Below are 56204 nucleotides of genomic sequence, written 5' to 3'. Positions count from 1 at the left end.
AGGCCGCGGATTTTATAACCTTCCGCCGTGAACTGATCCGGCTGGGGACGACGGTATCGCCCGCCGAAGCGGACAAACTGGGCAATAATGAGCGCGCCCGCGCTCGCCGCATCGCCTTTCAGGCCGATGTCGAAAAGGCAGTTCTAGCCTCACGTAAAGATCTGGCCAACCATCAGGCCATCGCACGCGAATATAACGCCAAACGCGCCATTCATTTCATGACGGTCGCCATTATGGGGATCGTGCTCATGGTCGCCATATCGGTGTGGATCGTCGTGGAGTTCATCTCAAAGCCGCTAAAGACCATCGCCAACGCTATCATCAGCGTATCCGAGGGCAAATACGACACGCCCATTCCTGACGCCCATCCGCACCACGACCCGGCCCATGTACATCATTCGCACGACGAAATCGCGTCGGTCTGGCGGGCTATTGAACACCTGCGTGACCGGGCCATCGAGGCGGATCGGCTGGCACGGGAGCAGCGCGAAATCGAGCGCCTGAAGCAGATGGAACTGCGCCAAATTATACTGGACTGATTATCCAGATTTGCAGCTAACAAGATTTTGACCTTTTACGCGTAGTGTCCGGGCCATGACCGCCGCCTTTTACCGGACCGAGAATGTCGCCGCCACCGAACCGGCGGATCGCTGGGCTGCGTTGATCCGCAGCGCCGAAGTCGCCCTGACCATTTTCTGCGTGTTCATGTTCACCGAAGCCCTGTGGGCGCCGCTATTTGCTCCCAATCAGGAAAACGGCGGCGAAACCGCGTGGATGCGCCTGCTATGGCTGCCGGTTTACGGGGCCACAGCGCTACTGTGCGCCTTACGAATTCCAAGTTTTTTGCGCGTAATCCCTGCCTTGTTTGCCACCGGCATATTTGTAGGGCTGGCTTATCTGTCATCCGTATGGTCGATCGCGCCTGATGTTTCCAGCCGGCGGGCCATTGCGCTGGCCTTTACCAGCCTGTTCGGGCTTTATCTGGGGGCACGCTATAAGGGCTCAGACCTGACTCAGATTGTGGGCATCACCTTTGTAGGTCTGGCGATCGGTTCCTATCTGGCAGCAGTTTTGTACCCAAAGATGGGTATCGCTCACGACATCAATGCCGGCGCCTGGCGCGGGCTATGGCACGAAAAGAACCAGATGGCCGCCATGATGGTGCTGGGGTTTATCGCCGCGTGTGCCTCCGCCTTTCAGGTGCCGGAGCGGCGCAAGGCATGGATCGCAGCCGCCGTAATGATATTCGTATTGGTCGTGCTGTCGCGCTCTAAGACCTCTCTACTGGCCTGTCTATTAAGTTTAGGGGCGATGCCGGTGCTGGTAGCCATTCAACGCGGCGGGTTGATCAGCGTCGTCATCGTCTGGTGCGCCACGACGGCGGCAACGCTTGGCACAGTGCTGTTTATGGCCATGCCCGATGTGATTCTGAAAGCTTTAGGCAAAGACCCGACCCTGACCGGCCGCACCCAGATCTGGGAAGCGCTGGGGCGGCTGTCCGAAGAACGCCCCTGGCTCGGCTATGGCTACAAAGCCTTCTGGGCCGAAGGGTCCGTGCCCGCCCTGATCGTGCGGCGCGAAACCCACTGGCCGGTGCCGTCGGCGCACAATGGCTGGCTGGATTTGCTGGTGCAGTTGGGCTGGGTCGGGGTGATTACCTTTGCGGTATTTTTGGCTATCTGTTTCCTGTGCGCCTTGTTTCGGTTCTCGCGCGTTAATGACGGCTTTTTCTCGGTGCTGATCCTGTGTCTATTCAGCTTTTTGATCCTGTCGGAAAGCTTTATTCTGGGGCAAAACAGCCTGATCTGGGTGCTGTTTGTGGCGGCAGCGGCCCGTCTGACCGCCAACCGTTTGCAGGAAAATTAGCGGGTATAGTGAACCTGCGAGTGGGGCCCCAGCGGCAGGTCAAAATGCACCCACCCGGCGGTCATCGCGATCCCCGCCACCATGAAACACAGGGCATATGGCAGCATCAGGGCCAGCAATGATCCCACGCCATAAGTCGAGTCCCACCGCCGGCAAAAGGCCAGAATGAGCGGAAAGTACGACATCAGCGGCGTCATGATATTGGTGTAGCTGTCGCCCATCCGGTAAGCCGCCGTCGTCATTTCGGGCGAAATACCAACCAGCATAAACATCGGCACGACGACGGGGGCCAGCGCCGACCACTTGGCCGAGGCCGAGCCGATAAACAGATCGAGCACCGATGAGAACAGCAGCACACTGACCAGCAGCAGCGGCGCGGGCAGGTTCCAGCCTTTGAGCACTTCGGCCCCGTTGATGGCGGCAATCGGCCCCAGCCCTGACCAGTTGAACATGGCGACAAAATGGGCGGCAAAGAAGGCAAACACGATGTAGGGCGCCATGGAGCGGATGCCCTCCCCCATCATGCGCACCACGTCATTGTCGGATTTGACCGTGCCCGCCTTGACGCCAAACGATATGCCGGTCGCCAGAAACAGCAGGAAGAAGCCGGGGATCAGGGCTGAATAGAAGGGCTGAAGCTGCGCCGGGCCGGTCTTTGTTTCATCAATCAGCGGCGTATAGCCCGGCCACAGCGCCAGCGCCGCAAACAGGGCGATGATGACCAGCGCGGCGATGCCTGCGGCCTTAAGGCCCTTCTTTTCGGCCTCAGTCACTTCGGACTTGGCCAGTTCGGCTTCGATTTCGGTGTCCTTAGTGCCGCCCCATTTGCCGAGGCGCGGCTCGGCGATTTTGTCGGTAATGAACCAAACGATGGGGGTGAACAGAAACACAATCGCCACAATGAACCACCAATTGCCGATCGGGTTCATGGTCCATTCGGGATCGATGATGCGGGCCGCTTCCTGCGTGAACCCAAACAGCAGCACATCAATCTGACCCGGCGTGATATTACCGGCATAACCGCCCGAAACCGCCGCAAAAGCGGCCGCCACACCCACCAGCGGATGCCGCCCGACCGAGGCATAGATCAGCGCTGCCAAAGGAATAAAGACCACATAACCGGTATCAGAGGCATGGTGCGACAACATGCCAATCACCGCCACGCACGGCGTCAATATGGCCTTGGGGGCATTGCGCAGACTTGAGCGGATCAGGGCGCTGAACATGCCGGTGCGTTCCGCCACCGCCGCGCCATACATGACGACCAACACGACGCCCAGCGGTGCAAATCCGGTCAGGGTCTTTGGCATATCGACCAGCAGGCGGGTGATGTTTTCCTGGGTGAACAAGCTGTCGGCGGTATAGGTGACGACCCCGTTTTCAAGCGTCGAGAACGGCGGCGCCTTATCGCCGGAAAAGGGGATCGAGGCCGACCAGCCAAGTTGCGCGCCGATGGTCGACAGCACCATCAGAACCAGGATCAGCCACACAAAGATCATGACCGGATCGGGCAGTTTATTCCCCAACCGCTCGATCAGACCCAGAAAGCCCTTCTGGCGTTGCATCGCATCGCTATTCGTCATGATCGATCCCCATACCACAGCAAAACCCTGAGCTTAGCGTTAAGCGCTTCGCTGTCAAACGCAGATAGTATCGAAAAGAACGATTTGCGGATTGTGGGCCTGACCACATTACCGGCAAATATTTCAAATCATAAATAAAACCAACACACTAAGACCTTGGAACATTCAGATAGGGTTCATAGGGCAAGGATCATTGTAAGGGCATCGGAACACAGTATTGAAAAGGAGAGACCCTATGAAACAGATATTCGCCGCATCGATGATGGCCATCATGATGGCATCCGCAGGCCTCAGCGGCACCGCTATGGCGCAACCGCGTCCTGATGACCGTCATGAGCAGGTTAAGGGCAAGACTGAAGCCCGCCATGATGACAGACGCGGGCCGCCCAAGGGCTGGCACAAGCACGATAAGTCGAGCTACAAAAAAGGCGGCTATGTTGCCTACAATGACTGGCAGCGCGGCAAGCCGGTCGATTACCGTAAGCATAAAAAGCTGAAAGCCCCGCCCCGTGGCTATGAATGGCGTCAGATTGATAACCGCTACGTCTTAGCTGCCGTTGCCACCGGCGTCATTGCCACCATTATTATAACGAGATAACTTAAAGAGCGGCACCCTAACCGGTGCCGTTTTTATGCCTTGGCCAGCTTAACAATTTCGGACTCGCTGAAACCCAGCGCCTGCAAGGCCGCAATGGCAATCCCTTCCGCATCAAGGCCCGCATCTGCGTACATAGCGTCGGGCTTATCGTGATCCTGGAACCGATCCGGCAGGGTCAGGGTACGGATCTTAAGGCCCGCATCCAGCGCGCCCTCTTCGGCCAGAAAATGCAGAACAAACGCCCCGAAACCGCCAACAGCGCCTTCTTCGACGGTGATCAGGCATTCATGGTGTTTAGCCAGTTGGCGGATCAGGTCTTTGTCGAGCGGCTTAGCAAAGCGGGCATCGGCCACCGTGGTGGATAGTCCCTTGGCGGCCAGAATGTCAGCGGCTTTGAGCGCTTCACTCAAGCGCGCGCCCAGCGACAGGATGGCGACTTTTGAGCCTTCGCGCACAATCCGGCCTTTGCCGATCGGCAGAGCTTCGGCCAGTTCGGGGATCACCGCCCCTGTGCCTTCGCCGCGCGGATATCTGAAGGCCGAGGGGCCGTCATCATAGGCGGTGGCGGTGGCAATCATGGCGGCTAGTTCGGCTTCATCGGACGCGGCCATCAAGACCATGCCCGGCAAGGCCCCTAGGTATCCGACATCGAACGTGCCCGCGTGGGTGGCGCCATCGGCCCCGACCAGTCCAGCCCGATCAATAGCAAAGCGCACCGGCAGATCCTGCAAGGCGACATCGTGCGCCACCTGATCATAGCCACGCTGCAAAAAGGTCGAATAGATGGCGCAGAACGGTTTCATGCCATCGGCCGCCAGACCGGCCGCAAAGGTGACCGCGTGCTGTTCGGCAATGCCGACATCAAAGGTGCGATCCGGGAAAATCTCGGCAAAACGATCAAGGCCGGTGCCCGATGGCATGGCCGCCGTGATGCCAACGATTTTCGGGTCTATGCGGGCGCGTTTGATCAGTTCCGAGGCAAACACATCGGTGTAGCTGGGGGCATTGGCCTTGGGCTTTGACTGCTCACCGGTGACCACATCGAACTTGGCGACACCGTGATATTTGTCGGCCGCACTTTCGGCGTGGACATAGCCCTTACCCTTTTGCGTCACCACATGGACCAGCACCGGGCGGTCCGTGATCGAATGAGCTTTTTTGAGCACAGCCAGCAGGTGTTCCATATTGTGGCCGTCGATCGGGCCAACGTAATAGAAACCCAGTTCCTCGAAAAACGTACCCCCGGTGACCATGCCGCGGGTAAATTCTTCTGCCTTGCGCGCGGCCTCGAACAATGGGCGCGGCAGGCGCTCAGCGACCGATTTTCCGAACTTGCGGAACGATTGATAGGCCCCGCCGGAAACGAGATTGGCCAGGTACGCACTCATGCCGCCGACCGGCGGGGCAATCGACATATCGTTGTCATTGAGGATGACGGTCAGGCTCTTGGTCGTCTCGCAGGCATTGTTCATCGCCTCATAGGCCATGCCTGCCGACATCGAGCCGTCGCCAATCACCGCTACGACGCGGTTGTCCTTACCCTGCAGGTCGCGGGCGGCGCAAAACCCCAGCGCTGCCGAAATGGACGTGGCCGCATGGGCTGCGCCGAACGGGTCATATTCGCTCTCAGACCGCTTGGTGAAACCCGACAGCCCACCGCCCTGACGCAGGGTGCGGATACGATCACGCCGTCCGGTCAGCAGCTTATGGGGATAGGTCTGATGGCCCACGTCCCAGATCAGAATATCTTTAGGGGTTTCAAAGACATGGTGCAGAGCCACCGTCAATTCGACCACGCCGAGCGCCGAGCCCAGATGGCCGCCGGTTTTTGAGACCACCTCGATGGTTTCCAGACGCACCTCATCGGCCAGCGCTTTCAGATCATGAAAGCTCAAAGACCTAATGCGCTCAGGCGGGGACAGGGTGTCGAGGACGGGCGTTACTGACGACATATTCATTACGCTTAAGAATATAGATTTTTGAATCGCTTTGAAATAACTAAATTATCGCCTCATTTGCGGCGATACGCGCTGGCTTCAGCTATCAACTCTGGCGATTAAGCACAAAATCAACACTTTCGCGCAAAAACCTCGCATCCGATCCAAACATATCGAGCCGCGACTTGGCCTGATCGGCCAGAATTTTGACCCGCGCCTTGGCCTCTTCGACGCCGAGCAGGGTCACAAAATTGGTCTTGCCCTTGGCGGCATCCTTACCGCCGGTGGCCTTGCCCAGCAGATCAGGGTCGCCTTCGACATCAAGCAAATCATCGGCAATCTGATAGGCCAACCCCAGATCCTGCGCAAAGTGCGTCAGGGCGTGGGATTCGCGATCACCGGCATCGGCAATGATCAGCGGAATTTCAAAGGCAAACACGATCAAAGCGCCGGTTTTCAGGCGCTGCATCCGCGCCACGCCCCCCATGTCATCCGACACACCGATCAGGTCGATCATCTGACCGCCCGCCATGCCGTGCGCCCCCGACGCCTGCGCCAGACGTGTCACCAGGTCGCAGCGCACCAGCGGGTCTTCGTGGGTGTCTTCCGACGCCATGATCTCAAACGCCACGCTTTGCAGGGCATCACCCGCCAGCACGGCGGTCGCTTCGTCATAGGCGCGGTGGACGGTCAACTGCCCACGGCGGATATCGTCATCGTCCATGCACGGCAGGTCATCGTGAATGAGGCTATAGGCATGGATGCACTCAAGGGCACAGGCGGCCCGCAGCACGGCCCGCTCATCGACATCGAACAAACGCCCGGTTTCCAGCGCAAAGAACGGCCGCAAGCGCTTACCCGGCCCCAGAGCCGCATAGCGCATGGCCTCGGTCAAACGCTGCTCCGGCCCGTCGGCGCGCGGCAAAAGCTCATCCAGCGCCATGGTCACCAAATCCGCCGTTTCCTGCATACGCTGGCGCAAGGGAGGAAGGTCGGAATTGGCGGCCATCAGGGTCAAGGCTTAGATCTTTCTCATTTAAGGCGTCACATGAGCGCGCGACAAAGCGCTGTATTAATTGAACTCTGCGGGGGCAACCCCTTCGACCTGCCCGGTTTTGGACAGGGATATTTTTTCGACCTGAATACGGGCGTCCTCAAGGCGCTTTTCGCAGTGCTTTTTCAGCTCTGCCCCGTAGGTGTAGAGCTTTAGCGATTCTTCCAGTGGCGCCGCACCCGACTCAAGCTTTTGCACGACCTTTTCAAGCTGGCTTAAAGCGTCCTCAAAAGACAAGGCGGAAATATCGTTTACAGCTTCGGTCATGGCGCGGATAAATTCTCTTGCGGCGATATATTCGTAACAGGCTTTAAGCCCTAAATTTCACCATATCAACCCTGTTTAGGGTCTAACAGACCGCTGATCAGCGCGCTTCGTACCGGCGGCAGCCCCAATATTTAAAGCCCTGCTCATGGGTTTTGGCGTAGCCGGAGCGCTTAAGCTCGCGCGAAATCATGTAGTTGAAATAGCCGTGGGCCAAGAGCACGACTTCATCGCCGCCGCTCGCCCGCTCCAGCAGGAAATCGGCGGCTTTGCGGGCGCGTACCTCAGCCTGACGGCGGGTTTCCTGCCCTTTGTGGTTGTTGAACGCCCACCACCAGAAGCGCGAAATCGCCCCCCAGTGCTTGGGGCTGAAGGTTAGGCTGTCGGGAAAATTCGGCGGCGGCAAGGGGGCTTCGATAAACAGATCCAGCGACTCAAACTCACGCTCACCACAGGCCATGCGCGCGGTTTCAAGTGCTCTCTGACGGGTCGATGACAGCAAATAGCGGGCGCGAGCAATATAGTCTTTGAGCACCTGCGGTGGTTGCTGGCCTTCGAGCAGCCCCCCTACCTCATAGCGTGCCCACCATTCGCCATAGCCTTTGGCGGTCAGTTTGACCCGCCGTGACAATGCTGGCTCGCCATGACGGACCAGCGTAATGGCTCCGCCCTTATGACGCGATGTGCTGCCCTTATCCGTCACCTTGCCCCCGGCCGGGGTATCAAGAGACTGCGGACTGAACGCCGACACCCCCATTTAAGGCCCCGATGGTTATTGACTACGATCTAAGCTCGTAGCCTGACAGGTGAGTCAAAACAAGGCTCTTTTCGCCTTTAGACTCTGGGGCGTTGCAGTCCGAAGTGGATGACATCGGTGCGGCCGGTGCGGAAACCGGCTTCGCAATAGGCCAGATAAAACAGCCACTGCTTACGGAAAGGCCCGTCAAAACCGCTGATGCGGCCCGCCTTCCACGCCGCCTCAAACCGCTGCGCCCACAGTTTTAGTGTGTGGGCGTAATCGAGCGCAAACCCATAGGTTTTAAGCGGTGACAGACCCACGCGCGCCGCCTGGTCTTTAAGCTTTGCAAGGCTTGGCAACATGCCGCCGGGGAAGATATATTTTTGAATAAAATCCGAACGCTGACGGTATTCATCAAACAGGTCATCGCGGATGGTGATGATCTGAAGGCCCGCCTTACCGCCGGGTTTAAGCCGCGCTTTGACCTGATCGAAATAGGCATCCCAATAGGCTTCGCCGACCGCCTCGAACATCTCAATGGAGACAATGGCGTCAAATTCGCCCTCGACATCGCGGTAATCCATCAGACGGATATCCACAAGATTATCGAGCCCGTGCCGTTTCATGCGCGCGATGGCATAATCGGCCTGCGCGGGTGATATGGTCAGGCAGGTGACCTTGGCCCCGACGGTTTGCGCGGCGTACTGGGCGAATCCCCCCCACCCGCAGCCGATTTCGAGCACGTGCTGGCCGGGTTTGAGATCAACCAGTTTGGCAAGGGCTGCATATTTGGCCGTCTGCGCGCTTTCCAGATCGGTTTCGGTACCAAACAGGGCCGACGAATAGGTCATGCTGGGGTCAAGCCACTGACCATAAAAATCATTGCCGAGATCATAGTGGGCGAAAATATTGCGTTTGGAACCCTCTTTGGTGTTTTTATTGAAGGCGTGGACGATATTGTTGAACGCCCGCACCAGCGGATTGCCGACCAGCAGTATCTTAAGCTTATCAAGGTTGTGGCTCAGCACGGTCAACAGAGCCGCCAGATCAGGTGTATCCCATTCGCCTTCGCGGTATCCGTCGCAAAAGCCGATATCGCCCGACGCCATCACCCGGCGGATAAAGCGGGTATTCTTTACCTGCAACTGTGCCGAAGGCCCCTCTTCTACCCCCGTAAGCGACCAGACGCCACCATTCGGAAAGATAATATCCAGCCGGCCTTTGCGCCAGTTTTTATTGAGAATTTTCAGACTTTTGCGAAACGCCGCCGGTAAGATCGACATATCTGCAGGCTTAAGCGCAGGTGATGTGCGCGCGGATGTATCTGACGCAGAGTGGTTTACTGGTGACGTGAGCATACGCAGGCACCCTTCCTCTATGTATGAGGCAAATATAACTTATTTAATGAGACGAAGACACAAAAAAGCGATACCGGATGCTACCGCACTGGCCACAGCGCCCCAGCCGATGTCTATGTATGATAATGGCGCTGACCAGTTTTTTACCACGGCTAACGCGGTAAGATTATAGGTGCCATAACCGATAAGCCCGACCATAAAACCATTAGTCACGGCTGACATGAGCGGCGATAAACCATAGGGGCTGACCTGACCGCTGGCCGCCGGATAGACCGCAAACCAGGTCAGGCCAAAGACATACAGAATGTAAAACAGGATCGCGGGCGGGACATTAAATTTTTCCAGCAACAAATCGCCCATCATAGGCCGGTAAATCCGCCCGGCCATATTTGACAGCCACAGAAAATCAAGTATCGCAAAAACGATGAATACCGCGCTGTAGCTGAGGGCAAATCTGGTCATCTCTAAATCCGCGCAAACGGTTTAAGCAGCTTACCCAGCAAGGTCTTGGGCGCAATCGGCGCCAAGGCCGAAATCAGGCAGATGCACTCCTGCCCGCCCGCAATCGCCGGAGCGTGAATATCGCCCGGTGCCTGCGCCACCAGATCGCCGGGCAGATAATCCCCGCCAACATCAGAAAAACGCCCGGTCAGCACTAGGGTTAGTTCAAGGCCCTTATGGTCATGGTCGGGCATGTTCATGCCGCCCTTAACACCCATCAGATAGGTATGCGCGCCGTCGGTTTCATTATCCAGCGAGGCAATCCACACACCTGGCGCCGCCCAATAACGCGGCTTGAAATCCTGCGGTTTAAGGCCCGCCGGAAGGGCGATCCCTTCGAGATAGGGCTTAGGCTTGGCAGGTTTGGCAGTGGGCTGAGACACGGTCTCTTCCGGCCGTTCAATGCGCGCCAGCGCCAGATCGAGTGCATCGGCTGACATCTCAACGCCGTCCGTGTCCTCAAGCAAGGCCGCGCCGATCACGTCAAACAGCCTCAGTTGGGCACGACATTCGGCGCAGGCCTCAACATGGGCGCGCACGGTCAGGCCCTGCCCGCGCGGCATCCGGCCGTTATGATAGTCCAGCAAAAGTTCAGTGGCGGGGTGGTGCATAACGCTACTCATGATCTTAACACAGGGTCTTTGGCGAGCGAGGCCTCATACGCGCTTTTGAGGCGCATCATGGCCAGACGCAGTCTCGATTTCACGGTGCCCAGCGGTATCGACAGGGCGGCGGCAATTTCACCATGGGACAGGTCTTCAAAAAACGACAGCCGGATGACTTCCATCTGCTCCGGCGGCAGGTTCTGCATCAGGGCGGCCATGGACTTTACCGACTGAGCGGTAATCACTGCGTCATCGGCGGCGCGGTCGGGTTCCGGCGCCCACAGGTCTTCTGGCAGTTCCTTGACGCGCTGTAGCTTACGCAGATTATCAATGCGCAGATTGCGGGCGATGGCGTAAATCCAGGTCGAGCCCTGCGCCTTGTGCGGGTCGAAATAATGGGCTTTACGCCAGACATTCAACAGCGTGTCCTGCGCCAGATCTTCGGCCTCAGACGCGTTCATGCCCCGCCCCATCATGAAGGCCTTGAGCTTTGGGGCAAACTGCGAGAACAACCTCGCATAGGCCGCTCGGTCGCGGTCAACGGCGATTTTCAGGATCAGGGCCTCTACCGTGGCGGCACGCAGGTCGTCATGAGACATAATGTATGATGCGCCAATCTGAGGGCGCACGTCAAACCCTTCCGCGGTGAAGGCGTCGGGGTCCAGGGTCAGGGTCGACATGCGCTGTTTCATGACGGTTAGTACGGCACGCGATTTCAGACAGATCACGCAAGCGTAAAAAAATATGCCGCTTGATCCATGCGCGAGAGGGCGGCGTATAGGTTGAGTAAGTCTAACCGTGAGGCCCGTGCATGTCCGACAGCCATATCTATGATCCTATCAAGCCGTTTGACCAGCATGGCCCTCACGCTGATTTCAGCTTCAGCCGCATGCCGCTGGGTGAGGATCGCCAAAGGGTCGCCATCATCGGTACCGGCATTGCCGGTCTGTCGGCAGCGTGGATGCTGAAAGATAGTTACGACCTGACTGTGTTTGAAAAAGCCGCTAAACCCGGCGGCCATTCCCACAGCTTTAATGCCGGCACCACCGAAGATCCGCTGTGGATCGATATGGGTTTTATTGTCTTTAACAACCCTTGTTACCCCAACCTTTTGAATTTGTTTGATCATTTGGGCGTGGCCCATGAGCCGTCTGACATGTCGTTCGGTGTCAGTGTCGATCAGGATGGACCGGGGCACCTGGAGTATGCCTCAACCAGTTTGAATGGCCTGTTTGCTCAGCGCCGCAACCTGATCCGTCCGCGGTTTTTGAGCCTGCTGTCGGACATCATGCGCTTTTACAAACATGCGCCGATTGATACCAAGGCCCTGACCTCCGACAGCTATACATTGGGCGAGTACCTGACCGATAAGCGTTATGGCCGGGCGTTTATCGATGATCACCTGCTGCCACAAGCGGCGGCGATCTGGTCGACCTCGGCGCGCGAGATCATGGACTATCCGCTCAAGGCCTTCATTGCGTTCTTTGAAAATCACGGCCTGCTGCGCCTGAAAGACCGCGTGCCGTGGCGGACGGTGACGAACGGCTCTCAGGCCTATGTCGAAAAATTGACGGCGACATTCACAGACCGCATCGTCACCAACACCGCCATCCGAACCGTGATCCGCCATGAGCGCGAAGTGATCGTGATCGATGAGCAAGACCGCGCTCACCGCTTTGATCATGTGATTTTCGCCACTCATACGCCTGATACGCTGGCCATGCTCGGTGACCCGGATGATATGGAAACCGATATCTTAGGCGGCATCAGCTATACGCCCAACACGGTGGTCCTGCATACCGACGCGAACCTGATGCCCAAGCGCCGCCATGCATGGTCAAGCTGGAACTATATTGGTAAGGGCGCGGACCATGACCGTCAGCTCTGCGTCAGCTACTGGATGAACCGGCTTCAGAACCTGAACACCGATACCGATTATTTTGTGACCCTCAATCCGGTCACGCCGGTTGATCCGGCCAAGATCATATCGGTGGCCGAGTTTGACCACCCGCTGTTTAATGCCCGCGCCCTCAAGTCACAGCAACATATCGGGCTTATTCAGGGCGTACGCCGGACATGGTTCTGCGGGGCGTGGATGGGTCATGGCTTTCACGAAGACGGTCTGCAATCCGGGTTGGCGGTAGCCGAAGCCTTGAGCGGGTTGAAACGTCCGTGGGCGTTTGATGCGGCCCAAAGCCGTATTGCGTGGCGGCCCAAACCGGCTGACTATGCAGCCGATATAGCTGCCGAGTAGCTAAATGAACGCGCCCTTCCCCGCCCCTGCTGAGCATAAAATCAACCGGCCAGATGCGCTGGCGGCGGGTCTTTATGCGGGGGACGTGCTGCATGTCCGTTATGCGCCGAAATCACACCGGCTGAGCTATAAGGTGTTTCAGGTGTTGCTAGATCTAGATCATCTGGACGCCGACCTCAAACCCCTGAAATGGCTGTCGCTAAACCGGTTTGGCTGGCTCAGTTTCCATGAGGCCGACCACGGCCCGGATCAGGCCGACACAGCGCGGCCACTCAAGGACCGCGTGGTGCGCCATCTGAAATCCCGCGACATGTACGTAGACGGCGACCGGCTGTTTCTGCTGACCATGCCGCGGGTTCTGGGCTATGTGTTCAACCCGATCAGCCTCTATTTCGTGCAGGCCCCGGATGGCCAGATCCGCTCAGTGGTCTATGAGGTCAACAACACCTTTGGCGACCGCCATTCTTATGTCTTGCCGGTTGAGACCGACGCCCGCCACATCCATCAGCACAGTCCCAAGCGGCTGCATGTGTCACCGTTCATGGACATGGATATGAGCTATGATTTTGACCTTACGGCCCCGCGTGAGACCTTTGCGCTCAAGATCATGCTGCGGCAAAAGGGGGAGAATATGCTGCTGGCGGCCTTTACGGCCCGGCGCGAGGCCTTGAGCGATAAGGCCCTGATGCAGCAGTTTTGGGGCCTGCCGCTGATGACGCTGGGGGTCATGGCCGGCATACATTGGGAAGCGCTGAAAATCTGGCTGAAAGGCATCACGTACCGCCCCAAACCGCCGACGGCGAAATCTTCGGCCTCAGTCGGGTGATCTTTCTCCTCCCTATCGCAGATGGGGGGTGGATCGGAGCGTTAGCGACGAGACGGAGGGGGGCAGCGCTGTCACTGTGAGCACTCAGGCGGATAAGTTTAAGTAAGAAGAATCCCCCTCCGTCAGCCCTCACGGGCTGCCACCTCCCCATTTCTACGCAATAGGGAGGAGATAAATGAAGCGTCAAAACCTTTACGCGCAGCCTACAGCATCTTCACGGTGCGGATCGAAAACTGCGACACCAGCTTAGAGACGCCCGGCATGGTTGACAGCACATCGCGGTGGACGTCTTCATACGACAGGCTATCGCGCAGCACGATTTTCAGCAGATAATCCGCCTCACCCGACATCAGGTGGCATTCTTCGATGGGGGCGCATGTCAGGGCGACCTTCTCAAATTTCTCGAACGTCTCCCGGCGCTGATCCTGCAAGGTGACGTGCACGAACACGGTGCCCTGCTTGCCCTGAATGTTTTCCGCGATGACCGCGCGGTAGCCGGTGATGATGCCACGCTGTTCTAAAATCTTGACGCGGCGGTGGGCCGCTGACGGGCTTAAGCCCACCTTTTCGCCCAGTTCAGCCGCCGTGGCGCGTGCATCCGCCCGCAAAACCTTAATCAGTTCGCGGTCGAAGGAATCGAGATCGGAAAATTTATCGGCATTGGCCATGTTTTTGAGAATATCTGGCGCAACTTGGCAATTCAAGCTGCAAATTTGCAAAAACATCTTACGGTTTTCGTATCATTATCAACAAAATAACACTGTGATCACAACAGGCTATAATCACTGGAAACCGACAGGAGGCCACTCATGAAAATCAGCGTTCCGAAAGAAATCAAGAACCACGAATATCGGGTCGGCTTAGTGCCGGATTCGGTGGCAGAGCTTACCCATCACGGCCATGAGGTCTATGTGGAAACACTGGCCGGGGCCGCCATTGGCTTTTCGGATAAGGACTATCTGGCCGCCGGTGCCATCATTGTCGCCACCGCCGAAGAGGTCTTCGCCGTCGGCGACCTGATCGTCAAGGTCAAGGAGCCGCAGATTCACGAATGTGCCCGCCTGCACCCCCATCAAACCCTGTTCACCTACCTGCATCTGGCCGCCGACAAACCGCAGGCCCAGGCCCTGATGGCGTCGGGAGCGACCTGCATCGCCTATGAGACTGTGACCGAGCCCCAAGGGGGCCTGCCTCTGCTGCGCCCCATGTCCGAAGTGGCGGGGCGGTTGTCAGTTCAGGTCGGGGCCGTTTATCTGCATAAGGCTTACGGCGGACGCGGTGTGCTGCTTGGCGGTGTGCCGGGGGTGGCACCGGGCAAGGTCGTGATCATCGGCGGCGGGGTGGCGGGCCTCAATGCCGCCCAGATGGCGATCGGGCTTCATGCCGATGTCACGGTGCTGGATATCTCCGCCCATAAGCTGATTGAGATCGACCAGACCTATCAGGGGCGCATCAAAACCGCCTACGCCTCAAAGGCCGCCATTGCCGCCGCCGTCAGGGAGGCTGACCTCGTGATCGGGGCCGTGCTGATCCCCGGTGCGGCCGCCCCTAAGCTGGTTACCCGCGATATGGTCAAGTCCATGAAGACAGGTGCGGTCATGGTCGATATCGCCATCGATCAGGGCGGCTGCTTTGACACTTCGCGCCCGACCTCGCATCAGGACCCGATCTATATCGAGGACGGCGTTGTCCATTACTGCGTCACCAATATGCCGGGGGCTGTGGCGCGCACGTCGGCTCTGGCTTTGAATAACGCCACCTTGCCGTTTGTGCTCAAGATGGTGCGGCAGGGTGTCGCAGGGGCCTTGTCAACCGATCCCCATCTGCGCGCAGGCCTTAATATTAAAGGCGGAAAGATCACCCACCGCGCGGTGGCAGATGCCTTAAATCTTGACTACAGCGGACTTGAAACCCTGACCTGAAGCCCCATATCAGGTCTACGAGCGATGCGACTGTTCTTCCCCCTTGCAGTCTCCGCTCCTGCGTAGAGCGCCAAACGCGCCCTACCCAAAGGACGCTCGAACCGCCCCCCGTTCGAGCGTCCTTTTTAATGTGCATTTTACAGCTAATCAATCGGTTGATTTTGATTTATAGTCAGATTTCATATCAATCATGAGAGCTAAGCCGCCGCATGACAGTAAACGCCGCCAACACTCGCCCAAAACCCATAAGCCGTCCGGCACCAGGTCGCACCCATATCCGCCAGATCAAGGCCGATGAGCTTTATATCGTGCAGTCTCTGGCCCAGCGGATATGGCCCAACAGCTATGACGGCGTTATCGCCCCGCACCAGATCGACACCATGCTGGCGCAGATCTATGCGCTCGATACGCTGGAGCAGGACATGGACGAACTGGGGCATGTGTTCTGGATCATCAGCTATGCCGTGCCCGGTGAGCCGCCGGTCGATACGGGCTTTGCCTCGGCCTATAAGGACGGTTCCACCCTGTGGATCAAGAAGCTTTATATCCTGCCGGAATATCAGGGGCTGGGGCTGGGTAAGGCGTTGATGCATCAGGCGCTTGCGCACTTCGCACCCGCCACGCACCTGTCGCTCTATGTCAATAAGGGCAACGAAAAGGCCATCGACTATTACAAATATAACGGCCTTCAGGTCATTACCGAAGTGCCGGTACGCATGGGCCCGTTTGACTTTACCGACTATATTATGACCAAGGCGTTGTAGGCTTTCCACAACTATACTCCCCCGGCGTGCCGGGGGAGGTGGCAGCCCGTAGGGCTGACGGAGGGGGGCCAACACATACAAAATAAGTGAACCGGTTTATTCGGCTTTTGTTTCCGCCAGATACTCAACCGCCTTAGCCTTTTCCTCCGGTGTAAGTTGCCCCTCCAAGGCCTGCGCCCGCACGGCGGCGGCGGCCTGATCGCCGTCCCTGGCTAACCGCGTAAACTCAACATAGGCCCTGAGCAGGTTTTTGTCCGTCCCTGTACCCCTTTCCAACATATCGGCCGCTTTAAAGCGCGCGACAGCGTGATCCTTGAAACCGGCCTTTTGGTACCAGCCAAAGGCCTCAGCGTCATTGCGGACCACACCCTCCCCACGCATCAGCTTTTCGGCCAGAATAAACTGCGACCCGCCGTGCCCCTGCTCGGCGGCCAGACGGTACCACTTCGCCGCCTCCGCCTTATCGACCGGCACCGAAAAGCCGTAGTCATAGATTTCAGCCATGCGCACTTGAGACGATAATTTGCCGCCCTCAGCCGCCTTACGCTCGACCTCGATCGGGTCTGGATAGGCCTGAACGCCCCAGTTTTCATAGGCGACATAACCAAAGCCTGCCAGCACGGCCACGACCGGCACGACATAGGCCCAGATTTTCCAATTTTGCTTAGTCCGTTTGCTCATGTCCCGGATCGCCATATTTTCTGTCACGCAGATCAACTATGAAGTTAACCTCTTTTGCAACTCTTTAAAATGACGTATCAACACCCACATATCCAATGATCGGCCTGATGCCGGTTATTGAAATTTGAGCATTCGAGGGAGCTCCTGACATGCAATTCGCATCTAAACTGGGTAAGCGTATCGCGGCCTTTGCCGCACTGGCCGCCGCCGCTGTCACCTTATCCGCCTGCGGATTCAACACCATTCCGACCAAGCAGGAAGCCACCAAGGCCAAGTGGGCCGACGTGCAGTCGCAATATCAGCGCCGCGCTGACCTGATCCCCAATCTGGTCTCGACCGTTCAGGGCGCCGCCATTCAGGAGCGCACGACCCTGACCGAAGTGGTCGAAGCCCGCGCCAAGGCGACCTCCGTCAATGTGGACGCCTCCACCATCACCGATCCGGCCAAGTTCCAGCAGTTCCAGCAGGCTCAGGACGGCCTGTCGTCAGCGCTGGGCCGCCTGATGGTCGTGGTTGAACGCTATCCTGACCTGAAATCGAACCAAAACTTCCTGGCCCTGCAATCGCAATTAGAGGGCACGGAAAACCGCATCAATATTGCCCGCAACGATTATAACGAATCGGCGCGCGATTTTAACACGACCTTACGCACCTTCCCGTCGATCGTGTGGGCCAAGACCATCTATGGCGGTGAAAAGCCGTTCGAGTACTTCCAGGCTGCGGCTGGCGCTCAGAACGCACCTTCGGTCAATTTCGATGGCTTAAAGCCGTCTGATCCGGCGCCAGCAGCCCCGGCTGCCGCACCCGCCACCGTTCAGTAACCGGCTTAGACCACACTCAGGCCGCATCCCATGACTAATTTATCCGTCCATAAGGCACGATCATGGGGTGCGGCTGTTTGGCTGGCCCTGATGGCGCTGGTGTTCGCCAGCGCCGCCTTTGCCGAACCGACCTTTCCCAAGCTAAGCGGTCGCGTCGTCGATCAGGCCAATTTGCTGACGCCAGAGGTTGAGGCCGAACTGACGGGAAAGCTGGCGGCGTTAGAGCAGACCACCTCCGATCAGGTGGTGGTGATCACGGTGCCCGATCTCGAAGGCTACGACATCGCTGAATATGGCTATAAGCTGGGGCGGACCTGGGGTATCGGTCAGTCAGCCGAAAATGCCGTCGGCACCGATATCACTCAGAAAAACAACGGCGTATTGCTGATCGTCGCCCCCAATGAACGTAAAGTGCGTATCGAAGTCGGTTACGGCCTTGAACCCGTCATTACGGACGCTTTGTCGTCACTCATCATTCAGACCCGTATCCTGCCGCAGTTTCGTGAAAACAACTATCCGGGCGGGATTGTCGCCGGCACCGATGCCCTCATTGAGCAGTTATCGCTGGATCGCGGCGTCGCCATCGACCGCGCCAAGCAGGCCGCGCAACAGCAGCCCCAGGAACAGGAAATCCCGCGCTGGGTCATCATTCTGATCTTCATCCTGATCGTCATGTTCTCACGCGGCTGGCTGCCGTTCTTCCTGCTCGGTGGCCTGGGCGGCGGCGGGGGTGGCTGGTCAGGTGGTGGCGGAGGCGGCTTCGGCGGCGGAGGTTTTGGCGGGGGTGGCGGCGGCTTCGGCGGCGGCGGCTCATCAGGCAGTTGGTAGGATCAGATCATGGCACTTAAAATCGATCACAGCCGCATCAATGCCGCCATCTCAAAGGCCGAGGAAACAACGTCGGGTGAGATCACCTGCGTCATCAAATCAAAGCCGCTGGATTACCCCGAAACCCCGCTGATGTGGGCCACGGCCGCCGCCCTGATCGGGCCGGTCATCATGGCGCTGATGGGCGTGTGGCCGCAGGACTGGCTGATACACCTCCTGCCTAGTGCTGCCATTGAGTGGCAGTCGGCCCACGGCCAGCAGGAATTTTATAACCGGCTGGAAACCATCGGGCTTTACGGCTTGGTGCAGGTTATTCTGTTTGCCGTCGTTTATGGGCTGGTCACCATCCCCAAGGTGCGGCTGGCCCTGACGCCGAGCAGCATCAAGCGCAAACGCGCCCACAAAAAGGCCATGGAGCAGTTCATGGCCCGCGGCCTGCACCTGACCAAGGCCCGCACCGGCGTGATGATCTTTTGTGCGCTGGAAGAGCATTTTGTCGATGTTATCGCCGATGAGGGCATCTATTCCAGGGTCGATCATAAGGTCTGGGATGAGACGGTGGCGGCGCTGATCAGCCATATCAAACGCGATGACCTGACCGGCGGGTTCGAGGCCGCGGTCATCAAAAGCGGCGAAGTGTTAAGTGCGCACTTCCCGCCCGATGCGGTTAATCTCAACGAACTGCCGGACGTGCTGATCGAGATCTGACTTCAGAACTCCCCCTCCGGGGACGCCCGCGCGGTGCAGGGGAGCCTTTATGCAGGCTGAGCCTGCGTAAAGAGGGGGTAAATTACCCTTGCTTTGGCGACCACACAGCGTTAAACACGCGCCCCTTTTGAAAAGCTGATGGTGCGCCATGACCTCCCGTCCATATTGCGGTATAGATTTCGGCACGTCCAATTCGGCAGTGTGTGCGGGTTTTGGCGATCGTCTCGAACTGGTGCCGGTCGAAGGCGCCTCCGTGACCTTACCGTCGGCCTTATTTTTCAATTTTGAGACTGAGACCCTGACATTTGGCCGGGCGGCCATCAGTGAATATCTGGAGCACTATGAAGGCCGCCTAATGCGCGCGCTGAAATCGGTTCTGGGCAGCCGCCTGATCGGAGAAACCACCCAGATTGGTGCAAGCCGCAAGGATTTTCGCGCCATTATCGGGCTCTATATCAAACACCTGAAAGCCTGCGCCGAAGCCCATACGGGTGAAAAAATCGAGGATGTGGTTCTGGGCCGACCCGTCCATTTCGTCGACGAGGACCCGGAGGCCGATGCCCGCGCCGAGGCCGAACTGCGCGGCATAGCCGAGGCGCAAGGGTTCAAAAACATCAGCTTTGAATATGAACCGCTGGCCGCCGCCCGCGATTACGAAAGCCGACTGACGCGCGATGAGGTCGTGCTGGTCGTCGATATCGGCGGGGGTACGTCCGACTTTTCGGTGATCAAGCTGTCGCCCAAGGCCAAACGTGGCGATGACCGTACAAACAGCATTCTGGCCAATTCAGGCGTGCATATCGGCGGTACGGATTTCGATACGCGCCTGAGCCTTAATACCGCCATGCGGGAGATGGGCTTCCGCTCGCAGATGAAAAGCGGACTGGATATGCCGGGGCTTTATTATCACCAACTGGCGACCTGGCACCTGATCAATTTTCTCTATACGCAAAAAAACATCGCGGGCATCCGGCAACTGCATTTTCAGGCCGCACAGCCCGAATTGACGCAGCGGCTGGTTGATACGGTCGATAAGCAACTGGGCCACCATGTCGCCAACCGGATTGAGGGCGCCAAGATCGCTTTGTCGGATCAAAGTGCCACTACGGTTGACCTCAGCGCCGTTGACGCGAATTGGCTGATGAGCATTGACCGCGGCACCCTCAAGGCCGCGACCGAGCGTGAGGTCGGCCGGATTGTGGATACGGCGGTGGCCTGCGTCACCGAAAAGGCCGGTCTTGAGATTGATGCCATCCATACCCTGTTTATGACCGGGGGTTCGACCGCCATGCCGGGCTTTGAAGACGCCATGAGTGCCGCCTTCCCTGCCGCCGCTATTAACTACGGCGACCGTTTTTCGTCGGTGGCGTCGGGCTTGGGGCTGGCCGCAAAAGAGCGGTATTGTCTTTGAGGAAGATCAAGGGCATCTTGGTAGCCATCAACCGGAACGCACATCTTGACCGAAGCCGCGCTTAAAACGAATAGCTACAAGATCAAGTCTGAAAACCTCACCGACTTTTTTACGGTCTGGCTCAAGAAGCACTATTTCGATAAAAACCTGTGGCGAAAGCTCTGGATTAGTTCTGCCATAATTATTGCTATTATGATGTTCGTCACAGTGCCCATTTTGACCACGATGACATCGGATTTAAATGACTATCCATGGCTTGGCCCAATAGTTATATTCTTTACCATCTTAATTACTTGCTTAGCTTGCCTGTTAATGACAGCAGCCTTTTTGTTTGTAGCTTCCCCACTCATCAACTACCTAACCCAATTGCTGATATTTGTGATCAGCCCGGTCTCAAGACGGGAAAATCAGGTAGAGATAACATCATCAAAATTATTCAAATCCTCCGGCAACAAAGACTCTGAAACAGATTGGGCGAAAATTTATGATGTATCAGAAACCCGCAAGACCATACTGCTTTTCTACAATAAAAACAGCGCCATCATAATTCCTAAAAGCGCCTTTGATTCCAGTGATGACGCGGACGTCTTTGCCAAAGCCTCGTCCAAGCACTGGTTACTAGCCAAAGACACTACGTTCTAACCACTCGGAAAAACTCCCACAATTCCCCTTGCATTCCGTGCAAGCCTTCTGTATCAGCACGATAACACATTAACACGCTGATACAGACATGCCCGCCCCCTCCGATGATGACATTCTCGTCCGCGCGATCTTAAGCCTTCAGACCGAAGCTGAGGTGAAGGCGTTCCTAGACGACCTGTGTACGCCGTCGGAACTGCGCGCCTTTGCCGAGCGGTTCAAGGTCGCGCGTCTGCTCGACGAAGGGCAGTCGTCATACCGCGAAATCTCCGAAAAGACCGGAGCGTCGACCACCACTGTTACCCGCGTGGCGCGTTTCCTGCGCGACATGCCTCATCAAGGTTACCGGCGTGTGCTGGACCGCCTCAAAGCCGATAAAGAGTAGAGCCTAATGTCTGAACCCCGCCTTCGCATTGCCGTCCAAAAGTCCGGCCGTCTGGCTGACCGTTCGCTGGAGCTGATTTCCGGTGCTGGCCTGCGCGTCATGAAGGGCGCCAATGAGTTGCTTTACCGGATCGAGAACCAGCCGATCGATCTGTTGCGCGTCCGTGACGACGATATCCCGACCTTTGTGGCCGATGGCGTGGCGGAACTGGGCATCGTCGGCTACAATGTTCTGGCCGAGCACTTCCCCGACGCCGACCTTGAAGCCATGATCGTGCAGCGCCTGGGCTTTGGGTCGTGTACGCTTAAAGTCGCCGTACCGAATGAGGCCGACTATACCGGCCCGCAGTGGCTGGATGGCAAGCGCATCGCCACATCCTATCCCAATGTGCTGGGGGCGTGGCTCAAAACCCACGGCATCACAGCCGAGATTGTTGAAATGCGCGGTGCCGTCGAAGTGGCCCCCCGCATGAAGATCGCCCACGCCATTTGCGATCTGGTCTCCACAGGTGCCACCTTAGAAGCCAATGGTATGAAGGCGACCGATCTGGTGCTGAAATCCGAAGCCGTACTGGTCAAGGCCCCCCATGCTCCGGCCCCTGAACTGGCCCACACCTACGACATGCTGCTGCGCCGTTTCGATGGTGTGACGGCTTCGACTGGCGCCAAGTACGTCATGATGAATGCGCCGCGTGAGCATCTGAGTGAGATCATCGAACTGATCCCCGGTGCCGATGCGCCGACGATCATGCAGTTGGCCGGCCGCGAAGACACGGTCGCCGTCCATGCGGTCTGTCAGGAAAATGTGTTCTGGGACACGCTGGATAAGCTGAAAACTGCGGGGGCGTCTGCGATACTGGTCCTGCCGATCGAGAAAATGATGAAGTAATTTGAGCAAGACACCCCACCACCAAAGCGCAAGAGCGCTTCGGTCCCCCTCCCCGACACGTCAGGGAGGTATAAGACATCATCTTGTACCTCCCCAGTTTACTGGGGAGGGGGACCGCACGAGACGCGAAGCGGCGAAATGTGGTGGTGGGGTTTCTGGCTTTCTTTAGGTAAAACGATGAAAACCTTTGTCTGGAAAAATCTGAACGCGGCTGAGCGCAAGGCCGCCCTCGCCCGCCCCGCCAACCGGCGTGATACGCGCGTGCTGGACACCGTGCGCACGATTTTTGATGATGTCGAAGCGCGTGGGTTTGCGGCCGTCAGCGACTGGGCCGTCAAGCTGGATGGCCATGCCCCTAAGCGGATCGACCTGACCGCCGCCACGGTTGATGCCGCCCGCGCCGCCCTTTCCCGCGAAGACCTTGCGGCCATGGAGCTTGCCGTCGAAAACGTGCGCGCCTTTCAGGGCGCCGAACTGCCGAGCGACGGCCCTATCATCGCCCCCAAGCCGGGCCTGAGCCTGCAACGGGTGTATCGCCCCATCACCACCGCCGGGCTCTATATTCCGGGCGGGCTAGCGCCGCTGTTTTCGACCCTGATCATGACCGCCGTGCCCGCTTTGGTGGCCAAAGTGCCTAACCGCGTGGCCATCACCCCGCCCGCCAAGGATGGCTCCCTGCACCCGATGATGATCGCCACTGCCGCGGCTTCCGGGCTTGATAGCCTGTGGAGCGTCGGTGGCGCGCACGGCATTGCGGCCCTTGCGACCGGCGCGCTTGAGGGCGTGCCTGCCGCTGATAAGCTGTTCGGGCCGGGCAACAAGTACGTGACCGAAGCCAAGCGTCAGGCGACCGAGCGCGTCTCCGGCATCGCCATCGACATGCCCGCCGGGCCTTCGGAACTGCTGGTCATTGCCGATAAAACCGCCAATGTGAAGCTGGTCGCCGCCGACCTGCTCAGTCAGGCCGAGCATGATTCCGACGCGCAAGTTGTGCTGGTGTCGCTTGATGCCGATATTGCCGCCGCCATTGCGGCTGAGGTCGAAGCCCAAGTATCACGTTTGCCGCGTGAAACCATTGCTCGCGCCTCGCTGGAACAGGCCCGCCTGTTTATCGTCGATGATCTTGCGGCGGCGGCGGAAGTGTCCAACCTTTACGGCCCCGAACACCTCGCCATTCAGGTCGCAGATGTTGACACGATTATCCCGAACCTAACTGCTGCGGGGACCATTTTTGCGGGCACCTATGCCGCTGAAACCTTTGGTGACTATGCAGCAGGCCCCAGCCACGTCCTGCCGACCGATGGCGCGGCCAAGGCCTATGACGGCATCACCGTGCGCTCGTACCTGACCAGTTTTGTGGTGCAACGCGCCACCAAGGCCGGTGCCGCCGCCATTGCGCCCGCTGCCGCCCGCCTCGCCCGTTTAGAAGGGCTCGAAGCCCATGCGCTGGCAGCGGATTTCAGGCTGGAGGTTTAAGGTGCTTAAAGCCCCCCTCCGTCTGACCTGCGGTCATCCACCTCCCCCGGCACGCCGGGGGAGTATAAAAATATACCTCCCCAGTTTACTGGGGAGGGGGACCGCGCGGGCAACCGCGTGGTGGTGGGGGCCCTTAAATGGACGCCTCCAAGTAAAGGAAAACTGATCTATGTTCGCGTCACCGTTTTCATCCCTGACCGCCGCCACGTCCGGTCTCGAAGGCTCCCCGCCGTCGCTGGAGCCCTTGCGCGAACGCATGGCCGAGCTTTATGGCGTTGAGCCCTATCAGCTTTTGGTGACGCGCGGCGCGTCGCATGCCATGGAAATCCTGCTGCGGCGCTTACGGCTGCATGGCCATGAAACCATCCTGGCCGACACGGGCTTAAGCGAAAAATCCTATTATCTGGAAAGCCTGTGCAATGTGTATGGGCTTCAGATCAAGTCGCCGCCGTCCAATGCGCTGGGGGCCAAAAGTGCGGGGCTTTACCTGATCGACAACCCGCGTTTGCCCGATGGCAAGGCGTGGAGCGCTGAGGCCGCACGGGCGCTGGCGGTTGATATTTTCCCGACGCTGTTGGTGGTCGATGAGAGCTATTTCGATGCGGTCGATGCCCAGAGTCTGACCGAACTGACGCGGACGGAGACCAATGTCATCGTCTTCAAAAGCCTGTCTTACCTTTACGGTATCGGCGGGGCGCGGGTCGGCGCCCTGATCGCCGGGGCTAAGACCCTGGCCGGCTTGACGCGGTACTGTGAGCCCTATCCGCTGCCGACGCCCTCGCTTAAGGCCGCCGAACTGGTGCTGTCGCCGTCGCGGCAGATCAATGTCGAAGCCCGTATTGCTCTGGTGCGGTCGGAACAATCGCGCCTGCGCCACAAACTGGCAGAGAGTAAGGCTTTGGCCCAGTTTGAATTGAACGATGGGCCGTTCATTCACTTAAAACCGATGGATCTGATCCGCACCCAGACCGCGCTGAAACGCTTTGGCATCAGTGCGCGTAACGCCTATGACGGGCTGTTGCTGCCGATGGGTGACGCAGCGTTCAATGACCGGATTCTGACGGCGCTGGGCGTGACCTCCGACGCCAAACCGACGCGCAAAGGCGAATTTTTGCGCGACACCAAGGAAACCCGCATTTCGGTCATGGTCGACCTCGATAACCCCAAGCCGATCAGCATATCCACCGGCGTGGGTTTCTTCGATCACATGCTGGATCAGGTCGCCTCCCACGGCGGGTTTTCGCTTCAGGTCGCCTGCGAAGGCGATCTGCATATCGACGCCCACCACACGGTCGAAGACACTATGTTGGCGGTCGGTGCGGCGTTGAAACAGGCGCTGGGCGACCGCATCGGCATGGCGCGCTTTGGCTTTGTTCTGCCGATGGATGAGACCGAAGCCAAGGTCAGCGTCGATCTGGGCGGGCGTCCGTTCTGTGTCTTTAAGGGCGAGTTCGAGGCCACCCACATCGGTGATTATCAGACCGAAATGACGGCCCATGCGTTCCGGTCTTTGTCGGAAACGCTTGGGGCCTCGATCCATGTCGAGGTTTCCGGCGGCAATGATCACCATAAGACTGAGGCCTGCTTCAAGGCGTTGGGCCGCGCCCTGCGCCAGGCCACGCGCATTGAGGGCGACAGTCTGCCGTCAACGAAAGGCATGCTCGCATGACCGCGCTCAAGGAGCGAAGCGTTAGCGCAAATAAGCAAGGTCACAGACCCTGCACCCATTAGTTTAGGACGTAGATATGACGGGCAATAGTGCCAATAAAATTGTTGTCGTTGAGTTAGGTTGCGCGAACACGGCGTCCGTCCTGTTTGCGCTGGAGCGGCTAGGAGCGGACGCCGTACTGTCATCTGATGCGGCTGAGATCGCCGCCGCGCCTAAGCTGGTCCTGCCCGGTGTCGGGGCTGCCGGTTTTGCCATGTCTCAGGCGCGCGCACTTGGGCTGGTTGAGGTTTTGCGCGGCTTTGAGCGCCCACTATTGGGAGTCTGCTTGGGCCAGCAATTGCTGTTTGAGACGTCCGACGAAGGTGATGTCGAATGTCTGGGGCTCATTCCGGGCAAGGTCACCAAAATGGTCGTCCCCGATGGCTATGTCGTGCCGCACATGGGCTGGAACACGCTGGAGCCGTTGAAAAGCGATCCGCTTAATGACGGCGTTACCGAGGGCGATTATGCCTATTTCGTCCATAGTTTTGTGTGCCCGGTCAATGACTATACCCTGACCCAATCGACCTATGGCGCGCCGTTTGCGGCGATGGTGCGCAAGGGTAACGTCTGGGGCTGCCAGTTCCACCCGGAACGGTCTTCGGCCACCGGTTCCAAGATTTTAGAGAATTTTCTGAAGCTATGACCTTAAGAACTCCCCCTGCGGGGCCGCCCGCGCGGTGCAGGGGGAGCTTGACCTTGATGTTCGCATCGAGGTCAAGAGGGGGTAAAACCCCGCCGCCTGATTACCCCCTCTGGCCTTAAGCTCGCGCTTAAAGCCAGCTCCCCCTGCAACAGGGGGAGTTCTTATGAGACAGAATTGATATGATCCTCTACCCCGCTATCGACCTGATCAATGGTGCCTGTGTCCGTCTGGCGCAAGGCAAGTTCGATCAGGTGACCCTGTACGATCCCGACCCGTTTAAGCGCCTTGGCCTCTTCAACGACGAGAATGCCCAGTGGGTGCATATCGTTGACCTTGATGGCGCTAAGGCCGGATCGCCGCAGCAGCACGAACTGATCGGACGGCTAGCCAAGGCCTCAAAAGCCAAGATTCAGACCGGCGGCGGCGTGCGCTCGCGCGAGCATGTGGCCACCTTGCTCGATGCCGGAGTCTCCGCCGTCGTGGTCGGATCAGCCGCGGTTAAAAACCCGGAAGAGGTGCGAGGCTGGCTGGCTGAGTTCGGCAAGGACCGCATTACATTGGCGCTGGACGTTTTGCCCACCAAAGATGGTGACTTTGACGCCGCCCTGCACGGCTGGGTCGAAGGCTCTGGCATATCGCTATGGGACGTGCTGGACTATTATCCAGTGGGTGTGGCGCAACGGATTCTGGTCACCGATGTGTCGCGCGACGGCATGTTGATGGGGCCGAACATGGATCTGATGCGCGCTTTGCGTCAGAAACGCCCGGACCTTGAGATTCAGGCCTCCGGCGGGGTGAAGTCCATTGATGACCTCTATGACCTCAAGGCGCTGGGGGTTCACGGCGCGATTGTGGGCAAGGCGATCTATGAGGGTCTGATCGATTTGAAAGCGGCGCTCAATGTGGGATAAAACACAATGTTAGCCAGACGCATCATCCCCTGTCTCGATGTCAAGGACGGCAAGGTCGTCAAGGGCGTGCAGTTCATCGGGCACGAAGTCCTGGGCGATGCCGTGGATATGGCCCTGCGCTACCGCGACGAAGGTGCCGATGAGTTGGTGCTGTACGACATCACCGCCTCAGCCGAAGGTCGCACAGTCGATTATAACTGGGTACGCGACATTGCCCGTGCGCTCGATATCCCGTTCTGTGTGGCGGGCGGTATCCGCTCGGCTGAACAGGCTGTCAAATGCCTGAACAATGGCGCGGACAAGGTGTCGATCAATTCCCCGGCGCTGGAGCGGCCCGACCTGATCAACGAACTGGCTGAAATGGCCGGATCGCAGTGCGTGGTCGTGGGGGTGGATAGCCGCGAGTTGGACGGCGACTATTACGTTCACCAGTATAGTGGTGACCCTGACAAAATCCGCGCGGCGGGCCGGCGCACGCTCGACTGGGTGGTCGAAGCCCAGACGCGCGGTGCCGGTGAAATCGTGCTCAACTGCATGAATCAGGACGGCGTGCGCAAGGGCTATGACCTAAAGCAGTTGCGTCTGGTGCGCGACCTGATCGATATTCCGCTGGTAGCGTCTGGTGGGGCCGGTGCGGTCGAACATTTTACTGATGTGTTCGATCAGTGTGATGTGTCGGGCGCTTTGGCGGCATCTGTGTTCCACAAAAAGATTATTCACATTCCCGACCTGAAACGCGACCTGCAAGCCGCAGGGATTGCTGTACGGATTTAAGAAAGACAATACCTTCATACCTCCCCAGTTTTACTGGGGAGGGGGACCGCACGAGATCGCGCAGCGATTGAGATGTGGTGGTGGGGGTTCTTAGCTTTTATTTTGTCGCAGTGTTTCGGCCAAAAACCGCATACACTTTTTGGCACATTGCTCTGGAAAAGACACATTATGTCCAAAGACCACAAACTGAACACCTCGCTCACCCTCACCGATATCGACGCGCTCGATTTCACCAAGGGCGACGGCTTGATCCCCGCGATCATACAACACGCCGATACGCTGCAAGTCCTTATGCTGGGCTATATGGACAAAGCCGCCCTGACCGAGACCCTGACGGACGGTCAGGTGACGTTCTTTTCGCGCTCCAAAGGCGGGCGCTGGCGCAAGGGCGAAACCTCCGGCGATTTCCTGAACCTTGACCGCATCCTGACCGACTGTGACGAAGACGCGCTGCTGGTCTATGCCCGTCCGGTCGGCCCGACCTGCCATTTCAAGACGACCTCATGCTTTGGCGATGAGACCGCCCCTGGCATCGGCTTTATGGGTCAGTTGGCCAGCGTCGTGGCTGAGCGCGCCAAGGCCCCGGTCGAGGAATCCTACACCGCCCGGCTGATGCAAAAGGGTGTCGCCAAGATCGCGCAAAAGGTCGGTGAAGAAGGTCTGGAAACCGCCCTGGCCGGTCGCTGCGGTGATCTTGATGAACTGCACGCCGAAGCCGCCGATCTGCTGTATCACCTGTCGGTATTGTTGATGGCGCGCGAAACCTCGCTGGAGAACGTGCTGGACATTCTGAGGCAACGGCACAAATAAAGCACCGGAGCCCCTTAACTCACCGGACAGCTAAACCACTGATACTCTACCGCCATAAGGTTACGTCCGCGTTTGGTCAGCACCCATCCCTTAGCCTCAGGTGGCGCGTTTGGCATTTGCGAGCAGCCGGGCAAGATGATTGAGCGGGCATTATAGCTTGATTTGCGGTCGGCTTCGTACCGGTGCCCCTCATAAAACTTAACCTTGACCATGTCATAGCTGACCGGCCCGCCCCGATATAAATAGTCCCGATCTTGGGCCCGATCTTGAGCCGGGCGGTTCAGCACCACAACATCCAGCGCCTGATGGTTATTGGCCTCCATATAGGCGATAACGTCATCAAAGCAGATGTTGGATAGCATCTTCGACTCCGCCGGACAGTCGGGCTTAAACTGCGCCACAGGGCGTTCATCGCCATATGCTTCATAGGTCGCAAACGGCGACGGGGCGGGCGGTGCGCCGCACTGGGCCAGCACTTCTTCCTGAAGATATAACTCACCCTCATGGCGTACCACGCGGTAGGTCGTGTCCTTTATGGGCGTGCAGCCTGGAATGGCTTCAAGATTTGAGTGCGCGAACCAGCGATCATCGGCTTCGAGTTTTTGCTTTGGACCCTTGCCTTTGCGTTTCAGAACCCACTGGTCGATGTCCTTATCGGTCAGGGCGGCCCCCTCTTCGACCCGGCGTTCAGACGCGATCAGATCCAGTTCCTTAAGCTCTGCATTGCCCGCAAAAGCCGCCACCGCCGCCGGGGCACAGTAATCGCCATCAACGCGCTGATCCTTGGGGCAGTCGCCATCCTTGATGGCAAGATACCGCCGCTCACCCTTCAGGAAACGCTTTTCCGTTGTGACCCACAACGGCCCGCTCAGGTTCGGGGCCTGCCCTACCGCCGGCTCCTGAGCCGGAAGCGAGGCCCCCTGCGCCATATAGCCGCCGTAAGTGCGTTTGGGGGCGCCGCCGCACACCACCGTCAGCATTTCCTGCGCGACTGAGACGGTGCCGCGCCGGTCCATGCGATAAAACACGTCTTCCTCCGGCAGGCTGAAACAGTCCTGGGGCGCGCGCACGGCTGAGGTCTGGAGGTCGATCTTGGCGACATTGAACTTCGCGCCCTGCTTGGTAACATCGAACAGGGCAAAATCGTAACCATAGGTGCCGCGCATGATCTCACCGTCCAGCGCCGGACGAAACAGCCCGACCACCGTGGCGGAGGCTTCTCCGGTTTGGCGCAGACGGGCAAACACCGGATCGAAGCACGGAGCCGAGACCCACGGCTTGCCCTCAATGGAACACTCGGCGGAGGGTTGCGCGACAAGACGTGCAGCACCCAGAACCATTTTGATCTGACCATATTGGGGGGGGCTGACCAGACGGGCATTGCCGTAGGGCTGGGCCAGGGCCGTACCCGAAATAGCCATGAATACGACCACAAGACCTGTGGCAATCTTAACCGTACGCTTCACCCTGTACCCCCACCGCTTTCACACGCATTATGCCAAACAGCATAGGGGACGCAATACGGCGCTGTCTATACGGAACTATCGGCCCTTAGAGGCGGTCTTGAGGATCTTGGTGATGCGCTTGGACGACGGCCGCCCGCCCCAGCCCTGCGTGTGGTCAAGCCGCAGGACCAGCGTGTTGCGTTCCATATAGACACCCGGCGGGCGGCCTTCGATCAGGCGAACCTCACGGATGGGTTCCAGAATTTTGCGGCCATTATTTTGGTTGGCGACATCGACTATGGCATCCGCCGTCACCCGCGCCGCATCGGCAAACAGGTAATCCGCGCCCGGTGTCTGAATATCGGCATCAAACGGCAGAAGGCGCGATACGGCGGCAGAGGCTTTTTTCGAGGCTCTGGCCAGTTGCTGGAACAACAGGCCCGGCGTCATACGACCTGCCTTGATGGCGTCAGCCTTGCCACTGACCGCGACCGGATCGCCAGTCGGGCGTGTGCGGCTGAACAGGGTCAGCCCGCCAAGCCGCGAAGACCGGAGAATGGGTTCGCCGACATCGTTCTTGAATATCACATCGCCGCGCGGCCCCGGTGACGGCGTGAGCGCCCAGACTTCGGCATCGCCATCAAAGCGAATGAACGGCTGGTCCTGCGTGTGATCAAGCACAAAACCTTCGCCGTCTTCGGACATAAAATGGGCGACATCGGGCATGGAGTTGCCGCGGCTATCAGAGGTCGATGGCCCCAGCATGGCGTCACGCAGGTTATTTTGTGCGTTCGCCGTTCCCAAGCCCAACCCTGTCAGGGTCATCACCCCAATCAGGAGGCTTAAGGCAACCGGCAATCTGAACTGACGCGTGGAAAATCTCATAGGACAAGGGTGTAAGCAGTGAGTGGGGCGGATTTAAGACGAGCATTTCAAAAAAATTGGGCAAAGCCAAGGCGGCTTTGCCCAATTTCAGCAATATTAACAACATACTGCGGATATATTATAACACATTGCCCTTACAGCATATGTTGGCCGCCATTGACCGCAATGGTCGCCCCCGTAATGAAGCTGGCCATATCCGACGCCAGAAACGCGCAGATTTCAGCCACTTCTTCGGGCGTGCCCAGACGACCGACCGGAATACCGGCGACGATTTTTTCAAGCACCGCCGGATTGATGGCCGACACCATCTCGGTCGAGGTATAGCCGGGCGCCACGCAGTTAACGGTGATACCCTTGGCAGCCGATTCCATCGCCAGAGCCTTGGTGAAGCCGATCATCCCAGCCTTGGCGGCGGAATAGTTAGTCTGCCCCGCCTGCCCCTTTTGGCCGTTAATCGATGAGATATTGATGATGCGGCCATAATTACGCTCTCTCATGCCTTCGATCACCTGACGGGTCATGTTGAAGACCGAGTCCATATTGGTGTGGATGACTTCCTGCCACTGATCCTGCGTCATCTTATGGAAGAAGCCGTCGCGGGTGATACCGGCATTGTTGACCAGCACGTCGATGGGGCCAAGCGCGTCGGTGACCTCCTTGGCGGCGCGCGCGCAGTCCTCGAACTTATCGACGCTGCCCTTGACGACCATGACGCCTAGCTCTTCGGCGACCTTGCGGGCATTTTCTTCGTTACCGGCATAACCGGCGGCGACCGTCAGACCTGCGTCCTTAAGACGTTTTACGATGGCCTTACCGATACCGCGCGTGCCGCCGGTGACCAATGCTACTCGTGTCATATTATCCTGTTCCTATATTTTTTAATTAAATCAGATTCTTAAACTATTGACTCAACGGTCATGGCAACCCCCATCCCGCCGCCAATGCACAGCGTCGCGAGACCTTTGAGCGGCTTGCCCTGCTCGGCAGTGCGGCGCTTAAGTTCAAACAGAAGCGTGGTCAGAATACGCGCGCCGGACGCCCCGATCGGGTGGCCGATAGCAATTGCGCCGCCGTTGACATTGACCTTAGCGGTATCAAGCCCCAGTTCCTTAACCACGCACAAAGCCTGCGCCGCAAAGGCTTCGTTGGATTCGACCAGATCAAGGTCGGCCACGCTCCAGCCCGCTTTTGCCAGCGCCTTTTTCGAGGCCGGGATCGGGCCGGTACCCATGATCGCCGGATCGACACCGGCATTGGCCCACGACACGATCTTCGCCAGCGGCTTAAGCCCGCGCTTGGCGGCCTCATCCGCCGACATCAGCACCAGCGCGGCCGCCCCGTCATTGAGGCCCGACGCATTGGCAGCCGTGACCGAACCTTCTTTATTGAAGGCAGGTTTCAGACCCGAAATGCTGTCCAGCACCACGCCGTGACGGATAAATTCGTCCTTATCGACGACCGTGTCGCCTTTGCGGCCCTTAATGGTTACGGGCAAGATTTCTTCATCGAACTTACCGGCTTTCTGAGCGGCCTCGGCCTTGTTCTGCGACGACACCGCAAACTCATCCTGCGCGCCGCGGCTGATGCCCCACTTGGCGGCAATGTTCTCCGCCGTCTGACCCATGTGATAGCCGTTGAACGAATCCCACAGACCGTCGGTGATCATGGTGTCTTTCAAACCAAGATCGCCCATTTTCTGGCCCGTGCGGATTTGCGCGGCATGAACCGCCAGCGACATGCTTTCCTGACCACCCGCCACAACTATTGCCGAATCACCGAGCGCAATTTGCTGCGCCCCCAAAGCCACCGCCCGCAAGCCGGAGCCACAGATCTGATTGAGGCTCCAGGCCGGGGTTTCAATCGGCAAACCGGCCTTGATGGAGGCCTGACGGGCCGGGCCCTGCCCTTGGGCGGCCTGTAACACCTGCCCCATTATCACTTCATCGACATCGGCGGCGGCAATGCCGGCGCGCTCGATCACGCCCTTGATGGCCAAGGCCCCCAATTCCGCGCCCGACAGGCTGGACAATCCGCCTAAGAATGAGCCCACCGGCGTGCGGGCAGCGGCAACAATAACGACATCTGACACGGTTTTGGCAGACATGCGGGCAAATCCTTTCACATTGTTTCCGCTCATAGATTTCACATCTTTGTGTAACGGAATTTAGACAGTAATGGCATGAGCCGTAAGCCGGAATAAGCCTGCGGCGGACGTCGCCGACCCTGCAACATCCCGCAACATTCGTCACCTGATTTTGCGTGAAAAAGCCCTGTTATTACGGAATATTTACAACCTGTGAGCAAATTTTATGTGCAGTTTTGCAACTGCGAACATCATTTTTATCAGTGAATATAAGATTTTGCCGCATTTTATGTCCGGTTGCGCGCAACTGCATCCAAAATGCTTTACGCAACAGCAAAAAAAGGTCTAGTCTGCTCACAATAACCACACCTTATGCAGGCGGTAGCGCCTCGATTAAGGGCATGAACGGGAGATACGTCTGATGACGGAAGGAAAGACCAAAACCAAACGCGGCGAAGGCGATAAGGTGGTCATAAAAAAATATGCCAACCGCCGCCTCTATAATACGGCCACCAGTTCCTATGTGACCCTCGACAATCTTTCCGACATGGTGCGTCAAAACGTCGATTTCATCGTCTATGATGCTAAATCCGGCGATGATATCACCCGCGGCGTTCTGGCTCAGATCATCTTCGAGGAAGAAAGCCACGGCCAAAGCCTGCTGCCGATACAATTCCTGCGCCAACTTATCTCCTTTTATGGCGACAGCATGCAAAACCTGCTGCCGACCTATCTTGAGATGTCGCTTGATGGCTTTGCCAAGCAGCAGGAGCGTTTTCGTTCGCAGTTTTCTCAGGCTTTCGGCGGGGCGCCGGGTCTGGGGTATTTTGATGAGCAGGTGTCCCAGAACCTAGCCATGTTTGATCGGGCTATGCGTATGTTCTCGCCGTTCTCGTTTGCGGCCACGGCGGCAGGCGCACCGGCTTCGGCAGAGGCCCCTTCGGAGGGTTCTGAGGCTAAGCCCACCGCCGACAGCCATGAAATGGACGACCTGAAAAAACAACTGGCCGCCATGAAGGCGCAGATTGATGCGCTGGCCACTAAAAGTTAATTTTCAGGCTTAACCGCCATCCACGGATTTGAAAGGGCTCCGCACAGTTATCTGTGCCGGGGCCCTTTTTCATGTGTCCAGCAGGGTTTAATAAAGTCGGCACCATTATCAGCTATTGTGCATACCAACAGAATGTTGAGACCGCCCCCACGAGACCGCCCATGACCACTTCCCGCGAGACATCCAATCTGCCCGTACCTGTCGGGCCGGTGATTGATCATGATACAGGCCCCAAGCCCCGTAAGCGTATAGGCGCGAAGGCACAGCCGGGCTTTACGGCACAAATCCTAGGGGGCGGTGAAAAACGCGGCCTGAGAGGCGGGGCTGAGACTTTAGCGCAGGCAAAAACAACCTATCTTAAGTCAGAATATTCCGGCCGGAATGACCGTAGACCTCAGGCCGGCATCATCAAAAAGACCGAAATATAAGGCTTTCAGGGTTAATCGCGCTTAACCACGTCCGGCACGCAAATTGCAAAGCCTTTCCGCAAACGAGCGGAGACGATACTGTGCAGGCCCTTTACCCCATACTGACCAAGACTTTTGACGTACTGATCGTCGCGACCATATTCACGATATTTGGGTAATCAAAGTCTGATTAGAGTTAGAACTCAAAGTCACGCCGTGCCGAGATGGTCGTGACAATAAAGCCTGCCAGCACATCCAGCAGCGTCATGGCCGTCAGCATGAAAAACACTGACGTCGCAAACGGCTTAAGCAGCAGAAACTGCACCAGACAGACGATAAACAGTACCATCGACAAAGCATGGTTGATGATCGCCACCTTGTCCGATGAGGTCGATTTCAGCAGTTCGAAAAACAGCATGATCAAGCCGATCAAGGTAATGACATCGCCTACCCCGACCTTCCAGGTCGAACCGGGCGCTGGCATCGGCACGCTAAACCATACCCCGTGCAGGTAGTTATAGGCCGCATCGGCCGAACCACCAAACATCGAAAAAAAGGCGATCAGATTGTAGGCAACAACCGGGATAACAAGTAAAGGAAACGCGGTCCACATACTGGGCTGGCTGGGCGTCGGCGCACCGGACATACGTTTTCCTCCTGAAGCAACGGCTGACATGGTTAATATCGGTTTTTCACCAGGCTGACCAGACATTGCGCCCCTCGCGTCAATTTTATAGTTCAGTTGTGCTTCCCGGATGACGGTAACGCCGGTTTAGCCACATGACACCCGGAAGATCGGATAAGGCAACCCATAATCTGCCGATATTGGTATATTTAGAATGACCTGTGGTTCTCAGGCGATCCTCAACCCGCTCAAAAAGGGTTTTATACCCCTCACGGTTGACCAGGGCCGGGATATAGCGGTGCATATTATCGAAATAGGGTAAGCGCAGGAAGACATCGCGGCGGATAGCCTTAATGCCGCAGCCGGTATCTTCGGCCCCGTCATTCAACATGCGCTTACGGATACTATTGGCCCAGCGTGAGGCCCATTTTTTCGAGGCCGTATCCTGACGTCGCTTACGCTCACCGGCCACCAGTCCGACCTCCGGGCCGGCATTCAGCAGTTTCAGCGCCGTCCGCAAAACATCCGCCGCCGGATTTTGGCCGTCACCGTCCATCATAGCAATGATGTTGGTGCGGGCACTTATGATACCGGTGCGCACGCCACCCGATTTGCCGACATTCTTTTCGTGCAATACAACCCGCAGATTAGGCACGGTTTTTTGCAGTTCGCGTAGTTGGGCCACCGTACCGTCCGATGACTTATCGTCGACGAAAATCAGCTCAAAGCCATCGGCCCCAAGGCCGTCATCGAATACCGACTTCAGCTCTCTTACCACATCGGCGACCGCGCCCTCTTCATTCTGGACGGCCACGACGACGGAAACGGCTAAAGGCATAAGGACTCTTTCGGATCGCTGCGCGCCTTAATTGCTGACCGTTAAACCACGGCACGGCCCGCGACAGGGCCAGATTAAGGCTTTGATTCTGGTGCTTAACATTTTAAGCTTATTCGGTAAATAGTGGCAACCTTAGCGAATCGTGTCCTTTTTCGCTGGATTTTCTGTGCGTCTACAATAGTTTGCCGCCCATATTTTTGATCTGCCGCGAGTGTTTTCATGTCGTCCAAACTCATTGCTGCCGCAACCCAAGGCTTGCGCGGGCCGCTTCTGGCAGCGCTGGTGGCGTTTCTGGTCGGCCTGCCGTGCGCCCTGATCATTCCGCCGCTGGATCGCGACGAATCGCGCTTTGTGCAGGCGTCGAGCCAGATGCTGGAAAGCCGCGACTTCATCAACATCAACTATCAGGACGGCCCGCGCCATAAAAAACCGGTTGGTATCCATTGGCTGCAAGCCGCCAGCGTGTCTTTAACGTCGGAAGTTGGGGCGCGTGAGATTCTGGCCTATCGCTGGCCATCCCTGCTGGGGGCGGCCCTTGCGGCGTTTTCATTGGCCTGGGGTGGCGGCGCCTTATTCGATAACCGGCGCGGCCTGAAAGCCGGGCTGATCCTCGGTATTTCCCTGCTGCTGTCGACCGAGGCCTTTATCGCCAAGACGGATGCCGTCCTGTGCGGATTTGTGACCCTGTTTATGGCGGCGCTGGCGCAGATCTATGTCGCGTACCGTAACCGCCCGGTCGACGCCGATCCGAAGGCGCGTCTTAAGCTTGGTCACCTGCGTCTGACCTTCTGGCTGGCCTTTGCCGCATCCATTCTTATCAAGGGCCCGATCGGGCCAATGATCTTTCTGGCTACAGCGTTCACCCTGATCGCGTGGGACAAGCAGGCCGCCAAAGGCGATATGTCTAAGGGCAATATGGACTGGTTCCGCCATCTGGGCTGGAGTTGGGGGATCGCCCTCACCGTCCTCATGGTCGGGCCGTGGGCCATTGCCATCACTATTGCAACCGACGGCGCCTTTTGGGGCACGGCCATCGGTGATGATCTGGCGCCCAAGCTGGTCAGCGGCTCTGAGGGCCATTTCGCCTGGCCCGGCACGCATACGCTGATGCTGCCGCTGATGTTTTTCCCAGGTACGTTTCTGCTGGGCGGGGCCTTGCAGGCGGCGATCTCGCGCCGTATCGAGCCCGCCATCCGCTTTGCGATCTGCTGGTTCCTGCCCGCGTTTATTATCTTTGAAATCTCCCCCACCAAGCTGATCCATTACCCTTTGCCGGCCTATGGCGGGCTGGCCCTGCTGGCGGCGGTGTCAATCGGCATGGTGCATAAGCGCTGGGCCAAGATCATGAATATGGTGCTGGGGCTGTTTGCCGGTGTGGTCATCTCATGGATAGCCATTACCGCCCTGACCGAATTTGGCACCGGTGCGCATCCGACGGTGGCGCTCACGGCGGTGACCCTGACGGTGGCCTCGGCCCTGCTGATTGCGGCACTTGGCGGGTTCTTCCTGTGGAAAAATCACAAGGCCGCGGGGCTGTTGTGCCTGTTCTTAGGCGGGGTCGGCGGGCATCTGGGACTGATTACGCTGGCGTCTCAGCTCAAACCGCTGTGGATGTCGGTTAATCTCGAAAACACGCTGATCGAGACACGCACCGACCCGCGTCTGGGTCTGATCCCCGGCCCGGTGGCGACGCTGGGTTACGCTGAACCGAGTTTTGTGTTCGCCATGGGCACCAAAACTGCCCTGCTCGATAATGCCCAGCAGGCGGTGACCGTCGTCGAACAGGGCCGCCCGATCTTTGTCGAGGCCGAGCACCTGAAAGCGTTTGAGGCGGAAATGGCGAAAAATAACCTGAAAGTACGCGCTATCACCACCGTACATGGCCACAACTATTCCAACGGCAATGAGGTCGCGATCACCCTGTTCCGTAAGCAGTAATTACTTTTGTGATTACTCTTCGGGCTTCATCCGCGGTCTGAGCGCCGAACGCAGCAGCGACACCAAAAGGATCAATGGCCCCAGCGCCCAGACATAGAGCTTACGCCACAGGGTGTCAGCGCGTTTATTGAAGAAGTACACCAAGCCCTTGCCCTTATTCCACTCCACAAAGGTCGGGGCGACGTGGGAGGTATGGCCTTCGTGGACGACCTCGGCATGGGGATGAAACAGGACGATCCCGCCCATTTTGCGCGCGCGCCAGCACAGGTCGACATCTTCGACATGCAGGAAAAATTCAGGGTCAAAGCCGCCGAGTTTATCGAAATCGGCCTTTGAGATCGCAAAACAGGCCCCCGATATGGTCGGCACCGCCATTGGCGCATCCGGCAGAGGCTTATCGTGGTGATGCAGTTCAAACCCTTCGAGGCCCTGCACGAACCGCTCAAGCCGCAGCAGGGACACCAGCGTCGTCACCGGTGTGACTTCGCCGCGCCGCGCCCCGCGCTGTTCTGTGCCGTCAGTATTGAGCACCCGCGCACCGACGATGCACGGGCTTGGCTGGTCAACCGCTGCCGCCACCAACTTATCCACTGTGCCGCCTTTGAGGGACGCATCCGGGTTGAGGATCACCAGCCACGGCTGACGCGCGGATTTCGCCCCCAGATTAACCGCCCGCCCAAAGCCGATATTGCCGTGGCCCTGAAGCAAGGTCACGCGATTATCGGCGCGCGCCAGCGCTTGAAGTTGCCGTTCGACCTCTGGCGTGGAGCCGTTATCGACCAGTATCAACTCAGCCACCGCCCCATCGCGCAACACATCACGGATGCTGTCAAACAGGATTTTCCCCGTGTGATAGGCAACCATAATCACACTGACGCCGGAGGACGGCGTCGCAATCACAGGCGATGATGAGGGCGCGGCCATATCCACGTTTACGCCTGTTTCAAATCCGGCGGGGTGGCGTCAGTCGCCAGTTGCGCCACGGACGCCTCAACGCTCAGGATCGTCTGACCGTCCGAGCCGAGATGGCGTAAGGCCACCTCACCGGTTTCGGCTTCCTTGCGGCCCACGACCGCGATGACCGGCACCTTAGCGAGGGAATGTTCGCGGATCTTATAGTTGATCTTTTCGTTCCTGAGATCGGTTTCAACCCGCAGACCCGCCGCCCGGTATTTGGCGGCGACGCTCTCGGCATAGTCATTGGCATCGGACGTGATGGGGGCCACCACAATCTGCACCGGGGCCAGCCACAGCGGGAATTTACCGGCAAAGTTTTCGATCATGATGCCGATAAAGCGCTCAAACGACCCCAAAATCGCGCGGTGGAGCATGACCGGACGCTGGCGCGAACCATCCTCCGCCACATATTCGGCATCCAGACGTTCGGGCAGGACGTAATCAAGCTGCAAGGTGCCGCAGGTCCATTCGCGGCCAATGGCGTCCTTGACGATGAAGTCGAGCTTAGGCGCATAGAATGCTCCGTCACCCTCGGCGATGACCGGCTCAACCCCGGCCTTGCGTGCCGCCTCCAGCAACATGCCCTCAGCCTTATCCCAGAATTCATCAGAACCCGCCCGCACTTCGGGGCGTGTCGCCAGATTGATATAGGCCGTTTCCATGCCCAGATCCGAATGAATCATCTGGGTCAGCCGTACAAACTTTTCGGTTTCCTCAACGATTTGGTCTTCGCGGCAAAAGATATGGGCGTCGTCCTGCGTAAAGGCGCGCACTCGCATCAGACCGTGCAGCGACCCGGACGGCTCATAGCGGTGGCAGGCGCCAAACTCGGCCATACGCATCGGCAGTTCTTTGTAAGACCGCAGACCGACCTTAAATATCTGAACGTGGCCGGGGCAGTTCATCGGCTTGAGCGACAGGGTTTCGCCCTCAACCGTCTCGCAGACGAACATATTAGCGCGGTACTTATCCCAGTGGCCGGAATTTTCCCAGAAGGTGCGATCCAGCACCTGCGGCGTCTTGACCTCGGTATAGCCGGCCACATCCAGACGACGGCGCATATAGGCCTCAAGGGTCCGGTACAGCATCCAGCCCTTGGGGTGCCAGAAGACCATGCCGCGGCCTTCTTCCTGCATGTGGAACAGGTTCATAGCGCGGCCGAGCTTACGGTGATCGCGCTTTTCGGCCTCTTCGATGCGGGTGAGGTAGGCTTGCAGGTCGTCTTCGGTCGCCCAGGCCGTGCCATAGATGCGCTGAAGCTGAGCATTGTTCTGATCGCCGCGCCAATAGGCCCCGGCCAGCTTGGTCAGCTTGAACGCCTTACCGACAAAGCGCGACGACGGCATGTGCGGCCCGCGGCACAGGTCTTTCCAGCGCTCGCCGTGGCGATAAACCGTGATCGTTTCCGTCCCCGGCAGGTCGCGGATGATTTCGGCCTTATAGGCTTCGCCGATTTCCTCGAAATGCTTGATGGCGTCGTTGCGGTCCCAGACTTCGCGCACGATTGTCTCGTCGCGGTCGACCAGCTCCTTCATCTTCTTTTCGATTTTGGGCAGGTCATCCAGGCTGAACGGTTCTTCGCGGGCAAAGTCGTAATAAAAGCCATCGTCAATCGACGGGCCAATCGTGACCTGCGTGCCGGGGAACAGCTCCTGTACGGCCTGCGCCAGCAAATGCGCGGCATCGTGACGGATGACCTCAAGCAGTTCCGGCGCGTCGCGGGTCAGGATTTCGATTTTGCCACCGTGATCGAGCGGGCGGTCAAGATCAAGCATTTCACCGTCGATCTTGATGACCGCCGCCTTTTTGGCCAGCGACTTGGAAAGGGACTCCGCGATAGCCCTCCCGGTGGTTCCGGCCTCAAACTCACGTTTGGCGCCATCGGGGAAAATCAGTTCTATCGTCATGCTTTAAGTCACTTTCAGTATGCTCAGCCCCTACAACAGGCCAGAGCGTGGATTGAGCCTCACCCCTACGACAGGCAAAGGCAGTTATTTTTTAGCCTTTTGGTGGCACCGGATCATATCCTGAGCCACCGCCGGGACGACACCGGCAAATCCGTTTGATCCCCATCCATCCGCCTTTTAGCGGGCCGTGGGTGATCAGGGCCTCAGCCGTATAGTCAGAACAGGTCGGCAAAAACCGGCACGCCTGCCCTATCATCGGCGACAGGCCAAGCTTATAAGCCCTGTGGCCAGCCCTGACCGCTTTTACATAGATGTCGGCCATGACAAACGTCCAAACCCATCTGATCGCGCGCACATGAATCTATTTACGACGGTTTGACAAGGACATAGTGGCAAATTCAGGGCGCTAAACCTCAAAAACACGTCGTGGCGGCGGCCTGAGGCATAGGCCATGATCACCATCATAGGCTGTGGGTTGCCAGGACGAAATGTCCGGTGCACCGTCATGCACATAGACCTGAGCATGCGACCATCCGCCCTCACGGCGGGCGGTGCGCACCCACGGCCCAATCTGTCGCATCAGCCGGTCATTGACAACCGGCAGCCTCAGTTTCGCCGCTCCGAACTTAGCTGCGATACGCTTTAAGGCCGTCATGAGGGCTGGCACGGCCTCCGGCGCGTGATCAAGCGCCATAATATCAATGATTTCCAGCGCCACCGGCTCTATGGGGCTGGGCTTATTGAACATGGCCACCGCATAGCCGCCAAAAGCATCTTCCCGGCCAAAACTCAAGGCCACTGGTAAGGTTGTGGCATCAGGGTCGCTTAAGCGCCAGCGCTGAATAGCCGGACTACGATCGGCGATCAGCCGGCCTTCAGACCTAAGCGCCTCCCAGAACCGGCTATAGGCAGAGTAATCCTCAAAATCACTTAAGATGCGCACATTTTCCGGCAGGTTAAGATCAAAAGGCCGCCACAGGGATCGGGGCAGGAAGCGCTCACCAACCTTACGCGCCCAGTCATCATGGCCGCGCACCAACCGCCGCAGCCCCCGCCCGGCCAGACAGGTGATAGGGCCTGTCACCCACGACAGTTTGACATTATGGGTCTCAGCCGGAAACGCCTTAAAACCATAATGGCCATAAAGTTTGTGGGAAATGACATTGGCATTGAGCGTATAGCAGGCCAACATATCCGGCACGGCCAGTATGGCGTGGATAAGGGCGCGACTGGCCCCGCGCGCGGTGGGTGACACCACCAGCGAATGGCCAGTGACCGCATGATACGCGCGCCCGCCCTGCCAGAATCTTTGCGCAAATGCGCCCAGAAACGCTAACACCTCGCCGTCAGATCCCTTAATCACCCAGCCCTGCGGTACGGCGACCTCTGTCAATACCGGATTAGCGGCGATCCAGTCCCAGCCAGCCTCGGATCGCTGCGGCCACCACACCTGTTCCCATAGCCTATTGACCCCGGCCCGATCAGCCCCGTTAAATGGACGTAAGCCGTGCTTGGGAAACAAGGCAGGTGAATGATGAAAGGTCATAACCGGCACCATCGCACGTTAAAGCAACGCCGGAAACAATATCAATCATAGATTGAATTAACGTAAATTACGTTTCTACATATAGCCGTCGGCCTTGAAACGCACCGCGCTGGCCCGGATCAGATCGGCGATATCCTGCGTCAGTTCAGGTGTCAGGCCTTTGAAATTGAACGACGACTTGCCGTTTTGACGGCGTTTCAGGCTGTCGGGTAAGGTGGCCAACATTTCCGGGTGCTGATAGATCGGCATGAGATGAAGGGCCACGATGCTCTTGCGGATTTCAACCCCGCCAAACCACATGCGAAAACCGTCCTTGGCCGCGCGCGGTGAGCCCAGATAATAGCGCATGGGTTCATCGTGCAGCGACACGCAGTCGCGCTCATAGACCAGAAGCATTTGCTTGATGGCCTCGAACGCTTCGGTCAGATTGGTATGCGCCATGTTATGTCCTTATTACCCGCCGATTTTAAGCACGACCTTACCGACATGCTGCCCGGCCTCCAGCCAGGCGTGGGCTTCGCCCGCCTTATCAAGGCTAAATGCCTTTTCGACAACGGTTTTTATCTGGCCCGCGTCAATCAGGGGCCAGACCTGATCGCGCACAGCATGGCTGAGACGGGCTTTTTCATCGGCGGATCGTGGCCGCAAAGTGGAGCCCGTGAGCGTAAGTTGCTTTTGCATGACGCGAAACAGATCAAGCGCCACCTTTGCGCCCGCCCCCACACCGACCTGCACCATCCGGCCTTTAGGTTTCAGGCAGATCAGATTCCGGTCAGTATAATCACCACCGACGATATCAATGACCACATCCGCCCCACCGTAAGCTTTGACAGCTTCCACGAAATCCCCCGCCCCCGCATCAATGACCAGATCAGCCCCAAACGCCGCGACCCGCGCGCACTTATCGGCGCCGCGCACGGTGGTGATGACCTTGGCGCCAAAACCTTTGGCCATCTGGATCGCCATAGATCCGATCCCGGAATTGCCGCCGTGGATCAGTACGGTCTCTCCGGCTTTCAGGCCACCGCCTTCGATCATATTGGCATAGACGGTAAGCGAAACTTCCGGCAGGGTTGCCGCCTCCGCCATCGTAAGACCTTTGGGAATGGGCAGAAGGTGGCGGGCATCGACGCTGACGAACTCAGCATAGCCCCCGCCATTGGTCAGGGCACAGACCTTATCGCCCAGCGTCCACCCCAACAACCGGGCCTCTTCATCGCTAAGGTTCAAGCTCTCAATCGTGCCGGAGACCTCAAGCCCCAATATAGGCGATGCCCCCACAGGTGGCGGGTAGGCCCCGATGCGTTGTAGAATATCGGGACGGTTCACCCCGGCATGGCTGACCCGTATCAGGACATGGCCCGCGGGCGTCTCAGGCCGGGGGGCCTCAGCCACAAAAAGATCATACGGACTTTTCCCGTCATTGTTCACCTGAATCACATGCATGCTGATTCGTTTTCCTTGCAATCTTCGCCTGATACGGGTTTGATGATGATCATAAACAGATAGGGTTCATATTCAACCGATCCCAGTTTTTCGATCTCAGCTATAAGCTAAAATCCGGGGAGGCAGCCTATGATAGATGACGATATTCCGGCTGAACCGCGCGCGCTTACGGCCACCAAAGGCCTTGCGGGCACTCTGTTTCGGGAAGATCTCGACCCGTTCAGCGTCGAAGACCTGACGGCCCGGATTGAGGCGCTGGAGGCCGAAACGATGCGTACCCGCAACGCCCTGACTGCCAAGAAAAGCCAGCGTTCCGCGGCGGATGCGCTTTTCTCCTTTAAGGGGTAGAGGTGCCCAAACCGTAACACGGACAGTCACGGGAATGGCACGGGGGTTGCATCGAATGGGACACAAAGCGATTTGTGACAAGGCCTGCGGGGCATGATATGGTCCGCACGGCTATTATGGTTAAGCGTAGTATGGGTTCGCCCTACATTTATTTGAAGGCAGTCTTTTGATGTCAGATAGTGTCGCCACACAGATAGTTCAGCGCGTTGAAATCGTGCGTGATTTTGCCCGCTCCGACCTGTTTGACCGGACCTTTAAAGAAGGTATGGCTTTGGTCGAAGAGACCGCCGCCTATCTGGATGGCGATGGCCGCAGGGACAGCCGCCTGCTGAACCGCGAAGACGCCTTGGCCTATGCCGGTGAGAGCATGCGCCTGACCACCCGCCTGATGCAGATCGCTTCGTGGCTTTTGGTGCAGCGCGCCGTGCGTGAAGGCGATATGGAAGCCGCCGATGCCTGCGAAGAGCGTTACCGCTTAACACCGGTGCAAAGCAGCTCCGCGGATGGGGCCGAAAAGATGCCCGATGGCCTGATCAGCCTGCTGGACCGTGCCAACCGCCTCTATGATCGCATTTCTCACATGGACAAGCGCATGTTTATTGATGCGGAATCTGAGGTGCCTGCGGTCAATCAGGTGCTGAACCAGATGCAGCTTCTGCAAAATGCCTTTGGGGCGGCTACCGAAGCCCGCCAGTAAGCAGAGCACATACCGAAATGAACAAGGGGCCTTACGGCCCCTTTTTTGTTGCGGGCGGCGACGGTCCGTCGATTTGATGTGGATAGGGTTATCACCACTTTCCACATGCCCCTCACACTGTACTGACTCACCCCAATACTCCCCCATAGGTGCACGGATAAGTATCTGCCCCCTGTGACTTCGCCTCTGGCACGAAGCTTGAAACTCACACTACGAAGCGTCCCGAAACGGAACGCCCAATACGTGAATTCAACAGCCGCACCTTAAGACCAGAAGGGGAATTATTATGGCTACTGATATCGATCTGCACCTCGGCAAACGTCTGCGCCGCCGCCGCCGCCTGCTCGGCCTGACCCAGCAGCAACTGGCCCTGGCCGTTGGTATCCGCTTCCAGCAAATCCAGAAATATGAATGTGGCGCCAACCGCATTTCCGCTGCCCGCCTGTTCCAACTGGCTAAGGCGCTGGAAACCCCGATCAACTACTTCTATGACGGTCTGTCCGATGACCGCACCGAAGTCGCCGCAGTTCAGAACGAAGGCATCGAAGTGTTTTCACGCAAGGAAACCCTCGACCTCATTCAGGCCTATTACCGCCTGTCGGAGCGGCCGCGCCGTCGTCTGCTTGATCTGGCCAAATCGCTTAACGGCGAAAACGATCAAGCTGCATAGTACTTTTAGTTGCGCTAACGCTGCGCTTCTTGAGCGCAGTAACGCTCAAACGCCACGCAGGCACTTCGCATAACGCTCAGGCGGCCAAGTACCTAATTTGGCGCCCTTGCCAAACCTTTTTAAGGTTTGGAGGTTCTGACCACCTGTAAGATTCATGTGTAGTAACTGAGCACACTACCCTTCTGGTCGCATAGCGTCCGGATGATCACTTTCTGACTGGACGATCACGGCGACTGGATTTACATCTGGCCGTCATGACAAAATCCCCGGACTTCGATCATCTGGACGCCTTTGCCCAGACCCTCGCCGCCGCCGCGGCGCGCATTTCGCTGCCGCTGTTTCGCACCCTGTCGCTGGGGGCCGAAAATAAGCTGGACAAAGGCTTTGATCCGGTCACCGAAGCCGACAAAGGGGCCGAACGCGCCATCCGCTCACTCATTTCGGAACATTTCCCCGACCACGGCGTCATCGGCGAAGAATATGGTGAGCATCAGCCCGACGCCGAATTTGTCTGGGTACTTGATCCCATCGATGGCACCCGCGCCTTCATTTCCGGCCTGCCGCTGTGGACGACCCTGATCGGTCTGCGCCACCACAATCGCCCGGTCGTTGGGCTGATTGCCCAGCCCTTTTTAGGTGAAATCTTTATCGGCAGCCCCAATCTGGGCTCACGCTTGATTACCGCCTCCGGTGAAACGCCGCTGAAAGTGCGCGATTGCGGCACACTATCGGCCGCCACCCTTGGCACCACCGACCCCTTCCTGTTCAAAGGCCCTGAGGCCGACGCGTTTGGTTCATTACGAAGTGCGGCCCGTCTTGCGCGCTATGGCTGCGACGCCTATGCCTTTGCCATGGTGGCTCAAGGGACGATGGACATCGCCCTTGAAACCGGCCTGATGGCCTGGGATATCGACGCCATCATTCCGGTGATCGAGAACGCCGGCGGCACCGTCACTGACTGGCACGGCCAACCCGTCGGCGGTTATGGCGGTCAAGTGATCGCGTCGGGCAGCACATCGGTTCGCGATGAAGCCTTAACGCATCTGGGGCGGGCGGCGGCTTAAAACCTTATCCGCCCAAACGGCAACGGCAAACAAAATGCCTGCAAACACTATCAAGCCGACAACATTGATCGCCACCGCCTCATAGCCCAGGGTATGCGCGTCAAACACGGCATATGGATAAATCGTGGTGATCGCACCACGGATCATCACATAGGCCACATAGATGGCAGCCGGTATAAACATCGCCGGAATATCGCGAAAACGTAGCGCACCGTGGGGCTGCACCCACACCCACCACACCAGATAAATGACCGGCGTCACATAATGCAACGCGATGTCGCAGACCTTGAACCACCCTTGCGGATTCCAGGTCTGAGCCAGCATGAAATGGTAGAATATCATAACCAGAGTCATGATCCCGGCCATCATAGCGCGTACCCCGTCGCGCCTGAAACCGTCCAGCCAGCGCCCCTTAAACAGCGCCGACGCATAGATCAGAACCAGCGCCAAATTGGTCAGTATGGTGAAGAAACTGATAAAGAAAACGAAAGCGTCCAACAGGTTATCGCCGTTCACCAATCTTGACGAAATAGTCAAAAAAAGTTGAACACACAGGGCGATAATCCCAACCCCAAGCCCGCCAACGGTTACCAAGCGTTTCATGATGTTCCCCTGCACGTTGTGTTATGACGTAATTATGGTAAGCTATACCAAACACCGGTCAAACTCCGGCCATAAAAAATGTCTAAAAGACTTCACAGCCGTACTTGGTAAACGCCAAAGCGCTGCCTATATGCCCAACTATCATCAGAACGATACAAAATTCTTTTATAACCTTAAGTGTTTAGAGCCTGCAGCCTGAAAAACCGCAACCCGAAACCGTAAGGGATAAATGCCGATGAGCTATATTGCGAATAATTCTCAATTGCGATATGATGAGATCGACACCTATTCTGATCCGTTCGCGTTCACAGGGCTATCGCACCCTGTCAGCGCTTTATTAGACACACCTCATAAGAAGGAGGCCGACATGCTGGGTACCCCTGCCATTAAGCGCTCCACCGCCACCCGCCATTCCATTATTCCCGACCTGTCGCTTGACGACCTGCTTAATGACGAAATGACCCGCATGGTCATGGAAGTCGATGAGGTTGACGAAGACAACTTACGCGAAATGCTGTCGCTGACGGCAGAGTCATTGCGTTTACGGCTTAGCTGAGACTTGCGCCGATCAATAAGCCGCCCTATTTGGCGGGGATGAATATTCGTCCCGCCACTACTGCTGACCATGACGCTATCTGGTCGATCCTTGAGCCTGTCATCCGCGCTGGCGACACCTACGCCCTGCCCCGTGACTGGTCGCGTGAACAAACCTTAAACTACTGGTTTGGCGTCGGTCATTACGTGTTTGTCGCCGAAACCGACGGACAAATTCATAGCGGGCAAATTCTGGGCACCTATTACCTCAAAGCCAACCAAAAAGGTGGTGGCGCCCACGTCGCCAACTGCGGCTATATGACCGCCGTTCATGCCACCGGTAAAGGCGTGGCCCGCGCCATGTGCCAGCACTCGCTTGAGGTGGCTAAAGACATGGGCTTTGCCGCCATGCAGTTCAATTTCGTGGTCTCTACAAACACCCGCGCCGTGGCGCTATGGCACGGGCTGGGCTTTCAGACCCTGACCCGCCTGCCGGACGCTTTCGATCATCCGGTCGAAGGGCTGGTTGATGCCTTAGTCATGTTCCGAAAGCTCTAAACTTTTGACGGCCACGTCCTCAGCAATAAACCCGCCCGTCTGGCGCGCCCATAGCCGCGCATAGAGCCCGCCGGCGGCGGTCAGTTCGCTGTGGGTGCCGACCTCAACAATCCGCCCACCATCCATGACCACCAGGCGATCCATGCGCGCAATCGTGCTGAGGCGGTGGGCGATGGCAATCACCGTCTTGCCCTCCATCAGGTCGATCAGGCTGTCCTGAATCGCGGCCTCGACCTCAGAATCGAGCGCTGAGGTCGCCTCATCCAACACCAGCATCGGCGCATTTTTCAGCAGCACGCGCGCAATGGCAACCCTTTGCCGTTGCCCACCCGACAGCTTGACGCCGCGTTCACCGACATGGGCCTCAAGCCCCGCGCGCCCCTTGGAATCGACCAGAGCCGGTATAAAACTGGCCGCATGGGCACGCGCCGCGGCTTCCATAATCTCCGCATCGCTGGCACCCGGCCGGGCATAGCCGATATTGTCGCGGATTGAGCGGTGCAGCAGCGACGTATCCTGCGTCACCATGCCGATATGGCTGCGCAGGGTTTCCTGCGTCACCGTCGCAATGTCCTGCCCATCGATCAGGATGCGCCCGCCGGTCAGGTCATAGAGGCGCAGGAACAGGTTAACCAGCGTCGACTTACCCGCCCCTGATGGCCCGACCAGACCGATCTTTTCCCCCGGCGCAATGGTCAGGTTGATGCCGTTGAGCGCCGGACGGCCGCTGTCACCATAACCGAACTGCACGTCTTCAAACCGGATTTCGCCCCGCGTTACCACCAGATCAGCAGCCTGTGCAGCATCGATCACCGTATGAGGATGCGAGATGGTTTCCATGCCGTTTTGCACGGTGCCTATATTTTCAAACAGGCTGGTGACCTGAAACATCACCCAGCCGGACATGTTAAGCAATCGCTGAGTCAGAGCCCCTACCAGGGCAATGGCACCGACACTGATGGCGCCATCACGCCACAGCCACACCGCCAAGATGCCCGTAGAAATCAGTAAACTGGCATTCAGCACCGCCACACCGATATCGAGCGTGGTGATCAACCGCTGCTGGGCCTGCCATTTTTTGCCGTTGAAATCGAGCGCTTCGCGCACATAGTCGTCTTCGCGGTGGGTATTGGCAAATAGCTTGACCGTCTGGATGTTGGTGTAGCTGTCAACCACCCGCCCAACCAGTGATGAGCGCGCCTCAGAGCCTTCTTCGGAGGCCTTGGATAACTTGGGTACGAACCGCAGGCACATCAGGACATACAGCGCCATCCAGATGATCACCGGCAGGATCAGGCGTGGATCGGCGGCAAAAAACAGCACGATCGCGCTGGTGAAATAGACGATGACATAAAGGAAGGTGTCACACAGGGTCACCAGCGTGTTGCGCAGGGCCGAGGCCGTATCGACCACCTTTGAGGCCACCCGTCCGGCAAAGTCATTACTGAAAAAGCTCAAAGATTGCCGCACGACATGGCGGTGCGACTGCCAGCGGATCAGGGTCGGAAAATTAGAGGTGATCGCCTGTTGCAGGATCAGCGAATGTAAGCCCAACAGTGCGGGCGATAAAACACCCAGCACCAGCAGCATGATGATGAACTCGCGGCCATGCAGAGCCCAAAGCTGTGCCGGATCGGCGTGGGTCAATATGTCGATGACCCGCGCGATGTACTGAAACACCATCACTTCGGTCAGGGTGAACAACAGCCCGACCACCAGCAATACCGCAAAAACCGGCCAGACCTGACGCAGGAAATGGGTGAAAAATCCGCGCACGGTCGTGGGCGGCGTTGCGGCCTGATAGTCCTTAAACGGCTTAATCAGGCTCTCAAAAAAGGTAAATACGGGTGCGAGTATCATCATGAACCTGACTGGGCTTTGTAGGTGTTTATACCGCCCGTATGTCAGTTGATGACATGATCATGCTGCTTAGACATGAAAAAGGGCGGGAGTTTAATCCCGCCCTTCCTTAATCCGGATATCGTGCGGGTATTATTTCTTGCCGAACAGACGTGCCCAGAAACCGGGCTTGCTCTGTGTAACGGCGGCCTTGGCGTCCGCGGCGACCTCTTCGACCTTGGCTTCGATCTTATCAAAGGTCGGCTTAGCGGCCTTAACAGCCTCATCAAGCTTAGCCTGGGCATCATCCAGAACGTCATCGATCTTGGCCTTAGCCTGATTGATGGCAGGCGTTGCCGCCTTTACGGCGTCATCAACCTTATCTTCAACCGCATCGATGACCTTCGTAGCTTCTTTGCGGGCCTTATCGAGCGCGGGCTGGGCAGCCTTGATGGCATCGTCGATTTTGTCCTGCGCGGCATCAATCGCCTTTTCGGCCTCTTTTTGAGCCTTGGCGATGACGGGCTTGGCCTTGGCCACAGCCTTATCGGTCGCTTTGGCGGCGGTCTTCTTGGCATCAGCCACAGCGGCTTCTACCTTTTTGGTCGCCGCTTTCACGGTCTTTTCGACGTTTTTCTCAGCCGTCTTTACGACCTTAGCCGCCTTGACTTCGGTCTTGGCTGCGGCTTTGGAAACCTTTTGGGTCTCAGCGACTACGGCCTTTTTGGTGTCGGCCACGATCGGCTTTACCTCGGCAGCGGCTTTTTTAACCGTCGTCTTCGCGGCGGTTGTCGCTTTCTTGGCGGTAGCCGCCGTTGTCTTGGCTGCGGACTTTACGGTCTTTTCAGCACTGGCCACAGCTTTTTCCGCCGCCGCCTTCACGGCCGGAGCCTTACGCGCGATGGTCTTTTTTACACCGGCATCGGCCGGGATTTCTGTTTCCGTCGTCGTCTTTTTCGTGGTAGCTCTCGCCATCAATCTTATCCCATCGCTCAAACGCAGTCGTCGAATCTCCTTAGCCTATCTGACTCTGCGCTCTTAATCAATTGCGTACAAAGAACATAAAGCAACATGACCTACCATCCTCAGCAAATCGTCGCCCGTGGCCCCCGCGCCGTTGCCGAAGCCGCAGCCAGCGCCATTGACGACGACGCCTTCCTCGAAGGGGCGACCTATTCCATCCTTGAGGAAGATGAGGACAAAAACATCTGGCGCATCGATGCCTTCCCGACCACTGAGGAAGAGTCTGAGCGTTTACAAGAGGTTTTGGCCGATTACGCTGACCTGAAACTCACCACTGAACAACTGGCCGATGCCGATTGGCTGGCTATGGCGCTGTCAGGTTTGCCGCCGGTTCGGGCGGGGCGTTTCTTTGTCTACGGCGCCCACGACCGCGGCAAACGACCACTAAGCGCCGTCAATCTGCGCATCGAAGCCGGTGCGGCCTTTGGTACCGGCCACCACGGCACGACGGTGGGTTGCCTCATGGCGTATAATGATCTGCTGAAAAAACACCGATTTGAGCGCGTGCTCGATGTCGGCGCAGGCACCGGCGTCCTTGCCATTGCCGCGGCCAAAACCGGCACCAAGTTCGCCGTCGGTACCGATATCGACCCGATCAGCGTGCGTATTTCCAATGAGAACACCAAGCTCAATCAGGCCAAGGCTCGCTTTGTGTGGGCCAATGGCCTGAACCATAAGGACGTGCGTCAGGACGCCCCCTATGATCTGGTGTTCGCCAATATTCTGGCACGGCCTCTGGTGGGCCTGTCGCACTCTATCCGCGGCGCGCTTAAGCCCGGCGGGGTCGTCATCCTGTCCGGCCTGCTGCGTACGCAGGAGCGGTTCGTCAAGGGCGCCTATCTGTCGCATGGCTTTAAGGTCGTGCGCCGCATCCACCGCGACGCCTGGTGCACGCTGGTCATGCAAAAAGTCTGATAAGGCCCGCTTAACCATTCCACCTAATACTCCAGTTTAAGTCAAACCAGTGTGAGTTCAGGGCGATGAAAACGGCAATCTACGGTGCAGGCAAAAGCGGGCGCGTCCTGCTGGGCGAGATGGCGCAGCGCGGTGAAACGGCAGATTTCTTCATTGATGAATTTTCGCCGGAGCCGCAGGTCAGCGGCCTGCCCGTCAAACGCATGGCTGACATCGCCGACAAGGGCGACATCCGGTTGATGGTGTCGCTGCATAACGGCACACCGTCAGCAACCGATATCCACACCTTTCTGGCCGACAGCCTGTCGCGTCAGGGATTTGGCGAAATCCATCAGTGGCAGGATCTGGCGCTGATCTACCCCGCCCTGATCGATGCGGTCGCAAGCCACAGCGTCAACCCTAATGAGCCCGGCCTCAAGGTCTTTCGCGATATGCTGAGCGATGACATAAGCCGCGAAATCCTTGATACCGTTATCGCCTTTCGCCAGAATTTCCAAGGCCCGCTCACCGGTTTGCCCGATCAATATGCGCCCTATTTTCCGGCGGGGATTGATGTTTTTCGCGGTATAAAGTCCCTTCGGTTTGCCGATTGCGGCGCCTATGATGGCGACACGATCCAGAGCGCGCTCAAGAAATCGCCGGTGCCGGTGTCGTGGTTTGCCGCCTTTGAGCCCGACCCCGACATTTTTGAGCGCCTGTGCGCACGAATAGGCGGATTGAAACCCCAGTTTGAAGATACCGATTTCTGGCTTTTGCCATTCGGGGCCTGGTCAAAGAATGATGTGCTGAAATTCAACGCCCTCAATACGGTGTGCAGTTCGTTCATGATCGGCGTTGAGACTGCGCCGGTTACGATTTCAGTGCCGGTCGTGTCGTTGGATGCGACCTTAAGTGCATCCCCGCCCAACTTCATCAAGATGGATATTGAAGGGGCCGAGATCGAGGCGATCACTGGTGCGCGCCATATAATTGAGACCTATCGGCCAACGCTGGCGCTTAGCATCTATCACCTGTCCCATCATCTGTGGGAAATTCCGGCGATGATCAAAAGCTATTATCCGGGCTATGAGATGTACCTGCGCCACCATTCGGCCTTTGTGCCCGATACAGTGCTTTATTGCATCGCGCCTGACGGGCCGCTTGTCACCGGGTAGTTACAGTCGTAAATATGGGGAGATTGTTTAGGAAGCCCTCCCATGCCCGCAGACACCGCCTTTCAGACCTTTGATGTCACCACCCATCCGTCGCAGGGCGTCACCAACGTCGCGGCCCTGCGCGCGCAAATGACGGCCATGGGGCTGTACGGCTTTATCATCCCCCATGAGGATGAGCATCAAAACGAATATCTGCCCGACGCCAATGAACGGCTGGCGTGGGTGTCAGGTTTTACCGGCTCGGCCGGGGCAGCGATTGTGTTTCAAGATAAGGCGATCCTGTTTGCCGATGGCCGCTACACCCTGCAATCGCGCGAGCAGACCGATCCGTCGGTGTTCAGCGTCGAAGATTTTAACGGCATGGCGTCCCTTGCTGAACAGTTAGCCTTAGTCCCCAAAGGGGCGGTCATCGGCTATGATCCGGCCCTGCACAGCCCCGATGGCCTGAAAACCCTGAAAGCGGCGGCCGATCAGGCGGGGCTGACGCTAAAGGCCACGTCGCCCAACCCGCTTGATCTGGCGTGGGGAGAGGCCCGTCCGCCCCAGCCCGCTGCCCCCGTCGTGCCGCACCCGATTGAATTTGCAGGGGTATCGTCCGCCGATAAGCGCCACGGCCTTGCCGAAACGCTCAGAGCCAAGGGTGCCAAAGCCGCCCTTATCACCGCCCCGTCATCGCTGGCGTGGCTGTTTAATATTCGCGGCGGCGATGTCATCCGCTCGCCCCTGCCGCTGGGTCAGGCGATCCTGTTCGATGATGGCCGCGCGCAGATTTTCCTTGAACCGGCCAAGGTGACCGAGGGTCTGGGTGAGTGGCTGGGTAACGAAGTCTCGCTGCTGACGCCCGCCGATATCGCCTCGGCTTTGGCTGACCTGAGCGGCCACAGCGTTTTGATCGATCCGGCGATTTCGTCGGCTTACTGGTTTGAGGCCCTGACTTCTGCGGGTGCCACCACCGTCCCCGCCGACGATATCTGCGCCCTGCCGCGCGCCTGCAAGAATGAGACGGAACTCAAAGGCACCACCGCCGCCCATATCCGCGATGGCGCGATCCTGACGACCTTCCTGCACTGGGTCGCCACAGAGGCGCAAACCACCCTGCCGTCGGAAATCGAATTGGCGCAAAAGCTGGAGTCCCTTCGCATCGCCTCCGGCCGCGTCAAAGACCTGTCGTTCGATACCATATCCGGCTTTGGCCCGCACGGCGCCTTGCCCCACTACCGCGTCACGACGGCCTCGGATATCCGCATCGCCAAGGGCAATTTGCTGTTGGTCGATTCCGGCGCACAGTCTGAGGATGGCACCACCGATGTCACCCGCACGATGGCGATCGGTGAGCCCAACCTTGAGCACAAACGCATGTTCACCCTGGTGCTCAAAGGCCATATTGCGCTGGCGACCGTGCGTTTTCCGGCAGGCACAACGGGGACGCATCTTGACGCCTTGGCCCGGCAATATCTGTGGGCGGGCGGGTTTGACTATGATCACGGCACCGGCCACGGCGTCGGCGTCTATCTGGGGGTCCACGAAGGCCCGCAGCGGATTTCAAAGGCCCTCAACCGCTATCCGCTGCAAACCGGCATGATCGTTTCCAATGAGCCCGGATTTTACAAAGCCGGTGAGTTCGGCATCCGGATTGAGAACCTGCAGTACGTGACCAAACCCACGCCCATCGACGGCGGTGAACGCCCGATGCACGGCTTTGAAAACCTGACGTGGGCGCCGATTGACCGCAACCTGATCGAGGTCTCGCTGCTGACCGAGGCTGAGCGCGCCTATATGGATGCCTACCACGCCAGGACCTTTGACCTGCTGAAAGACCTCGTCGCCCCCGACGTCCGCGAGTGGCTCAAAACCGTCTGCGCCCCCCTCTAACCCCGTCCGTAAAGCGGCATATTGGTCGCCATGATGGTCACGAACGGCATATTGGCTTCCGGCGGCAGGTTCGCCATATGCACCACCGTATAGGCCACATGGGCCACGTCCATACGCGGCTCAGGGCGGATGCCGCCGTCGGCCTGCAGCACGCCCGACGCCATCGCTTCGGACATATCCGTGACCGCATTGCCGATATCGATCTGGGCCGCGGTGATGCCAAACGGGCGGCCATCGAGGATGATCGATTTGGTCAGCCCAGTTACAGCGTGCTTTGACATCACATAGGGCGCGGCATGAGGCCGCGGCGCATAGGCCGATATCGAGCCATTATTGATGATGCGCCCGCCTTGTGGGGTTTGTGCTTTCATAGCGCGGATGGCTTCACGCGCGCACAACATAGCGCCGGTGACATTGGTGTCGATGACGGCCTTGGCCCGCGCCCAGTCGAGGTCTTCGAGTGGCACGGCCGCAGCGCTTACCCCGGCATTGTTGAACAGCATATCGACTCGCCCGAATCGGTTGATTGTTGCCTCAAACAGTCCAGCAACTGAGGCTTCGTCGGTGACATCTGTAGGGACACACAGGGTTTCGCCCGCGCATAACTCTGCGGTGTCTTTGAGCGCGGCCTTCCGTCGCCCGGCCAGAACCAGCGACCATCCGGCCTGCGATAAAGCCACCGCGACGGCCCGGCCTATGCCGCTGCCTGCGCCCGTGATGACGGCGATTTTCGTTTTATATGTCATACCTATTTACCCCCTCTAAGCGCAAATCAATGATTTGCACTTAGCTCCCCCTGCAACAGGGGGAGTTCTAAAAAACAAATCTCCAAGAACTCCCCC

59 protein-coding genes (1 of these 59 only partly in view) are annotated in these 56204 nt (G+C 57.9%); 32 read left to right on the top strand and 27 right to left on the bottom strand.

What is annotated here, in order from left to right; genetic code table 11:
- Both IE102_RS07545 and IE102_RS07540 read left to right on the top strand, forming a co-directional pair.
- Nucleotides 1-539, top strand: the 3' portion of a protein-coding gene (locus tag IE102_RS07545) for a methyl-accepting chemotaxis protein (protein WP_189485778.1). The gene continues 340 nt to the left of window position 1, outside the view; the window shows 539 of its 879 coding nt (coding positions 341-879); its start codon lies beyond the left edge, outside the window; the stop codon is at nt 537-539.
- Nucleotides 540-594: 55 nt separating this feature from the next.
- On the top strand, nt 595-1866 hold the full coding sequence (locus tag IE102_RS07540; protein WP_189485777.1) for an O-antigen ligase family protein: 1272 nt from the start codon (nt 595-597) through the stop codon (nt 1864-1866).
- On the opposite strand, the gene IE102_RS07535 is transcribed toward IE102_RS07540, so the two are convergent.
- Nucleotides 1863-3449 carry an AbgT family transporter gene (locus tag IE102_RS07535; protein ID WP_189485776.1) on the bottom strand — a complete coding sequence of 529 codons (1587 nt, stop codon included), beginning with the start codon at nt 3447-3449 and terminating at the stop codon, nt 1863-1865. The genes IE102_RS07540 and IE102_RS07535 overlap by 4 nt on opposite strands.
- 235 nt (nt 3450-3684) lie before the next feature.
- Between IE102_RS07535 and IE102_RS07530 the strand changes: the two genes are divergently transcribed.
- Complete coding sequence (locus IE102_RS07530) at nt 3685-4047, top strand: RcnB family protein (protein ID WP_189485775.1); 363 nt, start codon at nt 3685-3687, stop codon at nt 4045-4047.
- A gap of 32 nt (nt 4048-4079) precedes the next feature.
- Here the strand turns inward: IE102_RS07530 and dxs are convergent, their stop codons facing one another.
- The 8 genes from dxs to IE102_RS07490 all read right to left on the bottom strand — a co-directional run bounded on the left by dxs (nt 4080) and on the right by IE102_RS07490 (nt 11185).
- The gene (dxs, locus tag IE102_RS07525) at nt 4080-5999 is read right to left on the bottom strand and encodes a 1-deoxy-D-xylulose-5-phosphate synthase (RefSeq protein ID WP_189485774.1); all 1920 of its coding nucleotides are present in this window, start codon (nt 5997-5999) and stop codon (nt 4080-4082) included.
- A 91-nt stretch (nt 6000-6090) separates the two neighbouring features.
- Nucleotides 6091-7002, bottom strand: a complete 912-nt coding sequence (locus tag IE102_RS07520) for a polyprenyl synthetase family protein (protein ID WP_229807613.1) — start codon at nt 7000-7002, stop codon at nt 6091-6093.
- Nucleotides 7003-7056: 54 nt separating this feature from the next.
- Entirely contained in the window at nt 7057-7305 is a 249-nt protein-coding gene (locus tag IE102_RS07515; RefSeq protein WP_189485773.1) for an exodeoxyribonuclease VII small subunit, read from the bottom strand.
- 97 nt (nt 7306-7402) lie between these two features.
- On the bottom strand, nt 7403-8059 hold the full coding sequence (locus tag IE102_RS07510; RefSeq protein ID WP_189485772.1) for a histidine phosphatase family protein: 657 nt from the start codon (nt 8057-8059) through the stop codon (nt 7403-7405).
- A 77-nt stretch (nt 8060-8136) separates the two neighbouring features.
- Nucleotides 8137-9324 (bottom strand): SAM-dependent methyltransferase, encoded by a 1188-nt coding sequence (locus IE102_RS07505; RefSeq protein ID WP_229807612.1) that lies wholly within the window; start codon nt 9322-9324, stop codon nt 8137-8139.
- 114 nt (nt 9325-9438) lie between these two features.
- The gene (locus IE102_RS07500; RefSeq protein WP_189485770.1) at nt 9439-9861 is read right to left on the bottom strand and encodes a DUF2177 family protein; all 423 of its coding nucleotides are present in this window, start codon (nt 9859-9861) and stop codon (nt 9439-9441) included.
- 2 nt (nt 9862-9863) lie between these two features.
- Entirely contained in the window at nt 9864-10511 is a 648-nt protein-coding gene (locus IE102_RS07495) for a ChrR family anti-sigma-E factor (RefSeq protein WP_189485769.1), read from the bottom strand.
- An 8-nt stretch (nt 10512-10519) separates the two neighbouring features.
- Nucleotides 10520-11185, bottom strand: a complete 666-nt coding sequence (locus IE102_RS07490; protein ID WP_229807611.1) for a sigma-70 family RNA polymerase sigma factor — start codon at nt 11183-11185, stop codon at nt 10520-10522.
- Nucleotides 11186-11316: 131 nt separating this feature from the next.
- On the opposite strand from IE102_RS07490, the gene IE102_RS07485 reads away from it, so the two are divergent.
- Entirely contained in the window at nt 11317-12759 is a 1443-nt protein-coding gene (locus IE102_RS07485; RefSeq protein WP_229807610.1) for an NAD(P)/FAD-dependent oxidoreductase, read from the top strand.
- Between the two features lie 4 nt (nt 12760-12763).
- Nucleotides 12764-13585 (top strand): DUF1365 domain-containing protein, encoded by an 822-nt coding sequence (locus IE102_RS07480; protein WP_189485768.1) that lies wholly within the window; start codon nt 12764-12766, stop codon nt 13583-13585.
- Between the two features lie 203 nt (nt 13586-13788).
- Here IE102_RS07480 and IE102_RS07475 read toward each other — a convergent pair whose 3' ends face one another.
- Nucleotides 13789-14253 carry an Lrp/AsnC family transcriptional regulator gene (locus IE102_RS07475; protein WP_189485767.1) on the bottom strand — a complete coding sequence of 155 codons (465 nt, stop codon included), beginning with the start codon at nt 14251-14253 and terminating at the stop codon, nt 13789-13791.
- A gap of 141 nt (nt 14254-14394) precedes the next feature.
- Between IE102_RS07475 and ald the strand changes: the two genes are divergently transcribed.
- Both ald and IE102_RS07465 read left to right on the top strand, forming a co-directional pair.
- A complete protein-coding gene (gene ald, locus IE102_RS07470; protein ID WP_189485766.1) occupies nt 14395-15507 on the top strand; it encodes an alanine dehydrogenase in 1113 nt (370 codons plus the stop codon).
- A gap of 209 nt (nt 15508-15716) precedes the next feature.
- Nucleotides 15717-16271 (top strand): GNAT family N-acetyltransferase, encoded by a 555-nt coding sequence (locus tag IE102_RS07465; protein WP_189485765.1) that lies wholly within the window; start codon nt 15717-15719, stop codon nt 16269-16271.
- A gap of 96 nt (nt 16272-16367) precedes the next feature.
- Here the strand turns inward: IE102_RS07465 and IE102_RS07460 are convergent, their stop codons facing one another.
- Nucleotides 16368-16952 carry a tetratricopeptide repeat protein gene (locus IE102_RS07460; protein ID WP_189485764.1) on the bottom strand — a complete coding sequence of 195 codons (585 nt, stop codon included), beginning with the start codon at nt 16950-16952 and terminating at the stop codon, nt 16368-16370.
- 149 nt (nt 16953-17101) lie between these two features.
- Between IE102_RS07460 and IE102_RS07455 the strand changes: the two genes are divergently transcribed.
- The 13 genes from IE102_RS07455 (at nt 17102) to hisIE (ending at nt 28957) form a co-directional block, all read left to right on the top strand.
- On the top strand, nt 17102-17773 hold the full coding sequence (locus tag IE102_RS07455; RefSeq protein WP_189485763.1) for a LemA family protein: 672 nt from the start codon (nt 17102-17104) through the stop codon (nt 17771-17773).
- 30 nt (nt 17774-17803) lie between these two features.
- Nucleotides 17804-18601, top strand: a complete 798-nt coding sequence (locus tag IE102_RS07450) for a TPM domain-containing protein (protein ID WP_189485762.1) — start codon at nt 17804-17806, stop codon at nt 18599-18601.
- A gap of 9 nt (nt 18602-18610) precedes the next feature.
- Complete coding sequence (locus IE102_RS07445) at nt 18611-19309, top strand: TPM domain-containing protein (protein WP_189485761.1); 699 nt, start codon at nt 18611-18613, stop codon at nt 19307-19309.
- Nucleotides 19310-19457: 148 nt separating this feature from the next.
- A complete protein-coding gene (locus tag IE102_RS07440) occupies nt 19458-20720 on the top strand; it encodes an Hsp70 family protein (RefSeq protein WP_189485760.1) in 1263 nt (420 codons plus the stop codon).
- 45 nt (nt 20721-20765) lie between these two features.
- Complete coding sequence (locus IE102_RS07435) at nt 20766-21362, top strand: YcxB family protein (protein ID WP_189485759.1); 597 nt, start codon at nt 20766-20768, stop codon at nt 21360-21362.
- 88 nt (nt 21363-21450) lie between these two features.
- Nucleotides 21451-21744, top strand: coding sequence for a YerC/YecD family TrpR-related protein (locus IE102_RS07430; RefSeq protein ID WP_189485758.1), 294 nt, complete (start codon nt 21451-21453; stop codon nt 21742-21744).
- Nucleotides 21745-21750: 6 nt separating this feature from the next.
- Nucleotides 21751-22632 carry an ATP phosphoribosyltransferase gene (hisG, locus tag IE102_RS07425; RefSeq protein WP_189485757.1) on the top strand — a complete coding sequence of 294 codons (882 nt, stop codon included), beginning with the start codon at nt 21751-21753 and terminating at the stop codon, nt 22630-22632.
- Nucleotides 22633-22809: 177 nt separating this feature from the next.
- Entirely contained in the window at nt 22810-24108 is a 1299-nt protein-coding gene (gene hisD, locus IE102_RS07420; protein WP_189485756.1) for a histidinol dehydrogenase, read from the top strand.
- A gap of 169 nt (nt 24109-24277) precedes the next feature.
- Nucleotides 24278-25777 carry an imidazoleglycerol-phosphate dehydratase HisB gene (hisB, locus tag IE102_RS07415; RefSeq protein ID WP_189485755.1) on the top strand — a complete coding sequence of 500 codons (1500 nt, stop codon included), beginning with the start codon at nt 24278-24280 and terminating at the stop codon, nt 25775-25777.
- 76 nt (nt 25778-25853) lie between these two features.
- The gene (gene hisH, locus IE102_RS07410; RefSeq protein WP_189485754.1) at nt 25854-26462 is read left to right on the top strand and encodes an imidazole glycerol phosphate synthase subunit HisH; all 609 of its coding nucleotides are present in this window, start codon (nt 25854-25856) and stop codon (nt 26460-26462) included.
- A 179-nt stretch (nt 26463-26641) separates the two neighbouring features.
- Nucleotides 26642-27373, top strand: coding sequence for a 1-(5-phosphoribosyl)-5-[(5-phosphoribosylamino)methylideneamino]imidazole-4-carboxamide isomerase (gene hisA, locus IE102_RS07405; protein ID WP_189485753.1), 732 nt, complete (start codon nt 26642-26644; stop codon nt 27371-27373).
- Between the two features lie 6 nt (nt 27374-27379).
- A complete protein-coding gene (hisF, locus tag IE102_RS07400) occupies nt 27380-28147 on the top strand; it encodes an imidazole glycerol phosphate synthase subunit HisF (RefSeq protein ID WP_189485752.1) in 768 nt (255 codons plus the stop codon).
- Between the two features lie 168 nt (nt 28148-28315).
- Nucleotides 28316-28957: a bifunctional phosphoribosyl-AMP cyclohydrolase/phosphoribosyl-ATP diphosphatase HisIE gene (gene hisIE, locus IE102_RS07395; protein ID WP_189485751.1), complete on the top strand. Its 642-nt coding sequence runs from the start codon at nt 28316-28318 to the stop codon at nt 28955-28957.
- A gap of 14 nt (nt 28958-28971) precedes the next feature.
- On the opposite strand, the gene IE102_RS07390 is transcribed toward hisIE, so the two are convergent.
- The 4 genes from IE102_RS07390 to IE102_RS07375 form a co-directional block, all read right to left on the bottom strand.
- Nucleotides 28972-30423: a hypothetical protein gene (locus IE102_RS07390; RefSeq protein WP_189485750.1), complete on the bottom strand. Its 1452-nt coding sequence runs from the start codon at nt 30421-30423 to the stop codon at nt 28972-28974.
- 75 nt (nt 30424-30498) lie between these two features.
- Nucleotides 30499-31287, bottom strand: coding sequence for a DUF4908 domain-containing protein (locus IE102_RS07385; protein WP_229807609.1), 789 nt, complete (start codon nt 31285-31287; stop codon nt 30499-30501).
- Nucleotides 31288-31421: 134 nt separating this feature from the next.
- Nucleotides 31422-32144: an acetoacetyl-CoA reductase gene (gene phbB, locus IE102_RS07380; protein WP_189485749.1), complete on the bottom strand. Its 723-nt coding sequence runs from the start codon at nt 32142-32144 to the stop codon at nt 31422-31424.
- A gap of 38 nt (nt 32145-32182) precedes the next feature.
- Nucleotides 32183-33376 carry an acetyl-CoA C-acetyltransferase gene (locus tag IE102_RS07375; RefSeq protein WP_189486050.1) on the bottom strand — a complete coding sequence of 398 codons (1194 nt, stop codon included), beginning with the start codon at nt 33374-33376 and terminating at the stop codon, nt 32183-32185.
- A gap of 415 nt (nt 33377-33791) precedes the next feature.
- Between IE102_RS07375 and phaR the strand changes: the two genes are divergently transcribed.
- Nucleotides 33792-34421, top strand: coding sequence for a polyhydroxyalkanoate synthesis repressor PhaR (gene phaR / locus IE102_RS07370; RefSeq protein ID WP_189485748.1), 630 nt, complete (start codon nt 33792-33794; stop codon nt 34419-34421).
- Between the two features lie 161 nt (nt 34422-34582).
- On the top strand, nt 34583-34849 hold the full coding sequence (locus tag IE102_RS07365; protein ID WP_189485747.1) for a hypothetical protein: 267 nt from the start codon (nt 34583-34585) through the stop codon (nt 34847-34849).
- A 175-nt stretch (nt 34850-35024) separates the two neighbouring features.
- On the opposite strand, the gene IE102_RS07360 is transcribed toward IE102_RS07365, so the two are convergent.
- Both IE102_RS07360 and IE102_RS07355 read right to left on the bottom strand, forming a co-directional pair.
- Nucleotides 35025-35474 carry a hypothetical protein gene (locus IE102_RS07360; RefSeq protein ID WP_229807608.1) on the bottom strand — a complete coding sequence of 150 codons (450 nt, stop codon included), beginning with the start codon at nt 35472-35474 and terminating at the stop codon, nt 35025-35027.
- A gap of 85 nt (nt 35475-35559) precedes the next feature.
- Nucleotides 35560-36291 (bottom strand): glycosyltransferase family 2 protein, encoded by a 732-nt coding sequence (locus IE102_RS07355; protein ID WP_189485746.1) that lies wholly within the window; start codon nt 36289-36291, stop codon nt 35560-35562.
- Nucleotides 36292-36510: 219 nt separating this feature from the next.
- On the opposite strand from IE102_RS07355, the gene IE102_RS07350 reads away from it, so the two are divergent.
- Nucleotides 36511-38229, top strand: a complete 1719-nt coding sequence (locus tag IE102_RS07350) for an ArnT family glycosyltransferase (RefSeq protein WP_189485745.1) — start codon at nt 36511-36513, stop codon at nt 38227-38229.
- Nucleotides 38230-38241: 12 nt separating this feature from the next.
- Here IE102_RS07350 and IE102_RS07345 read toward each other — a convergent pair whose 3' ends face one another.
- From IE102_RS07345 to IE102_RS07320, 6 genes are all read right to left on the bottom strand, one after another.
- Complete coding sequence (locus IE102_RS07345; protein WP_189485744.1) at nt 38242-39153, bottom strand: glycosyltransferase family 2 protein; 912 nt, start codon at nt 39151-39153, stop codon at nt 38242-38244.
- 8 nt (nt 39154-39161) lie between these two features.
- Nucleotides 39162-41093: a threonine--tRNA ligase gene (gene thrS, locus IE102_RS07340; RefSeq protein ID WP_189485743.1), complete on the bottom strand. Its 1932-nt coding sequence runs from the start codon at nt 41091-41093 to the stop codon at nt 39162-39164.
- Between the two features lie 91 nt (nt 41094-41184).
- Nucleotides 41185-41415, bottom strand: coding sequence for a membrane protein insertion efficiency factor YidD (gene yidD, locus IE102_RS07335; protein WP_189485742.1), 231 nt, complete (start codon nt 41413-41415; stop codon nt 41185-41187).
- A gap of 84 nt (nt 41416-41499) precedes the next feature.
- Nucleotides 41500-42639 carry an N-acetyltransferase gene (locus IE102_RS07330; protein WP_189485741.1) on the bottom strand — a complete coding sequence of 380 codons (1140 nt, stop codon included), beginning with the start codon at nt 42637-42639 and terminating at the stop codon, nt 41500-41502.
- Nucleotides 42640-42714: 75 nt separating this feature from the next.
- Entirely contained in the window at nt 42715-43080 is a 366-nt protein-coding gene (locus IE102_RS07325) for a hypothetical protein (RefSeq protein WP_189485740.1), read from the bottom strand.
- Nucleotides 43081-43092: 12 nt separating this feature from the next.
- Nucleotides 43093-44034 (bottom strand): NAD(P)H-quinone oxidoreductase, encoded by a 942-nt coding sequence (locus tag IE102_RS07320; RefSeq protein WP_229807607.1) that lies wholly within the window; start codon nt 44032-44034, stop codon nt 43093-43095.
- Between the two features lie 180 nt (nt 44035-44214).
- Between IE102_RS07320 and IE102_RS07315 the strand changes: the two genes are divergently transcribed.
- From IE102_RS07315 to hisN, 4 genes are all read left to right on the top strand, one after another.
- Entirely contained in the window at nt 44215-44433 is a 219-nt protein-coding gene (locus tag IE102_RS07315; protein ID WP_189485738.1) for a DUF1192 domain-containing protein, read from the top strand.
- A 169-nt stretch (nt 44434-44602) separates the two neighbouring features.
- Entirely contained in the window at nt 44603-45130 is a 528-nt protein-coding gene (gene rcdA / locus IE102_RS07310) for a protease adaptor protein RcdA (protein ID WP_189485737.1), read from the top strand.
- Nucleotides 45131-45416: 286 nt separating this feature from the next.
- Nucleotides 45417-45800: a helix-turn-helix domain-containing protein gene (locus IE102_RS07305; RefSeq protein ID WP_189485736.1), complete on the top strand. Its 384-nt coding sequence runs from the start codon at nt 45417-45419 to the stop codon at nt 45798-45800.
- 254 nt (nt 45801-46054) lie between these two features.
- A complete protein-coding gene (gene hisN / locus IE102_RS07300) occupies nt 46055-46864 on the top strand; it encodes a histidinol-phosphatase (RefSeq protein ID WP_189485735.1) in 810 nt (269 codons plus the stop codon).
- Here hisN and IE102_RS07295 read toward each other — a convergent pair.
- The gene (locus IE102_RS07295) at nt 46835-47467 is read right to left on the bottom strand and encodes a Pr6Pr family membrane protein (protein ID WP_189485734.1); all 633 of its coding nucleotides are present in this window, start codon (nt 47465-47467) and stop codon (nt 46835-46837) included. The two genes, hisN and IE102_RS07295, sit on opposite strands and share 30 nt — an antisense overlap.
- Before the next feature lie 235 nt (nt 47468-47702).
- Between IE102_RS07295 and IE102_RS07290 the strand changes: the two genes are divergently transcribed.
- Nucleotides 47703-48023 carry a hypothetical protein gene (locus IE102_RS07290; protein ID WP_189485733.1) on the top strand — a complete coding sequence of 107 codons (321 nt, stop codon included), beginning with the start codon at nt 47703-47705 and terminating at the stop codon, nt 48021-48023.
- A 38-nt stretch (nt 48024-48061) separates the two neighbouring features.
- The gene (locus IE102_RS07285) at nt 48062-48559 is read left to right on the top strand and encodes a GNAT family N-acetyltransferase (RefSeq protein ID WP_189485732.1); all 498 of its coding nucleotides are present in this window, start codon (nt 48062-48064) and stop codon (nt 48557-48559) included.
- Here IE102_RS07285 and IE102_RS07280 read toward each other — a convergent pair.
- Nucleotides 48536-50422 (bottom strand): ABC transporter ATP-binding protein, encoded by a 1887-nt coding sequence (locus IE102_RS07280; RefSeq protein WP_229807606.1) that lies wholly within the window; start codon nt 50420-50422, stop codon nt 48536-48538. The genes IE102_RS07285 and IE102_RS07280 overlap by 24 nt on opposite strands.
- Before the next feature lie 129 nt (nt 50423-50551).
- Nucleotides 50552-51373, bottom strand: coding sequence for a hypothetical protein (locus IE102_RS07275; protein ID WP_189485731.1), 822 nt, complete (start codon nt 51371-51373; stop codon nt 50552-50554).
- A gap of 96 nt (nt 51374-51469) precedes the next feature.
- On the opposite strand from IE102_RS07275, the gene IE102_RS07270 reads away from it, so the two are divergent.
- The 3 genes from IE102_RS07270 to IE102_RS07260 all read left to right on the top strand — a co-directional run bounded on the left by IE102_RS07270 (nt 51470) and on the right by IE102_RS07260 (nt 55362).
- Nucleotides 51470-52336 carry a 50S ribosomal protein L11 methyltransferase gene (locus tag IE102_RS07270; protein ID WP_189485730.1) on the top strand — a complete coding sequence of 289 codons (867 nt, stop codon included), beginning with the start codon at nt 51470-51472 and terminating at the stop codon, nt 52334-52336.
- Between the two features lie 65 nt (nt 52337-52401).
- The gene (locus IE102_RS07265) at nt 52402-53490 is read left to right on the top strand and encodes an FkbM family methyltransferase (RefSeq protein WP_189485729.1); all 1089 of its coding nucleotides are present in this window, start codon (nt 52402-52404) and stop codon (nt 53488-53490) included.
- Nucleotides 53491-53532: 42 nt separating this feature from the next.
- Nucleotides 53533-55362 (top strand): aminopeptidase P family protein, encoded by a 1830-nt coding sequence (locus IE102_RS07260; protein WP_189485728.1) that lies wholly within the window; start codon nt 53533-53535, stop codon nt 55360-55362.
- Here the strand turns inward: IE102_RS07260 and IE102_RS07255 are convergent.
- Complete coding sequence (locus IE102_RS07255) at nt 55359-56108, bottom strand: SDR family oxidoreductase (protein WP_189485727.1); 750 nt, start codon at nt 56106-56108, stop codon at nt 55359-55361. The two genes, IE102_RS07260 and IE102_RS07255, sit on opposite strands and share 4 nt — an antisense overlap.
- Between the last annotated feature and the right edge of the window lie 96 nt (nt 56109-56204).

The sequence above is a fragment of the Asticcacaulis endophyticus genome (assembly GCF_014652575.1).
Lineage (GTDB): Bacteria > Pseudomonadota > Alphaproteobacteria > Caulobacterales > Caulobacteraceae > Asticcacaulis > Asticcacaulis endophyticus.
This window is presented reverse-complemented; position numbering and strand designations above follow the sequence as displayed.

Excerpts from the sequence above, each read along its gene's own strand:
- IE102_RS07445 (WP_189485761.1), top strand. The coding sequence starts at position 18,611 with ATGGCACTTAAAATCGATCACAGCCGCATCAATGCCGCCATCTCAAAG.
- rcdA (WP_189485737.1), top strand. The coding sequence starts at position 44,603 with ATGTCAGATAGTGTCGCCACACAGATAGTTCAGCGCGTTGAAATCGTG.
- IE102_RS07280 (WP_229807606.1), bottom strand. The coding sequence starts at position 50,422 with ATGATGATACTCGCACCCGTATTTACCTTTTTTGAGAGCCTGATTAAG.
- IE102_RS07475 (WP_189485767.1), bottom strand. The coding sequence starts at position 14,253 with ATGGCCAATGCCGATAAATTTTCCGATCTCGATTCCTTCGACCGCGAA.
- IE102_RS07465 (WP_189485765.1), top strand. The coding sequence starts at position 15,717 with ATGACAGTAAACGCCGCCAACACTCGCCCAAAACCCATAAGCCGTCCG.
- IE102_RS07455 (WP_189485763.1), top strand. The coding sequence starts at position 17,102 with ATGCAATTCGCATCTAAACTGGGTAAGCGTATCGCGGCCTTTGCCGCA.
- IE102_RS07500 (WP_189485770.1), bottom strand. The coding sequence starts at position 9,861 with ATGACCAGATTTGCCCTCAGCTACAGCGCGGTATTCATCGTTTTTGCG.
- IE102_RS07515 (WP_189485773.1), bottom strand. The coding sequence starts at position 7,305 with ATGACCGAAGCTGTAAACGATATTTCCGCCTTGTCTTTTGAGGACGCT.
- IE102_RS07460 (WP_189485764.1), bottom strand. The coding sequence starts at position 16,952 with ATGAGCAAACGGACTAAGCAAAATTGGAAAATCTGGGCCTATGTCGTG.
- IE102_RS07295 (WP_189485734.1), bottom strand. The coding sequence starts at position 47,467 with ATGAAACGCTTGGTAACCGTTGGCGGGCTTGGGGTTGGGATTATCGCC.
- IE102_RS07255 (WP_189485727.1), bottom strand. The coding sequence starts at position 56,108 with ATGACATATAAAACGAAAATCGCCGTCATCACGGGCGCAGGCAGCGGC.
- IE102_RS07385 (WP_229807609.1), bottom strand. The coding sequence starts at position 31,287 with ATGAGATTTTCCACGCGTCAGTTCAGATTGCCGGTTGCCTTAAGCCTC.
- hisN (WP_189485735.1), top strand. The coding sequence starts at position 46,055 with ATGACAAAATCCCCGGACTTCGATCATCTGGACGCCTTTGCCCAGACC.
- IE102_RS07495 (WP_189485769.1), bottom strand. The coding sequence starts at position 10,511 with ATGCACCACCCCGCCACTGAACTTTTGCTGGACTATCATAACGGCCGG.
- IE102_RS07330 (WP_189485741.1), bottom strand. The coding sequence starts at position 42,639 with ATGACCTTTCATCATTCACCTGCCTTGTTTCCCAAGCACGGCTTACGT.
- thrS (WP_189485743.1), bottom strand. The coding sequence starts at position 41,093 with ATGACGATAGAACTGATTTTCCCCGATGGCGCCAAACGTGAGTTTGAG.
- hisF (WP_189485752.1), top strand. The coding sequence starts at position 27,380 with ATGTTAGCCAGACGCATCATCCCCTGTCTCGATGTCAAGGACGGCAAG.
- IE102_RS07480 (WP_189485768.1), top strand. The coding sequence starts at position 12,764 with ATGAACGCGCCCTTCCCCGCCCCTGCTGAGCATAAAATCAACCGGCCA.
- IE102_RS07355 (WP_189485746.1), bottom strand. The coding sequence starts at position 36,291 with ATGCCTTTAGCCGTTTCCGTCGTCGTGGCCGTCCAGAATGAAGAGGGC.
- IE102_RS07540 (WP_189485777.1), top strand. The coding sequence starts at position 595 with ATGACCGCCGCCTTTTACCGGACCGAGAATGTCGCCGCCACCGAACCG.
- IE102_RS07450 (WP_189485762.1), top strand. The coding sequence starts at position 17,804 with ATGACTAATTTATCCGTCCATAAGGCACGATCATGGGGTGCGGCTGTT.
- IE102_RS07430 (WP_189485758.1), top strand. The coding sequence starts at position 21,451 with ATGCCCGCCCCCTCCGATGATGACATTCTCGTCCGCGCGATCTTAAGC.
- IE102_RS07315 (WP_189485738.1), top strand. The coding sequence starts at position 44,215 with ATGATAGATGACGATATTCCGGCTGAACCGCGCGCGCTTACGGCCACC.
- IE102_RS07345 (WP_189485744.1), bottom strand. The coding sequence starts at position 39,153 with ATGGCCGCGCCCTCATCATCGCCTGTGATTGCGACGCCGTCCTCCGGC.
- IE102_RS07290 (WP_189485733.1), top strand. The coding sequence starts at position 47,703 with ATGAGCTATATTGCGAATAATTCTCAATTGCGATATGATGAGATCGAC.
- IE102_RS07325 (WP_189485740.1), bottom strand. The coding sequence starts at position 43,080 with ATGGCGCATACCAATCTGACCGAAGCGTTCGAGGCCATCAAGCAAATG.
- hisIE (WP_189485751.1), top strand. The coding sequence starts at position 28,316 with ATGTCCAAAGACCACAAACTGAACACCTCGCTCACCCTCACCGATATC.
- IE102_RS07365 (WP_189485747.1), top strand. The coding sequence starts at position 34,583 with ATGACCACTTCCCGCGAGACATCCAATCTGCCCGTACCTGTCGGGCCG.
- IE102_RS07530 (WP_189485775.1), top strand. The coding sequence starts at position 3,685 with ATGAAACAGATATTCGCCGCATCGATGATGGCCATCATGATGGCATCC.
- IE102_RS07360 (WP_229807608.1), bottom strand. The coding sequence starts at position 35,474 with ATGTCCGGTGCGCCGACGCCCAGCCAGCCCAGTATGTGGACCGCGTTT.
- ald (WP_189485766.1), top strand. The coding sequence starts at position 14,395 with ATGAAAATCAGCGTTCCGAAAGAAATCAAGAACCACGAATATCGGGTC.
- IE102_RS07270 (WP_189485730.1), top strand. The coding sequence starts at position 51,470 with ATGACCTACCATCCTCAGCAAATCGTCGCCCGTGGCCCCCGCGCCGTT.
- IE102_RS07350 (WP_189485745.1), top strand. The coding sequence starts at position 36,511 with ATGTCGTCCAAACTCATTGCTGCCGCAACCCAAGGCTTGCGCGGGCCG.
- IE102_RS07510 (WP_189485772.1), bottom strand. The coding sequence starts at position 8,059 with ATGGGGGTGTCGGCGTTCAGTCCGCAGTCTCTTGATACCCCGGCCGGG.
- IE102_RS07275 (WP_189485731.1), bottom strand. The coding sequence starts at position 51,373 with ATGGCGAGAGCTACCACGAAAAAGACGACGACGGAAACAGAAATCCCG.
- IE102_RS07260 (WP_189485728.1), top strand. The coding sequence starts at position 53,533 with ATGCCCGCAGACACCGCCTTTCAGACCTTTGATGTCACCACCCATCCG.
- phaR (WP_189485748.1), top strand. The coding sequence starts at position 33,792 with ATGACGGAAGGAAAGACCAAAACCAAACGCGGCGAAGGCGATAAGGTG.
- yidD (WP_189485742.1), bottom strand. The coding sequence starts at position 41,415 with ATGGCCGACATCTATGTAAAAGCGGTCAGGGCTGGCCACAGGGCTTAT.
- hisH (WP_189485754.1), top strand. The coding sequence starts at position 25,854 with ATGACGGGCAATAGTGCCAATAAAATTGTTGTCGTTGAGTTAGGTTGC.
- IE102_RS07505 (WP_229807612.1), bottom strand. The coding sequence starts at position 9,324 with ATGTCGATCTTACCGGCGGCGTTTCGCAAAAGTCTGAAAATTCTCAAT.
- IE102_RS07440 (WP_189485760.1), top strand. The coding sequence starts at position 19,458 with ATGACCTCCCGTCCATATTGCGGTATAGATTTCGGCACGTCCAATTCG.
- hisD (WP_189485756.1), top strand. The coding sequence starts at position 22,810 with ATGAAAACCTTTGTCTGGAAAAATCTGAACGCGGCTGAGCGCAAGGCC.
- IE102_RS07265 (WP_189485729.1), top strand. The coding sequence starts at position 52,402 with ATGAAAACGGCAATCTACGGTGCAGGCAAAAGCGGGCGCGTCCTGCTG.
- IE102_RS07305 (WP_189485736.1), top strand. The coding sequence starts at position 45,417 with ATGGCTACTGATATCGATCTGCACCTCGGCAAACGTCTGCGCCGCCGC.
- hisG (WP_189485757.1), top strand. The coding sequence starts at position 21,751 with ATGTCTGAACCCCGCCTTCGCATTGCCGTCCAAAAGTCCGGCCGTCTG.
- phbB (WP_189485749.1), bottom strand. The coding sequence starts at position 32,144 with ATGACACGAGTAGCATTGGTCACCGGCGGCACGCGCGGTATCGGTAAG.
- IE102_RS07535 (WP_189485776.1), bottom strand. The coding sequence starts at position 3,449 with ATGACGAATAGCGATGCGATGCAACGCCAGAAGGGCTTTCTGGGTCTG.
- IE102_RS07485 (WP_229807610.1), top strand. The coding sequence starts at position 11,317 with ATGTCCGACAGCCATATCTATGATCCTATCAAGCCGTTTGACCAGCAT.
- hisB (WP_189485755.1), top strand. The coding sequence starts at position 24,278 with ATGTTCGCGTCACCGTTTTCATCCCTGACCGCCGCCACGTCCGGTCTC.
- dxs (WP_189485774.1), bottom strand. The coding sequence starts at position 5,999 with ATGTCGTCAGTAACGCCCGTCCTCGACACCCTGTCCCCGCCTGAGCGC.
- IE102_RS07285 (WP_189485732.1), top strand. The coding sequence starts at position 48,062 with ATGAATATTCGTCCCGCCACTACTGCTGACCATGACGCTATCTGGTCG.
- hisA (WP_189485753.1), top strand. The coding sequence starts at position 26,642 with ATGATCCTCTACCCCGCTATCGACCTGATCAATGGTGCCTGTGTCCGT.
- IE102_RS07490 (WP_229807611.1), bottom strand. The coding sequence starts at position 11,185 with ATGTCGACCCTGACCCTGGACCCCGACGCCTTCACCGCGGAAGGGTTT.